Annotated in this window: 46 protein-coding genes and 1 pseudogene (1 of these 47 running past the window's edge); 25 read left to right on the forward strand and 22 right to left on the reverse strand. The window is 48.0% G+C overall.

Features of this window, described 5'->3' with window-relative positions; genetic code table 11:
- Both AB7D94_RS01030 and AB7D94_RS01035 read right to left on the reverse strand, forming a co-directional pair.
- Positions 1-1,201: pseudogene (locus AB7D94_RS01030) on the reverse strand (hypothetical protein); the annotation flags it as partial.
- A gap of 42 nt (positions 1,202-1,243) precedes the next feature.
- A complete protein-coding gene (locus AB7D94_RS01035) occupies positions 1,244-2,974 on the reverse strand; it encodes a terminase large subunit (protein WP_420263788.1) in 1,731 nt (576 codons plus the stop codon).
- A gap of 359 nt (positions 2,975-3,333) precedes the next feature.
- Here AB7D94_RS01035 and AB7D94_RS01040 point away from each other — a divergent pair, with 359 nt between their 5' ends.
- Positions 3,334-4,938, forward strand: a complete 1,605-nt coding sequence (locus AB7D94_RS01040; RefSeq protein ID WP_420263789.1) for an ArnT family glycosyltransferase — start codon at positions 3,334-3,336, stop codon at positions 4,936-4,938.
- Positions 4,931-5,974 carry a molybdopterin-binding protein gene (locus tag AB7D94_RS01045; RefSeq protein ID WP_420263790.1) on the forward strand — a complete coding sequence of 348 codons (1,044 nt, stop codon included), beginning with the start codon at positions 4,931-4,933 and terminating at the stop codon, positions 5,972-5,974. The genes AB7D94_RS01040 and AB7D94_RS01045 overlap by 8 nt, the downstream gene beginning before the upstream one ends.
- 16 nt (positions 5,975-5,990) lie before the next feature.
- Here the strand turns inward: AB7D94_RS01045 and AB7D94_RS01050 are convergent, their stop codons facing one another.
- From AB7D94_RS01050 to recD2, 9 genes are all read right to left on the reverse strand, one after another.
- Positions 5,991-7,313, reverse strand: coding sequence for a sigma-54-dependent transcriptional regulator (locus tag AB7D94_RS01050; RefSeq protein ID WP_420263791.1), 1,323 nt, complete (start codon positions 7,311-7,313; stop codon positions 5,991-5,993).
- Positions 7,310-8,866, reverse strand: a complete 1,557-nt coding sequence (locus AB7D94_RS01055) for a sensor histidine kinase (RefSeq protein ID WP_420263792.1) — start codon at positions 8,864-8,866, stop codon at positions 7,310-7,312. Before AB7D94_RS01055 ends, AB7D94_RS01050 begins: the two co-directional genes overlap by 4 nt.
- Before the next feature lie 131 nt (positions 8,867-8,997).
- Complete coding sequence (locus AB7D94_RS01060; RefSeq protein ID WP_420263793.1) at positions 8,998-10,791, reverse strand: SulP family inorganic anion transporter; 1,794 nt, start codon at positions 10,789-10,791, stop codon at positions 8,998-9,000.
- 11 nt (positions 10,792-10,802) lie between these two features.
- Complete coding sequence (locus tag AB7D94_RS01065; RefSeq protein WP_420263794.1) at positions 10,803-11,750, reverse strand: universal stress protein; 948 nt, start codon at positions 11,748-11,750, stop codon at positions 10,803-10,805.
- Between the two features lie 5 nt (positions 11,751-11,755).
- Positions 11,756-12,175: a universal stress protein gene (locus AB7D94_RS01070; RefSeq protein WP_420263795.1), complete on the reverse strand. Its 420-nt coding sequence runs from the start codon at positions 12,173-12,175 to the stop codon at positions 11,756-11,758.
- 148 nt (positions 12,176-12,323) lie between these two features.
- Positions 12,324-13,658 carry a sigma-54-dependent transcriptional regulator gene (locus tag AB7D94_RS01075; RefSeq protein WP_420263796.1) on the reverse strand — a complete coding sequence of 445 codons (1,335 nt, stop codon included), beginning with the start codon at positions 13,656-13,658 and terminating at the stop codon, positions 12,324-12,326.
- Entirely contained in the window at positions 13,648-15,225 is a 1,578-nt protein-coding gene (locus AB7D94_RS01080) for a sensor histidine kinase (protein ID WP_420263797.1), read from the reverse strand. Before AB7D94_RS01080 ends, AB7D94_RS01075 begins: the two co-directional genes overlap by 11 nt.
- Positions 15,226-15,246: 21 nt before the next feature.
- Positions 15,247-16,167, reverse strand: coding sequence for an RpnC/YadD family protein (locus AB7D94_RS01085; protein ID WP_420263798.1), 921 nt, complete (start codon positions 16,165-16,167; stop codon positions 15,247-15,249).
- A 139-nt stretch (positions 16,168-16,306) separates the two neighbouring features.
- Positions 16,307-18,496, reverse strand: coding sequence for an SF1B family DNA helicase RecD2 (gene recD2, locus AB7D94_RS01090; protein ID WP_420263799.1), 2,190 nt, complete (start codon positions 18,494-18,496; stop codon positions 16,307-16,309).
- 71 nt (positions 18,497-18,567) lie between these two features.
- On the opposite strand from recD2, the gene AB7D94_RS01095 reads away from it, so the two are divergent.
- The 6 genes from AB7D94_RS01095 (at position 18,568) to hemB (ending at position 23,864) form a co-directional block, all read left to right on the forward strand.
- Positions 18,568-18,921 (forward strand): nucleotide pyrophosphohydrolase, encoded by a 354-nt coding sequence (locus tag AB7D94_RS01095; RefSeq protein ID WP_420263801.1) that lies wholly within the window; start codon positions 18,568-18,570, stop codon positions 18,919-18,921.
- Between the two features lies 1 nt (position 18,922).
- On the forward strand, positions 18,923-19,462 hold the full coding sequence (locus AB7D94_RS01100) for a macro domain-containing protein (RefSeq protein ID WP_420263802.1): 540 nt from the start codon (positions 18,923-18,925) through the stop codon (positions 19,460-19,462).
- Between the two features lie 1,295 nt (positions 19,463-20,757).
- Entirely contained in the window at positions 20,758-21,417 is a 660-nt protein-coding gene (locus tag AB7D94_RS01105; RefSeq protein WP_420263803.1) for a response regulator, read from the forward strand.
- Between the two features lie 384 nt (positions 21,418-21,801).
- Positions 21,802-22,431: a transcriptional repressor LexA gene (gene lexA / locus AB7D94_RS01110; RefSeq protein ID WP_420263804.1), complete on the forward strand. Its 630-nt coding sequence runs from the start codon at positions 21,802-21,804 to the stop codon at positions 22,429-22,431.
- Between the two features lie 85 nt (positions 22,432-22,516).
- Positions 22,517-22,735, forward strand: coding sequence for a hypothetical protein (locus AB7D94_RS01115; RefSeq protein WP_420263805.1), 219 nt, complete (start codon positions 22,517-22,519; stop codon positions 22,733-22,735).
- A 157-nt stretch (positions 22,736-22,892) separates the two neighbouring features.
- Positions 22,893-23,864 (forward strand): porphobilinogen synthase, encoded by a 972-nt coding sequence (gene hemB / locus AB7D94_RS01120; protein ID WP_420263806.1) that lies wholly within the window; start codon positions 22,893-22,895, stop codon positions 23,862-23,864.
- A gap of 73 nt (positions 23,865-23,937) precedes the next feature.
- Here the strand turns inward: hemB and AB7D94_RS01125 are convergent, their stop codons facing one another.
- Positions 23,938-24,666 carry a class I SAM-dependent methyltransferase gene (locus AB7D94_RS01125; protein ID WP_420263807.1) on the reverse strand — a complete coding sequence of 243 codons (729 nt, stop codon included), beginning with the start codon at positions 24,664-24,666 and terminating at the stop codon, positions 23,938-23,940.
- Positions 24,667-24,916: 250 nt separating this feature from the next.
- Here AB7D94_RS01125 and AB7D94_RS01130 point away from each other — a divergent pair, with 250 nt between their 5' ends.
- From AB7D94_RS01130 to AB7D94_RS01170, 9 genes are all read left to right on the forward strand, one after another.
- Positions 24,917-25,561 (forward strand): CpsD/CapB family tyrosine-protein kinase, encoded by a 645-nt coding sequence (locus AB7D94_RS01130; RefSeq protein ID WP_420263808.1) that lies wholly within the window; start codon positions 24,917-24,919, stop codon positions 25,559-25,561.
- Positions 25,554-26,753 carry a polysaccharide biosynthesis/export family protein gene (locus tag AB7D94_RS01135; protein WP_420263809.1) on the forward strand — a complete coding sequence of 400 codons (1,200 nt, stop codon included), beginning with the start codon at positions 25,554-25,556 and terminating at the stop codon, positions 26,751-26,753. The genes AB7D94_RS01130 and AB7D94_RS01135 overlap by 8 nt, the downstream gene beginning before the upstream one ends.
- A 13-nt stretch (positions 26,754-26,766) precedes the next feature.
- Positions 26,767-29,052, forward strand: a complete 2,286-nt coding sequence (locus tag AB7D94_RS01140; protein ID WP_420263810.1) for an SH3 domain-containing protein — start codon at positions 26,767-26,769, stop codon at positions 29,050-29,052.
- A gap of 12 nt (positions 29,053-29,064) precedes the next feature.
- Positions 29,065-30,765 (forward strand): phosphoethanolamine transferase, encoded by a 1,701-nt coding sequence (locus tag AB7D94_RS01145; protein WP_420263811.1) that lies wholly within the window; start codon positions 29,065-29,067, stop codon positions 30,763-30,765.
- Between the two features lie 102 nt (positions 30,766-30,867).
- The gene (locus AB7D94_RS01150) at positions 30,868-31,971 is read left to right on the forward strand and encodes a sugar transferase (protein ID WP_420263812.1); all 1,104 of its coding nucleotides are present in this window, start codon (positions 30,868-30,870) and stop codon (positions 31,969-31,971) included.
- The gene (locus AB7D94_RS01155; protein WP_420263813.1) at positions 31,968-33,365 is read left to right on the forward strand and encodes an O-antigen ligase family protein; all 1,398 of its coding nucleotides are present in this window, start codon (positions 31,968-31,970) and stop codon (positions 33,363-33,365) included. Before AB7D94_RS01150 ends, AB7D94_RS01155 begins: the two co-directional genes overlap by 4 nt.
- Positions 33,362-34,519: a glycosyltransferase gene (locus AB7D94_RS01160; protein WP_420263814.1), complete on the forward strand. Its 1,158-nt coding sequence runs from the start codon at positions 33,362-33,364 to the stop codon at positions 34,517-34,519. The genes AB7D94_RS01155 and AB7D94_RS01160 overlap by 4 nt, the downstream gene beginning before the upstream one ends.
- Positions 34,512-35,633: a glycosyltransferase family 4 protein gene (locus AB7D94_RS01165; protein WP_420263815.1), complete on the forward strand. Its 1,122-nt coding sequence runs from the start codon at positions 34,512-34,514 to the stop codon at positions 35,631-35,633. The genes AB7D94_RS01160 and AB7D94_RS01165 overlap by 8 nt, the downstream gene beginning before the upstream one ends.
- A gap of 1 nt (position 35,634) precedes the next feature.
- Positions 35,635-36,648, forward strand: coding sequence for a hypothetical protein (locus tag AB7D94_RS01170; RefSeq protein ID WP_420263816.1), 1,014 nt, complete (start codon positions 35,635-35,637; stop codon positions 36,646-36,648).
- A 49-nt stretch (positions 36,649-36,697) separates the two neighbouring features.
- Here the strand turns inward: AB7D94_RS01170 and AB7D94_RS01175 are convergent, their stop codons facing one another.
- From AB7D94_RS01175 to AB7D94_RS01205, 7 genes are read right to left on the reverse strand one after another with little or no spacing between them, the layout of a single operon-like run.
- Positions 36,698-37,993 (reverse strand): phenylacetate--CoA ligase family protein, encoded by a 1,296-nt coding sequence (locus AB7D94_RS01175; RefSeq protein ID WP_420263818.1) that lies wholly within the window; start codon positions 37,991-37,993, stop codon positions 36,698-36,700.
- Complete coding sequence (locus AB7D94_RS01180; protein ID WP_420263819.1) at positions 37,990-38,559, reverse strand: beta-ketoacyl-[acyl-carrier-protein] synthase family protein; 570 nt, start codon at positions 38,557-38,559, stop codon at positions 37,990-37,992. The genes AB7D94_RS01175 and AB7D94_RS01180 overlap by 4 nt, the downstream gene beginning before the upstream one ends.
- Entirely contained in the window at positions 38,556-39,731 is a 1,176-nt protein-coding gene (locus tag AB7D94_RS01185; protein WP_420263820.1) for a beta-ketoacyl-[acyl-carrier-protein] synthase family protein, read from the reverse strand. Before AB7D94_RS01185 ends, AB7D94_RS01180 begins: the two co-directional genes overlap by 4 nt.
- A complete protein-coding gene (locus AB7D94_RS01190; protein WP_420263821.1) occupies positions 39,728-40,723 on the reverse strand; it encodes a class I SAM-dependent methyltransferase in 996 nt (331 codons plus the stop codon). Before AB7D94_RS01190 ends, AB7D94_RS01185 begins: the two co-directional genes overlap by 4 nt.
- Before the next feature lie 15 nt (positions 40,724-40,738).
- Positions 40,739-41,764: a beta-ketoacyl synthase chain length factor gene (locus tag AB7D94_RS01195; protein ID WP_420263823.1), complete on the reverse strand. Its 1,026-nt coding sequence runs from the start codon at positions 41,762-41,764 to the stop codon at positions 40,739-40,741.
- Positions 41,761-42,951 (reverse strand): beta-ketoacyl-[acyl-carrier-protein] synthase family protein, encoded by a 1,191-nt coding sequence (locus AB7D94_RS01200; RefSeq protein WP_420263824.1) that lies wholly within the window; start codon positions 42,949-42,951, stop codon positions 41,761-41,763. Before AB7D94_RS01200 ends, AB7D94_RS01195 begins: the two co-directional genes overlap by 4 nt.
- Before the next feature lie 41 nt (positions 42,952-42,992).
- Entirely contained in the window at positions 42,993-43,763 is a 771-nt protein-coding gene (locus tag AB7D94_RS01205) for a YdcF family protein (RefSeq protein WP_420263825.1), read from the reverse strand.
- An 82-nt stretch (positions 43,764-43,845) separates the two neighbouring features.
- Here AB7D94_RS01205 and AB7D94_RS01210 point away from each other — a divergent pair, with 82 nt between their 5' ends.
- From AB7D94_RS01210 to AB7D94_RS01220, 3 genes are all read left to right on the forward strand, one after another.
- The gene (locus tag AB7D94_RS01210; protein ID WP_420263826.1) at positions 43,846-44,943 is read left to right on the forward strand and encodes an oxidoreductase; all 1,098 of its coding nucleotides are present in this window, start codon (positions 43,846-43,848) and stop codon (positions 44,941-44,943) included.
- On the forward strand, positions 44,940-46,556 hold the full coding sequence (locus AB7D94_RS01215) for an ArnT family glycosyltransferase (protein ID WP_420263827.1): 1,617 nt from the start codon (positions 44,940-44,942) through the stop codon (positions 46,554-46,556). The genes AB7D94_RS01210 and AB7D94_RS01215 overlap by 4 nt, the downstream gene beginning before the upstream one ends.
- Positions 46,557-46,908: 352 nt before the next feature.
- Entirely contained in the window at positions 46,909-47,688 is a 780-nt protein-coding gene (locus AB7D94_RS01220; protein WP_420263828.1) for a two-CW domain-containing protein, read from the forward strand.
- 8 nt (positions 47,689-47,696) lie between these two features.
- Here the strand turns inward: AB7D94_RS01220 and AB7D94_RS01225 are convergent, their stop codons facing one another.
- The 3 genes from AB7D94_RS01225 to AB7D94_RS01235 form a co-directional block, all read right to left on the reverse strand.
- Positions 47,697-50,258: a PAS domain S-box protein gene (locus AB7D94_RS01225; RefSeq protein WP_420263829.1), complete on the reverse strand. Its 2,562-nt coding sequence runs from the start codon at positions 50,256-50,258 to the stop codon at positions 47,697-47,699.
- Positions 50,255-51,781, reverse strand: coding sequence for a sensor histidine kinase (locus AB7D94_RS01230; RefSeq protein WP_420263830.1), 1,527 nt, complete (start codon positions 51,779-51,781; stop codon positions 50,255-50,257). The genes AB7D94_RS01225 and AB7D94_RS01230 overlap by 4 nt, the downstream gene beginning before the upstream one ends.
- A gap of 75 nt (positions 51,782-51,856) precedes the next feature.
- Entirely contained in the window at positions 51,857-52,234 is a 378-nt protein-coding gene (locus AB7D94_RS01235) for an LA_3696 family protein (RefSeq protein WP_420263831.1), read from the reverse strand.
- Between the two features lie 398 nt (positions 52,235-52,632).
- Here AB7D94_RS01235 and AB7D94_RS01240 point away from each other — a divergent pair, with 398 nt between their 5' ends.
- From AB7D94_RS01240 to AB7D94_RS01260, 5 genes are all read left to right on the forward strand, one after another.
- Positions 52,633-53,196 (forward strand): RNA polymerase sigma factor, encoded by a 564-nt coding sequence (locus AB7D94_RS01240; protein WP_420263832.1) that lies wholly within the window; start codon positions 52,633-52,635, stop codon positions 53,194-53,196.
- Positions 53,193-53,687 (forward strand): anti-sigma factor family protein, encoded by a 495-nt coding sequence (locus AB7D94_RS01245; protein WP_420263833.1) that lies wholly within the window; start codon positions 53,193-53,195, stop codon positions 53,685-53,687. Before AB7D94_RS01240 ends, AB7D94_RS01245 begins: the two co-directional genes overlap by 4 nt.
- A gap of 21 nt (positions 53,688-53,708) precedes the next feature.
- Positions 53,709-54,224: a hypothetical protein gene (locus AB7D94_RS01250; protein ID WP_420263834.1), complete on the forward strand. Its 516-nt coding sequence runs from the start codon at positions 53,709-53,711 to the stop codon at positions 54,222-54,224.
- Between the two features lie 92 nt (positions 54,225-54,316).
- Positions 54,317-55,537 carry an MdtA/MuxA family multidrug efflux RND transporter periplasmic adaptor subunit gene (locus AB7D94_RS01255; protein ID WP_420263835.1) on the forward strand — a complete coding sequence of 407 codons (1,221 nt, stop codon included), beginning with the start codon at positions 54,317-54,319 and terminating at the stop codon, positions 55,535-55,537.
- On the forward strand, positions 55,537-57,671 hold the 5' portion of the coding sequence (locus AB7D94_RS01260; protein WP_420263836.1) for a multidrug efflux RND transporter permease subunit. The gene runs 946 nt beyond the window's last position; 2,135 of the gene's 3,081 nt are visible here — the first part of the coding sequence; the start codon lies at positions 55,537-55,539; its stop codon lies beyond the right edge, outside the window. The genes AB7D94_RS01255 and AB7D94_RS01260 overlap by 1 nt, the downstream gene beginning before the upstream one ends.

Here is a 57,671-nt window from a genome sequence, read left to right on the forward strand (position 1 = left end):
CTTTGATCTCCCAATTCACTTCGCTTCTCATCTCTAATGGACAATCTGGGTTTATTATCGCACGCGCTATGGCATTACACGCCGTCTGCACATCCTCTATCATCTCACACAGGCCGGTTCCCCAAAACACCCCCGGTATCTCCTCAAATGATACCTTCGAAAAAGGCTTTAACCCCATCGGGTCGGGATTTGGCATCACCTTTAATACCCGTTCGCCACACAGCCACACGCATACATGATACACCGCGCCAGGGTCAATCACCGGCGTGCCAAAATAATCCTCAAACAACGGCGCTAAGGAGTCATCCCCCTCTGCAAGTCCATTCGTCCACGCCAGGATTTGTCCTCCATCTATATCGCCCCAGAATTCGAGGACTTCTATCTTGTCGTCCTTGCCGCCGTTAAATGGGTCGTGTCCGGTTTGCGTGAGGCCGTCGCCTCCTCTCATACGCCCTGATGTCTGCTTTTGGAGAATGCCCTCTCTGTGGTCGCGCAGCACTGCCCTTATGGCCTCATAGTCAAAACCCGGTACTCCTGCAAGGGCGGACATCTGCGACGTGGACAACGTCAGGCGGTCTATCAGATAGCCGTCGTCTATGCCTGAACTTGACGGGCACGGGTAGATATAAAACGGGGAGCGCCTCTCATACTCCGGTACGAGGCGGTTCTCTATGATGTTTGTCCAACTGGTGCCGTTAAAAACCCTTCTTCGAACCTTCTCGATTCTCAGCACGGGGCCTTTGATAAACCCCGCCTTGTATGTGACCACATCGTGGAGGAATTCCTCAATTGCCGTGTACCAGCCGCCCTCGCTGAACTGGGTGTCAATTTTCTTCTTCATCAGACCTGCCGCCGCGAGGGCCTTGTCTTTGATCTGTGCATCGCTGAGCCGTGGGTCGCCTTCTCTTGTCGGCAGCTCCGGTATGGTGTTCGGTTCAATGTCCCACGGGATGTGGTCAGGCTGTACGAGGATATCCTTCAGCCAGGCCTCGGCGTCCCTGCATCGCGCGCCGCTTAAGAGCATGTAGATGAGGCTTCCCCCCACGCGTCTTATCGCCCCAAGTTTTTCGGGGTCGTACTTGCCGGCCCGCTGCCTCAGACTTCTCATCATATGCGTCTCTATTGGTTCCTTTGCTGCTTTTGCCTGCCTCCAACAGTGCGTTACATAAGTGCTGAGTCCCCTTTTAATTGTCACTGCCATTGGTGTCATAACTATCTCCTTGTGAATTAAGATTAAGACGCCTTATGTCCATGCGTCTTCATTGGGTTTAGCAGTCTTGTGCGCCGCGCGTAAAGAGCTGCCGCCGCCTGATGGCAGGGGAAGCGTCTTTCTCACCTGTTTGGCGATTGCCGCAGCCATGACCCTGTCGTCATGTGCCCCTGTGTCCGCGCCATATTTGCCATCCTCACTCTGGACGTACGTCAACATCTCGTCAAACGTCTCGGCTGACATAATGCCGCTTGTGCCATCCCTTATCTCTGAGACAAGGTTGTCAATAATCAGGTGCTTGTTTGATGATGTGGTAAGCCATCCAAAGCGCTTCCTCGACTTTGCCGGAGGCTCGGCGACCATCTCGACATACAGGCGTGGATAGCGTTGCTCTACTATCTTGAGGATGGTCGTCAGACCGTGATTGTTGCGCTCAGGGGCAAGCCACGCCGTGTTGTAGTAGCTACCTATGTGCACGAGCAGTGAGCCGAAAAGGTCGGCGTCCACATGGCCGTGCCAGATGGCTGCCTGTCTGCCTGTAAGGCGCTCCACTACAAAGGCGCATGAGAAATCCCCTCCCGCAAGTCCCTCGGCCACATCCGCCCCGATTACGTACGTAAGACCGTGCACCGGCTCCTCCCAAATCATCAAACTGCCATCCTTGCTGTCTGCCCACTTCATCGTGCCAAAGGCAAAGTCCCTGCGCGCAAGAGGCGGGAGGGCATTGGCCTTCAGTTGTGTGACTTTGTCAATGTCAAAAAGAGACCGCTGTTTGCTTACAAAGGCCTCGCGGGCATTTGAGGGGTACTCCTGCCTGAAGACGTCCAAAGAGCCGCCGCATCGGTTCTCAATGGCCTTTCTGCGCCACAGCAAATGCCCGTTGGTAATGCCGTAGAGACCTTTTAATCCTGATTCCTCTTCGGAAATAGCAGTGCATTTGCCTGATAGCTTATATTTCTTAAACACAAACCACGGGATAAATACTGCCGAGTAGAGATTATCGCGGCTGCCGGATTCGTTAATCTTCATGCGATACTCCGCCTTCCCGCTGTCGTTCAGAAAAACCTCGTAAAAATACCGCGCCTTAAAGAATCGCTCATAGAATTCGCCGGACGGGCCTCTTGCGGTGCTCTCAAAGATGACCTCCGAGTCCTCGTCGTCGGGTACGCACTGAAGCACGCTGGTTAGGAGCTGCGGTGCCTTTTTGGGAGGCCACTTCGCTATCTCTGAAAGCAGGATGTAGTGAATCAACTGCCCTGAGCCGAAGTCGGTCTTGTTTGCGGTGCCTATGCGTATGGCGCTGTCGAGGCCCTGACCCGCCGCGCTGTTGAATTCGAGGTTATGGCTATTATTGTAGAGTTCCGTAGGCTTACACCCGCTTGGGATGTGGCGCTGGAAGCGTTTAACCATGCCGAATAAAAAATCCGTAGCCTCCTTTTCATGGGCAATTATTACGGCGGCGCGGTTAAAGTTCGTCGCGGTTTTCCAGTAAAGCCGCCCGGCGGCCCAGGTGCTTATGCCCTCGCGGCGCGCCTTCAGAATTATCAGACGTACAGGGCGCCCGCTTGCCCTTATGTCTCTGATGATTTCCTCAAGGAGCGCCTGTATCTCGTTTAGTATAAATGGCGCGAGCCTTCCCTCTGTCGTCTGGATTCTGAGAACCGCGCGTGAAAATACTGAAAAGTCCTTATAAAGCTCCCGTTCTTCGTCTGAAATGCCCCACATGACAGGCCACAGGATTCGTTCCTTAGTTGTTTTTTCCATTAGTTTTTTCTCCTAAGACATTGAGGGCGCTGCCCTCAAACTCCCGCAAGGAGGGTAACCCTCCTTGACCTCGTAGTATCATACCCCTCTATATATAGTCAAAATTCGCATGAATGTGGGTTTTAGGCAGTGTTTAAGCCGATCTCCTATTCGCATGAGGTGCGCGGGATGTGTTTTTTGGGCAAACATGCTACAATATTGTATGCGTTATACAATATTGTAGCATGTGATGTCATAATTTACAGGTCAAGGAGGGTTACCCTCCTTGCGGGAGTTTGAGGGCGGCGCCCTCAATGTCTTAATCTTCTGCCCTGATATTTTTTTTTGATATTTTAATCCGTTACCGTTATAATAGCGCCATGAAAGCTGTCACCGGCATTTCTTCAGAAAAGAGCCTTAATATACTGTACGGGTCTTTCTTTGTCCTAACAATAATAACCGTAGTTTTTATACGCGTCAGGCTGCTCGGCATTCCATTGGAGAGAGACGAGGGGGAGTATGCCTATATGGGGCAGCTCATATCTCATGGCGTCATCCCGTACAAAGAGGCTTACAGCATGAAGCTCCCCGGTACCGCCTTTATGTACTCTGTGATTATGTCTGTATTTGGCCGGGGCATTGTTGGTATTCATTTAGGGCTGATGGCGGTAAATTTAGCAGTCTTGCCGGCGTTATTCTTGTTATCTGAGAGGCTTTTTAATGAGCGGGCTGCCCTTGTTGCGTCGGTCTCTTATGCGGCCATTTCTCTTGGTGTGCCGGTGCTTGGGTTTATGGCTCACGCCACGCATTTTGTCACCTTTTTTGCCGTTTGGGGCCTTTATTTCTTATATGTGGCCATTGAGGATAAAAAGAGATGGCTTATAGCGGCCTCAGGCCTGTGTTTAGGGATGGCCTTTTTGATGAAACAACACGGCATATTTTTTATCCTTTTTGCCGTCACATACCTCTTCTTTATGCGAAGCAGGCTTAAGGATTTCATAATCAACGGCCTTATCCTGATGGTTATGTCTGCCGTGCCGTTTGCCATTGCCGTCTTTATTATATACAGGGGTGGGGCCTTCAATAATTTTTGGTTTTGGTGTTTTACTTATTCAGGCAAATATGTATCGAGGTTGTCGTTAATGGACGGCTTGTTGAGATTTAAAATTATGGCCCTGAGGACGGCTGGCCATTTTACCGTTTTCTGGGTTTTCGGCGTTATAGGCTTCTTTATCCTCATCTATAAACAAAGACAAAAGGGAAGACTGTTCATACTACTTTTTTTTCTGTTTTCTTTTTTGTCTCTATCAGCGGGGTTTTATTTCAGGGAACATTACTTTGTTTTAATGATTCCGGCGATTTCGATAACGGCCGCTTATTTTACAGAGCTTCTGAGCAGCGCTCTGGCAATGAAGCCATGGGGTAAGATGCTTCCAATTGTGGTACTATTGATGGGCATGTTATTTACCTTTACAGTGCAGGGCAAATTGTATTTTAAGCTGCCGCCTGATGAGGTATCCCGCGAGGTCTACGGCCTGAATCCATTTGTCGAATCAATAAAGATAGCGCAATATCTTAAGGGCCACGCCCAAAAAGGCGACATGATTGCCATATTGGGTTCAGAACCGCAGATATTATTTTATTCGGGGATTCGTTCGGTAACCGGCTATATTTACATGTACGGACTTATGGAAGACCAGCCGTTCAATCTGCAAATGCAACATGGAATGACTGACGAGATTGAAAAAAACAAACCGGCCTTTATAGTCTTCGTAAAAATCCCCGCGTCGTGGCTTCCCGCTCCGAACGCACCTCTTTATATTTTCGATTGGGCCACAAATTATATCGCTGAAAATTATAACCTTGTCGGGGTTGTTGATTTGATTTACTATGATAATATTGTGTACAAGTTTGACGCTGAGGCATTAAACTATAACCCGTGGTCAAAATACTACGTATGTATATACAGGAGAAAGGATGGATAAGGGCATAAAGGTAGTACCGGTGCGCCAGTCGGTGGGTCTTGTCCTTGCCCATGACATTACGGAAGTCAGGCAGGGAGAGTTTAAAGGCAGGGCATTCAAAAAAGGCCATGTCGTAACAGACCAGGACATAGAGCACCTTGAGAGGCTGGGCAAGGAACACCTGTTCCTGCTTGACATAGGAGACGATGAGCTTCACGAAAATGACGCGGCGTTATTGATGGCCAACGCATTGACAAACAACCAGGCAAGCGGCGTATCCTTCGACGCTGAACCTAAGGAGGGAAAGGTAACCCTCGTCGCTCACATTAATGGCCTTTTCAAGGTTAATAAAGACGCGCTCATGGGGTTTAATATGCTTGGCGAGGTGATGTGCGCGACCTTGCATACTAACACCGTGGTTGCGAAGGGACAGACGGTTGGAGGTGTGCGGGCAATCCCGCTCGTGATAAAAAAGGAACTCGTTGATAATGCGGTAAAAGAGTGTCAACGTGCCCCGGTGTTGTCGGTACTGGGAATGCGTAGGCCTAAGGCCGGGATTGTCATAACGGGAAACGAGGTCTACACGGGCAAGATTCGGGATACTTTTTTACCTGTGGTCAGAGAAAAAATCAGGCAGTGTAACGGTGTGATTGTCGGCCAGTACTTCGCCCCGGACGACAAGGAGTTCATTGCACAGAAGTTGGTGGAGCTTGCGGCGGGGGGGGCGGACCTCCTGATAACTACGGGGGGGCTTTCAGTTGACCCTGATGACGTCACATCGGCGGCAGTTCGCAGCCTTCCGGTTACGGACGTGTTATACGGCGCTTCGGCGCTCCCCGGGGCTATGTTTATGATTGCATATATGAATGGCCTGATTCCAATACTATGTATACCGGCGTGTGGTATGTATCACAAGATAACGGTATTTGACCTGATACTACCGCGTGTTTTGGCGGGTGAGCATATTGACAGGCGCGCGCTTGCTGAAATGGGACACGGCGGCCTGTGTTTGAACTGCAAGGAGTGCAGGTATCCGGTTTGTCCATTCGGGAAATAATGATATAGCGCTGGGGCTATTCTTTAAGCAGCCGCCACAGGCTGGTGCGCGATATGCCGAGGGCGTCTGCGGCCATAGACTTATTGCCGCCAAACTGTTCTATCACATTGTCTATGTAATTTTTCGTGAGCTGCTCGATAGTGAGGATTTTGTCCGGGTTGAGTGTCTCAATTTTAAAAAGGGAGATGCCCTGCGGCAGGCTTCCTCTTGTTATTGCCTCTGTGGTTTCTATGATAACAGCCCGTTCGATTATATTTTCAAGTTCCCGAACGTTACCGGGGAAATCGTATTCCATGAGTGTTTTCATGGCGTCCGGCGTTATGGCGGTTATGTTTTTTTTATATTTCAGAGAATACTTCTGAAGGAAGAAACTGCAAAGTGGCGCAATATCGTCCCTTCGCTCCCTTAACGATGGGATTGCCATGTCCATGACATTGAGCCGGTAGTACAGGTCCTCTCTGAACTGGCCGGAGGCCGTCAGGGTTTTGATATTTTGATTCGTTGCGGCTATAAACCTGACGTCCACCTTAATCAACTTTGTCCCTCCCACACGGTAGAACTCGCCGTCTTCGATGGCCTTCAGAAGTCTCGCCTGCAGGTTTACCGGCATCTCCGATATTTCATCAAGAAACAAGGTACCGCAGTGGCTTAACTCCATAAGGCCTTTTTTAGCGGCAACCGCCCCTGTAAACGCACCCTTTTCGTGGCCAAATAGTTCACTGGCAAGCAGTTCCTCGGTCAACACCGCACAGTTGATTCCAATAAATGGCTTGTCTTTCCGGCTGCTCAGGTGGTGAATCAGTTTGGATACCTGGCCCTTGCCTGAGCCTGTTGCCCCTGAGAGCATCACATTACAGTCAGAATTCTTTAGTTTATCAATCGTATCCATAATCTGCCGCATTGCGGCGCTCTTAAAGACAAAGGGAATCTTGCCTGACAGGCCGGCTGACACCCTAAGCGCCTCGATTTCCCTTTTCATAGAATGCTTCTCTTTTATTTTCGATAATTTAACAAGCATGTCGTCTATGTTAAATGGCTTTGTGATATAATCCTCGGCGCCGTCTTTTATGGCCGCCACCGCCGCCGCCACCGTGCCATAGCCGGTTATGATGATAACGCTGATTTCGGGGTACTTATCCCGGATGATTGAAAATAGTTCAAGGCCGTCCATATCCGGCATTTTTATATCTGTGATGACTACCTGATACTGCCTTTTTTCTATCTCTTCTAAAGCCGATAGCCCGTTTGTCACGCCGCGTGTGCTATAACCCTCATCTTCCAGCGCGTAAATCAGGTGTTTTCTTGATACATCCTCGTCCTCAGCTATCAGTATGTTCACAACTCCTCCGGTTTATCCCTTAGCGGCAGTGTCACGGTGAAGGTGGTGCCGACATCGGGAGCGCTCTCAACTGTGATTGTGCCCTTGTGGTTTTTAATTATGTTATATGTGATAAAAAGCCCCAGTCCTGTGCCGCTGCCTTTATTTGTAAAAAATGGCTCAAAGACCCTTTCAATATCACCCTCTGCTATGCCTGCCCCTGTGTCTGATATCTTTATTACCGCCTCGTCGGGTGTTGTGGCAATTGTTACCCTAAGGGTGCCGCTGCCTCTCATAGCGTCAACCGCGTTGACAAACAAATTAATAAACACCTGCTCCAGTTGCGGGCGGCTGGCGCTGATAAATCCATCGCCCTCAATAGAGAAAACTATACTGCTCAGGTCTGCCGAGGCGCCAAGTCTTTTATATGTGTCAGCGAGGAGGCTGTACAGTTCAAACTGCTCATATTGCGGCCTTTTATTTTTCGCAAAATCCATGAGGTCGCCAACAATTTTTTTCATGCGCATAGTCTGGGAGTGAATATCTTGTACCGAATCGGTGATTATCTCCGGGTATGCACCCTTAGAAACTACCCTGTGCAGGGTTTGGGCGGCGAGGTGGATATTATTTAGTGGATTATTCAGCTCATGGGCGACACCTGATGACAGGGTGCCAAGGGCTGAAAGCTGCCGCGACTGATGCAGTTGCTCATCCTTGCTATTGATTTGGTCCTGCCGGTGCCTTAGCTCCTCAGACATCTTATTAAACACCCCCTTGAGGTGTTCAACCTCATCCATAGTTCCATCCATAGGAAGAGATGGAAAGTACCCATGCGAGGCCTTGTCCATCATGTTTTCGAGTTCCTTGAGGCGGATTACCACCTTTCGGCTTACCTTAAATAGCAGCGCAATGCCCAGGGCAAACGACACCGGTATAATAACAAGGGCGCTGTACTGCGTGATTTTAATAAGATATTCGATTCGGTTTCGCGCGCTTCTGTCGAGGTTCTTAGACGTTGATATGAGTTCGTCCCCCTGTTTTCTTAACACAGCCACATCTTTAGCGAGGGCGCGAAGGAGATTTATCGCGTCGCCATTGTTTTGTGGAAACGCTTGCCTGAGCAGTTCCATGTTTTCAAGGGGATGCTCACGGTATGTTGTGCTGACAAGAGGCAGCATAAAGAGGAGGCGTGACCCTTGCCGGACTAACTCGTCTTTGGCTTTTTGAAATTCAATAGATTTACCAAGAATATCTTCAAATGTGCCGGAGTATTTACCTATTTTTTCATTTAGCTCCTTAAGCGAGGCGTCCGCCCTGACTTTAACATTCTCAGACTGGACAATGTCCCTAAGTTCCTCTGTGAAATTCAGGACATCCTCCGCGGCGGAGTCGTCACCGTTGAGGAAGTTCTTCTCATATCTCCTCATTTCAAGGGTCTTGTTTCTTACCCTGTCTGTTGTCTCAAGGGTTCGGATGTCTTCTATGATTTTAATGAAGTCCCCATAGGCCAAAATGAACAGTATCGCCATGAGAGAAAAACTTGCCGTGAAACTCAGGATTATCTTTCTGGACATAGTTTATTTCTTAAAACCCACCTGATTAAATATATATAACCCTCCTTCCATCTGTCAACGCGGCAGACAGGATAAAGGGAAAGGGGATATCTCATCCACCCTTTCCCTCAAAACCCGGGCCGCCTTCCGCTTTAGCTTTGAAGTACGGTACTTTGTGGCAGATGAATGCATGACTCTATTTCGTGAGACCTTGCGTCAGCCTTTTTGGCGTCACACTCCCAGAACACCCTGTGTGGGCACTCGCTGCACACGCCCGTGTCAAGGTTTGAGACGAGTGTTTCTATGGCGTGCTCTTTGGATTCGAAGATATGGTCGTGGCGAATTTCCTCTATTGCCCCGCTTCGCTCCATCAGGCTCATCATAGGGGCCTTGATGCCGCAGAAATATATGTCCTTGTTGTTTCGCCTGTGCTCGTCAACCATGTGGACAAGGGTCTCTACGCCAGCAAGGTCTATCTGGTTTATGCTTGAACAGATGATTAACATGGTGTGCTGAGTTGGCGAAAAACTCTGTAGCCTAGCAATATTTTCCTCGACATGGCTCATCGCGGCGAAGTATAAATCGCCGTCTATCATAATCAACCCCAGTTGAGGACACTGAGGCAAAAATGGGTCGGTTACTAACTGGCGGTTGTGAATCTCCGGTATTCTTGGAAGCACCTTTGGCCTCGCTGTCTTGTTCAGGTACAGGCCTATTGACAGAAGCGCTCCGACATAGATGGCAAATTCCAGCTCAAGAAACAGCGTGGATAAAAACGTCACGGTCATCACTGCCGCATCCTGCTTGGACAGGCGAAATGTGCTCTTTATGTGGTGGAAGTCAATGAGGTTATAGGCCACAACAAGTATCACGGCGGCCATTGCGGCTATGGGCAGATATGCGGCATATGATACAACAAACATCAGTATTGCCATAAGCCATGCGGCCGCGAATATTGCCGCGGCAGGGGATTTCGCACCGGCTGAGAAGTTTACGCCGCTTCTGGTAAATGACCCTGAGGCCGCATAAGACGAGAAAAACGACCCAACGATGTTTGACAGTCCCTGGCCAATGAACTCCTGGTTGCCGTCTATCTTCTGCCCTGACTTAAGGGCGACCGAGCGTGCGATTGATACCGCCTCCATAAGCCCAAGCATGGCTATGGCCATCGCCGGCGTGGAAAGCACCCGCATTGACTCCATTGAAAAGGTCGGCAGACCAAAATGAGGAATGGCCGAAGGGAGCGCTCCAACTACCTTTACACCCTTTTCCTGCCAGCCCATAGAAACTGTCAGCACAGCCCCGCCCACCATCGCAAAGAGCATTGACGGCCACTTAGGACGAAACTTGCGCACGAACAAAACTATAAACAGCGTCACAACGGCCGTTGCTAGTGAGTAGATATTTATATCGTGGATATTTTTTATCAACAACGCTATGTTATCGGTAAATTCAGCCGCATTCTTGTATTGCAGCCCAAAGAGGTGTTTCAGTTGGCTTGAGGCGATTAATATGGCAGCCCCTGTGGTAAACCCGATAACTACTGAATGGGAGACGAAGTTTATCAGGCCTCCCAACCGCGCCGCCCCCAGTATAAATTGAAACACCCCTGTCATCAGGGTCAAAAGGAGGACAAGCTCGATGTAATGGTTTGAGCCAGGCTCGGCCATCGCGGAGATACTTGCAAATATGACCAGAGAAATGGCCGTCGTTGGGCCTGATATCAAGTGCTTAGATGACCCGAAAAGCGCCGCGATTACCGCCGGTATCATTGCCGAGTAAAGGCCGTATTCAGGCGGCATCCCCGCTATCATCGCAAAGGCAACGCCCTGCGGCAGCACCACTACCGCACCTGTCAAACCCGCGAACAGGTCGTCCTTCCATGTCTTTCTTACGCCCGGAATCCACTTGAGAAACGGAAATATTGATGTTAATGTATGTTTCATTTCTGATTTCATCATCTCACCACCATCACTGAATTTTCTGCGGCTATAACTACATTAAAAACGGTCCCGCCCATAAAGAAGCGCTTTTTAAGACCGCTTTGCCCTTTGCCGTTTAGTACGATGACCGAATAATTTCTGCCATATTTTATGAGTTCCTCAACAGGGTCCCCTATGGCAGTTTTTATTTCGGCTGCGCCAAGGCCAAATGACTTTAATATCCTCTGCCCTTCTTCGACTATCCTTATGGCCTTTGACTCATCTTGCGGACGCCTTGCAACCGACATTAAAGACACCGGACAACTGCACCTTGAGGCCAGCATTACATCTTTGTGCATCATCACATAGGCCTCCTCAGAGCCGTCCAGCCCTACGAGGTGGCCGTGTCCTGCCTCCAATTCCCTCGCAACGAGTACCGAACACTGGGCGTGCACTACTACTTTCTGTACCTCTGAGGATAGAAATATCCTGCTTAGACCGCTGCGTTTTGACGCCCCAATGATAACCAGATTGTAACCGCCGTTTTCTATTTCGTCGAGGATTTCGCCGGCCGCGTTTCTGCCCTGTTTCAGCTTGAGGTTTATCACCTCACCTCCGGGGCCGCGGTGGGTTATCTGGAAATCTCCAAAGAGATCACCGTCAAAATTGCCCCCTTGCTCCGCTGACCAGTCCTCCGCCATCCAGCCATGTGCTATCAACCCCAGCCGCGCCTCCTCAAGATAACGTATTTCAGGTATTGACATGCCCAGGCTCCTGCTGCCGAATTTTTCCTCCATAGCGCCGACGGCAACCAGCTCTCTGTCCCGGTTTTCAGGGTCGTCTTCGCCACCCTTACACACGTGAAATATCGTTATCTCCGCCCCTATACCCTTGCCTAACTTTGCCCCGTAGCGCATGCCCCTCATGGCCTCCGCGGAGCCGTCCGTGCATATCAGCAATTTAAATGACTTTCCTCTTTCCATAGCCGTTATATCCTCACTAACAACACAGGACATGGGGCATTGTCTATCACTTTTTCAACCGTGTTGCCCTGTATCAGCCTTTTTATACGATTGGATTTATGTACGCCCATCACGATTAAATCGCAGCGTTCCTCTTCGGCGGCCTCAATGATTTTTTCGTGCGGGCTGCCGTACTCAAGCCTGGTCTTTACAGGGGAGAGCTTATTGGCCGAGAACTCCTCTATCTCAGAGCGTATCTTGTCGCTGTCAGAGGTCATCGCCCCCTTAATATTCTTAATACCAGTTAAGTTGATGTCGCCTTCGTAGTTCGGCAGCACCTTAAGAATCGTCACCCAACACTTTTCCTTTGCCGCCAACTCCAACCCTTGTTTGATTACCTCTTTGGAATTTCCCACCGCTATTAATAGCTTTCTATAACCTTTCATGATGCTTCCTCCTGTTGATACATGATTTTTGTTCATTAACTTAATTACAATAGATAAGTGCAGGATTCATGCCAGGCTATAACTGATTGATTTTAAAGCGATTTATTAATGACAGGTACGGCGTGGGCGTTTATAATCTAAACGGACGTTAACACTCCTCTTTGATTATCTTCCATAGGCTTGTCCTCGATATTCCCAGCATCTCGGCGGCCTTTGTCTTATTGCCTCCGAGGTACTCGACTATTTTCATGGCGTATTCCTTGTTGAGTTCGTCAATGGTCTTAATGGCGTCAAGCCTTACGACATCAGGGGCAAGGATGGATAGTTTCTGCGGCAGGCTTTCAGGGGTTATCAGATTGGTGTTTTCGAGAATTACCGCCCGCTCTATGATGTTCTCCAGCTCTCTTACGTTGCCCGGATAGTTGTAGTTCATAAGGATTTCCATTGCCTTACTCGTAAAGGCCGTTATTTTTTTGTTGCATCTTGGGGCGTGTTTTTTTAGGAAATAGAGGCAAAGCTCGTTAATATCGTTTATCCTTTCTCTGAGGGGCGGGATAGTTATCTCCATGACGTTTAATCGGTAGTAGAGGTCTTCTCTGAATTTCCCCGTTGACAGGAGGTTTGTAATGTTTTTATTCGTTGCCGCAATGATTCTGACGTTTACCTTAATAGATTTGACGCCGCCGACTCTGAAAAACTCCCCCTCTTCGATAAACAGAAGGAGTTTTGCCTGAAGATTTGGGGAAAGCTCGGCTATCTCATCAAGGAAAAGAGTGCCGGAGTCGGCTATCTCAACCAGTCCTTGCTTGGTTTTCAGAGCGCCCGTAAACGCCCCTGCCTCATAGCCAAACAGCTCGCTGCTCAGGAGTTCCTCTGTGAGCGTGGCGCAGTTTATAGACAGGTATGGCCTGTCCTGCCTCTTGCCTGAGTAATGTATCAACCGGGCTATGAGGCTTTTGCCAACGCCGCTTTCGCCGGTTAATATGAGATTACAGTCGGAGCCTTTCATGCTTTCTATCAGTGTGACGATTCGCTTCATCCCGGGGCTATTGGCCGTGACGCTAAACTTCTTGTTTATAGCGAGTGCAGCCTTTAATGCGGTATTTTCCCTCTGCATCAGCTTGCGTTCTTTAAGTTTGGATACCTTAAGGATTAACTCGTCAAGCTCGAACGGTTTGGTGATGTAGTCTGAGGCACCCTTTCTCATGGCCTCAACGGCTGATTCGATACTGCCGAAGGCCGTGATGATTATTACCTCAATTTCGGGATATTTTTCTTTTATTATCTCAAGAAGTCTGATACCGTTTAACTTTGGCATTTTTATGTCTGAAATCAGGACATGGAAGCTGCCCTTTTCGATTTTAGCAAGGGCATCCTCTCCATCTCTTGCTGTTACCGTTTCATATCCCTCTTTCTCTAAGACATAAACGATATGGTTTAGCGTTATCTCTTCGTCTTCAGCTACAAGTATCTTAAGTTTCACTCTTCTGTCCACCTGTCGGCAACGTAATCACGAAAGTTGTTGATCTTCCAGGTTCGCTTTCCACTTTCAGGTCGCCGTCGTGTTTTTTTACTATATTATATACTATTGCAAGCCCTAAACCGGTACCTTTGTCTTTCGTTGTAAAAAAAGGCTCAAATATTTTCTCTACATCCTCCATAGGAATCCCTCCTCCAGTGTCCGAGATCCTTATTTTTACCATACCGTCCACATTTTCAACGCTTACCGACAGCACACCGCGGTTTTCCATTGCCTCTACCGCGTTTAAAAACAGATTGATAAACACCCTTTCTATCTGCTCCGAATCGACGAAGATGACGGCATTGTCTCCTTCAAGTTCAAATTCGATTTGTTTAACATCCACCACGAAGGCTATTTGTTTATACGCGTTATCAATTAACGAATAAACATCCACGTTCACGGCGACGATCTTCCTGCCTCGCGCAAATTCAAGCAGGTCGCCTATAATGAATTTAACGCGTTTGGTTTGTCCGAGTACATCTTCGGTGATTTTTCTAAGAAACGGAGAGGCACTGTCTCCTATTTCCCTTAAGAGCACCTGTGCCGAGAGATAAATATTATTTAGGGGATTGTTGAGTTCATGCGCCACACCGGAGGCCAGCGTTCCTATGGCGGCAAGTTTTCTGCTTTGAAGAAGCTCTTCGCTTTTTATCTGTAGCTCTTTTTCTCTTTGCGTTATTTGATTTTCCATTTCATAAAATTTTTGAAACAGAATCCCAAGCTCATCTCTGTCGTGAAGCATTTCCGATTCAGGGCGTGAGCCGCTCATAAAAAACCCTTTCCCAGCGTTTTCCACAATTTTTACCAGGCGATTCAGCCGGTTTGCCAAATTATTGCTGATAATAAACAGCATTCCCAGCCCAACGACGAAAAAAAGCGGCAATAACACAAGTATGGCAAGCTGCGACGTGCGCACAGCTCCGTCAACCTTGCCGCGGGCTGCCCTGTCCAGCTCATTTGCCGAGTTTACAATGTTTTCCCCTATCTTTCTTAGTGTGTATATATCGGCGTCAAGGGTTTTTAATCCCATTACGAGGGAATCTTTGGGGGACAGCACGGCGGTCTTTTCAAGGAACTCACCAGCCTTCAGCGGTATATCAGTAAATGTAGATTCTATGAGGGAAATAAGTCCTTTGTCCATGTTGGTCAGGGATATCTGTCTCTTTAAAATATTTACTGACGATTCTATTTTTGTGAATACCACTTCGTACTGTCTGACTAGTTCATGGAGGGTGGACAGACTTTCTTTTTTATTTATTGCCAACTGTTGAAAAAGGATTTCGTTTAAATCGTTCAGGTAATGATAGACCAGACGGGATTCGTCGTCCGCCTCTGAGGAACCGTAGAGAAAAAAATTCTTTTCATGCCTTCGCAGTTGAAGACATTTACCGCGTATAGTGTCAGTCGTCTCAAGATATGCGATTTCATTTTTAATTTTAATGAAATTGGCATACTCAATTGCCGACAAGAAGATGACTATAACGCCCGTCGCCATGAAACTCATGAGTATTTTATTTTTCAGTGACATTGTGCTGGCTTCTATGATACCTCAATCTGCGGCGATAGATGTCCTTGTCTTCCCAAAAAATCCTTTCAACTCATCCAGAGAATCGGTTTTCTTGATAAGATTCTTGAATTCCACCAATTTATCTATGGAATCTACAACTCTAAGCATATCCATCAACGCTACTGCTGCGCAACCATATTTGAGCTCAAGCATACCTTCCACTCCCTCAAGCAAGCCCTTCCGTTGCCCCTCAAGTAAGCCTCTCTCAATGCCTCTTTCAATGCCTTTCTCAATGCCTTTCTCAATGCCCTGCTTAAACCTTACATCTCTCTCTAAATCATATACTAATGCCATCGCCTCTGCCTCCTCAGACACTTCGCCCTGTAAATCCCTCAACTGCGACAGGACTTCCACTTGTCTTATATACTTGCCCCGGAGCGTTTCCTCCGGCACCAGTTCCCTTAATCGGCTGAGTATCTCTCTTATGAATATTTTAACACCTTTCTTCTGATAATTGCACAAGATAGAGATTATTACCTCTTCTGGTTTATCTGAATGTAAGAACTTTCCGCAATCAACATCGCGCATATCAATCAGATTATACCTATGGGCCGTTGTTTCAGAGGAGAGGCTGGCTTTCATCGTAAGCGGCTCATTCCCAATGTAAAACACGTATTGCATCGGCGCAATCCCGTGAACCTCCGTCAGATAAACCCAATACCGCAGCTCCCGATATACCATCTTCGAATAGTTGGTCGCCTGAAATTCGATATGTAAAATAGAAGTGGATCCATCTTCAAATTCTACCCGCAAAATAAAGTCGGCTTCGCGTTCGTTCGTTATCTGAAGTTTAGTCTCTATCGCGGTGGATTTCACAATTTTCAACCCGATCACTTTCGTTATCAGGGTATCCACGACATCCTTCAGGATTTCTTTCAGAATTTTATCATAGCGTTTAGACATTTTGCGGTATTATAACATTTGGAGAAGTTTAAGTGATTTTATTCACTTGCATATAAAAACATGGAAGCCAACTACTACACCTGTGACCCTTGCAATGCAGAAGCAGATTACTTTTAGTTAAGCGTTATACACGTTGTCTTTAGCACAGCCGTTCTTTAAGATAGGTATATCTGTGGCGCGGTTTGTTGTTGTTTATCGCTATGAAGACGGCCTTTTTTGTGCCAAGCAGGATTACTAGGCGTTTGCCCCTTGTGACGCCCGTGTAGAGCAGGTTTCTCTGGAGCATTATGTACTGCTGTGTGTGAACCGGCATTATTACTGCCGGGTACTCGCTGCCCTGTGATTTATGTACAGTTACCGCGTAGGCAAGGGTTATCTCGTCCAGCTCTGTGTAGTCGTAGGCCGCGACCTTGCCGTCAAAGTTTACGGAGATTTCGTGGTCTTCCGTGCTAATCGCCACGATTTTGCCTATGTCGCCGTTAAATACGTCCTTGTCATAATTATTTACCAGTTGCATGACCTTGTCGCCTGCCCGGAATACGCGTCCACCCCTTATGATTTCAACACCCTTTGGGTTTAGGGCATTTTGCAGCTCCGTGTTGAGGTTAACCGCGCCGAGCTGCCCTTTATACATCGCCGTGAGGACCTGGATGTCTTTAAATGGGTCAAACTTGAATTTCTCCGGAATTTTTTCTTTACAGAGGGAGACTATTCTCTGTACGATACCCTCCGGTTCGTCCATTTCGAGAAAATAAAAATCCCGATACTGCTCCATGTCGTTTGCCAGAATGGGGAACTCGCCACTGTTTATCTTGTGGGCATTGACAACGATTAGTGAGCGCTGTGACTGCCTGAATATCTCGTTGAGCCTCACAACGGCCACTACCCCTGAATCAATTATGTCTCTGAGGACACTTCCCGCCCCAACTGACGGGAGTTGATCTATGTCGCCAACAAGGATTAGTGTACAATGCGGCGGCAGTGCCTTCAAAAAGTGATGCATTAGTATAGTGTCCACCATAGAGACTTCGTCAAGGACAACTAAGCCCGCGTCAAGGGGGTTTTTATCTGTTTTTTTAAACGCACCGTCTTTTGGGCTGAAGTCCAGAAGGCGGTGAATAGTCTTCGCGTCGTCACCGGTTGCCTCGGCCATACGCTTGGCGGCACGTCCCGTCGGGGCGGCAAGCAGGACGCGCTGCCCAAGCCGCTTGTATATCTTTATTATAGAGTTGATTATCGTTGTCTTTCCCGTGCCAGGCCCGCCGGTTATCACCAGCACCTTACTATTAAACGACATCTTTACGGCCATTGCCTGATTCTCCGCAAGCGTGATAGACAGCTCCTTTTGCACCCATTGCAGGGCCTTATCCTCGTCAAAAATATACGGTGAGGTGACAGTCGTAAGTAGTTTCTTCAGATTGGCCGCCACTGAGGTCTCCGATGTGTAAAACTTTGCCAGATAGACGGCCTTATTTTCACTGCCGTTTATCACCTCAAATACGATATGTTTGGCAGAGGCCGCCGCGTTCATCGCATTTATTACCAGTTCACGTTCTATATCAAGAACCTTCATACACTCCTCAGCAAGAAGCTCAATGGGATAATACACATGCCCATCGTCGGCAAGCTGATGGAGGACATATAATATGCCGGATTCTGCCCGCAGCGGTGAGTCCTTTGCAAAGCCAAGTTTTGCCGCTATCTTATCCGCGGTAATGAAGCCAACCCCATATATATCTGTTGCCAGTTGGTAGGGGTTTGTCTTTACTACTTCGATGGAGTTATGTCCATACTGCTTGAAAATCTTTATGGCGTATGCGCTGCTCACCCCGTGGGATTGCAAAAAGAGCATAATCTCTTTGACTTCCCGCTGCTCTACCCACGCGGACCTGATCATTAAGACGCGCTTTTCGCCAATTCCATCTACCTCTTTAAGCCTCTCAACGGTCTCCTCAATTATGTCGAGTGTCTTTTCAGCAAACTTCGCAACGAGGCGCTTTGCCAGCACCGGGCCGATTCCCTTTATCAGGCCGGAGCCGAGATATTTCTCAATCCCAACCACCGTGGCCGGTGTGATGGATGTGTAGGAGTTTACCTTGAACTGCTGCCCATACCTGGGGTGGTTAACCCATGCCCCCCGCAGGCGAAGCACTTCGCCCGGATTGATAGACAGGAGATTTCCAGCAACGGTTACAAGGTCCCTCTGGCCGGCAACTGAAACCTTGACGATGCTGAAGGCGTTTTCCTCGTTGGCGTACGTGATACGCTCGACCTGCCCTTGTATCTCGGTCTCCTGCCGGGGCTGCTGAGTTTTGCGAAAATTTGACATATGCCCGCGTTTATACTATCATAATGTCAACAAGGATTGCTGCTTAAAGTTAAAAAAACGGGAGCGCTTAAATGACAATCGTGCAATTAACAGAGGCACTTGATGAGTTTGCGGGGGAGCGGGATTGGGGGCAGTTTCACAGCCCGAAAAATCTGGCAATGGCCCTCAGCGTTGAGGTGGCCGAGATAGTGGAGTTGTTTCAATGGGTCAAGGAAGGGGACAGCCACTGCCTCGCGCCAGAGAAACTTGCTGATTTACAAGATGAAATCGGGGACGTGATGATATATCTGACTAATCTGGCCCATAAATTTGACATAGACCCGCTTGAGGCGGCTGCTGTGAAACTGGAAAAAAACAAAAAGAAATACCCCGCCGACCTGGTAAAGGGCAAGTCGGCAAAATATACCGAATACGGAGGCGGCTAAGATGGAGCTGATAAGTGAAAAAACAGTTGGCACGGGGAAACTCCGCCTCGTCAAGGGCGATATCACTGAAAGGCCGGTTGACGCCATAGTAAACGCGGCAAACTCGCACCTGCAACATGGTGGTGGCGTGGCGGCGGCTATCGTAAGAAAGGGCGGCAGGATTATTCAGGATGAGAGTGACAAGGCCGGCTACACCCCCGTTGGGACAGTGGCTGTAACACAGGCGGGAAGGCTCCCCTGCAAGGCGGTCATACACGCCGTCGGGCCGCAAATGGGAGAGGGTGATGAGGACGAAAAACTAAAGAACGCCGTCGTTAATTCGCTTAAGGCAGCCTCCGAAAGAGGTTTTAATAGCGTCTCAATGCCTGCGGTAAGCTCCGGGATTTTTGGGTTTCCAAAGGACAGGTGTGCACGAATTTTAGTTGATGAGGGTAAGCGGTTTCTCAAAGAAAATCCTGACACAAGCGTAAAGATTATAGAATTCTGCATCTATGACAACCCCACACTTGAGCATTTTAAGAGGGAATTCGACGCTATATAATATCAAAACGGGGAAATCTGTGAATTCTCAACCCTTGAGCGAGACAATTCAGGCGACCTCTCATGCCTGATATTGTCCGCCGCAGGATACACACACCAGCCCTATTAAGGCAGGGTATACGTGCCAAATCTTATCGCTCCCAAGGCCCTGAAAGTAGCTGCCAAAGCAGACGATTCAAGAGGTGAGGCTATTTCCGAACCTTGGGCAATCCACTTAAGTAAAGCTTACTTTCCTGATTGTTGTCTCATCAGGCAAGTACCGAACTAATGACCTTTCCACTAAATCCGTCAAGCTGCGTCCCTCAATTATAGCCTGGGCCTTGGCCTGCTTAACAATATCAGGATTAAGAAAAAAGGTTGCCCTTTGTTTAGACTTGCTATTAGTTGTCATACTTACTATTATAGCACAACATGAAGTACTTGTCAAGCCTACAATTCAGAATTTCAGAATTTATTTCCCCGGCTATTCCCCATCCTCGTTTCCGGGTATTGGCATTGGTATCGAATTCATTGGAGCATCACTGACACAGAAAATGTTTATGGCAGATGAGGAGTTAGTCGCTTATATGATAACTCGGCTCTCAATGCCGCAGACCACGATGGAAGAAATGGATCTCAACAACCCTCAGGCAAGATAAATCGGGCGACCTCTCATGCTTGATATTGTCCTCCGCGGGATACACACCCTGGCCCGATGGAAGGAGGGTATACATGCCAAACCTTATCGCGCCCAAGGCCCTCATCGAAAATCGCTGCCGACGCAGACGACTAAAGAAGTGAGGCTATTTCCGAACCTTGGGCAATCAAGCTAATTAATATCTACTTTCCTGATTGTTGTCTCTTCAGGCAAGTACCGAACTAGTGCCTTTTCTACTAAGTCCGTCAAGCTGCGTCCCTCAATTATAGCCTGGGCCTTGGCCTGCTTAACAATATCAGGATTAAGAAAAAAGGTTGCCCTTTGCTTAGGCTTGCTATTAGTTGTCATACTTATTATTATAGCACAACATGAAGTACTTGTCAAGCCTAAAATCCAGATGTGAAAAAAATCCAGAATTCCAGAATTTATTTCCCCAGCTATTCCCCCATCCAGTTTCCGGGTATTGACATTGGTACCGAATTCATTGTAGTATCACTGACGCAGAAAATGTTTATGGCAGATGAGGAGTTAGTCGCTTATATGGTAAGCTGAATCTCAATGCCGTAGGCCATAATGTAAAAAACGGTAGTATCAATCGGACAGGGGTGCCGGATTTGACATCGTTTGCCCGGTTTATTACGACAAAGGAGGGCTGCACAATGAAAAAAATCCTCATTGCCGATGACAACGCCGAACTGAGAGAGAGTGTTGCCGAAGTCCTGGCAGAGGCGGGATACTACACAGAACTTGCCGCTAACGGTAAAGAAGCCGCCGTAAAGGCCGCAGAGACTGATTTCGATGTCGTGCTTTTAGATATGCTTATGCCAGTAATGAAAGGACCAGAGGCGCTTATAGAGATAAAAAAAACAAGGCCGTCTGCCAGGGTAATCGTAATGACGGCGTTTTCAACCATTGAGGATGCCGTTGAGGTAATAAAAAAAGGGGCGTCTGATTATATTGTAAAACCGTTTAAAATTGAACACCTGCTTACCATCGTGCGCCGTGAGATTGAAGAGTCGGGTTTTGAAAAAGATACCGTAAACATTGACCTTGACCGCGTACTTAACTGTCTGTCCAACCCCATAAGGCGCAATATAATTAAATTCCTTCACCGCAACAAAGAAATGCGTTTTATGGAACTAAACAGAGAACTCAAAATGGATGACCACACTAAACTCGTCTTTCATTTAAAGATACTCAAAGAGGCCGGTATCTCTACTCAGGATAAAAACAAGAACTATATGCTTACACATGAAGGGGTAAGGGTGTTTAATTGCCTTGCGCTTATTAGGAATTACCTCATGCCGCAGCCAGAATAGCCGCACGGCCTTTATGTGTGAATAATTGTTCACACATGTCAGTTATTGTAGAACAAGATTTATCTTGAATTCGGGTTTTTTGTTAATATATAGTAGATACAAGGACATGGTGATGAAGATAAATAATAACTATAGAGTGATATCAAGAAAGGGGGCAGTTTATTTTCTTCCTTCCCTAAAAAAGCGCCTATGTACATTTGTATGGTGGTTTGCCTTAGAAACTTCCTCCCCTGTTTCGTTAGGGGTGAGCCGCCACCCGTAAACTGCCCTCTCCCCCCCTATAAGAAGACGAAGAGGTCTGACCCATCCATGTGGATGAGTGAGACCTTTTGTTTTTCTTGAGGCAATTTGACAAAACACTGTCCTTATGTATACAATACAAATATGAAACGTACAGACAAGCAGACAAAGATGACTGCCAAGCAGTCCAAGGTGCTGGAATTCATTAAAGACCACTTGTCTCAAAAGGGCTATCCTCCCACTATAAGAGAGATTTGTAAGGGCTTCGGATTCTCAAGCCCCCTTTCGGCCAAGCAGCATGTGGACGCGCTGATACGCAAAGGCTACCTGAAAAAGGATGACGCAAAGCAGCGCGCCCTTGAAGTTACGGGAATGATAAGACCATCAAATACGGTGAGAGTACCTCTGGTTCGGCGGGTTAGGGCTGCTATTGCCTTAGAGGACATACAGGACTACATCACGCTTGACAAGGGGTTTTGGAAGATCGAATCCGGATTTGCCCTTGCCGTGTCTGGACAGGATATGCCAGAGGCCGGAATTAGGGATGGCGATATAGTGTTTGTTGATTCAGGCCATACGGTCAGAGACAACGACATAGCGGTTGTCGTTGTCGGCGATGAGGCGGCGGCGATAAAGAGGATTTATTATGAAGGAGACCATATCAGGCTTGTACCAGAAAATAAGGACATGCACCCGGTGCTGGCAAGTACCCCGGATGTGCGCGTATTAGGGCGTGTAATTGGCATGATGAGGAGATTTTCCGGCTGTTGTTAAATTAAATATATACTTGATAATAATAACAGTACAATGATATAATCACGTTCGTGTGGTTAAATAAATATTTTGTTAGGAGGCATCAATGAGTGAAGGGACGTCTTTGACTCAATCAGCCCAGTCAAGGTACAGGGAGCTATGCGATATGTTAGATCAAAAGAGGGGAGAGATAGAATCTCTACAGAAAGAATTCGAGGCGATTTCAGGATACCTGATAACTATGGGCGTTATTCCTAAAGAGGAGCCAGTTAAAAAGAGACGCGGCAGACGGCCAAAATCGGCGGTGGCAGACACATCCGGTTAAAATAAGTAAGGGTATTTATAACCTCAGAGATAGTCTTTTTGCCCGCCAATATCAGGGTGGGCGGTCAGGCTGATGTTGGGGTGTTTTGTCGCGAAAACAGTGCGGATGGGCGGGTTCACTTGTTTTTTTAGTTTGTGTTTAGCTATAATGTATCGTCATGTTTCCAGTGGTAAGGCCAAGACGCCTTAGATATAGTTCCGTTCTCAGAGAGATGGTAAGGGAGACCTCGCTATCTGTGGGTAGTTTTGTCTATCCCCTCTTTGTTACCTTTGGCACAAACACCAGGAGGCCAATACAATCCATGCCGGGCTGTTTTGCCGAATCGGTTGACGTGATTGCTGAATCTGCAAGGGATATATATGCGTTAGGAATTCCGGCGGTTATTCTCTTCGGTGTTCCACACCACAAGGACGAACAAGCCTCCGGTGCCTATGACCCCGACGGGGTTGTCCAATTGGCGGTTCAGGAAATCAAACACGCCGTGCCTGAGTTGTTTGTCATTACCGATGTGTGTCTGTGTGAGTACACAAGCCACGGCCACTGCGGTGTCTTAGAAAACGGGCAAATCCTCAATGACCCAACCCTTGAACTTCTTGCCCGCGCCGCCGTTTCACACGTCCGCGCTGGCGCCGATATGGTCGCCCCTTCTGATATGATGGACGGGCGCGTCATGGCAATCAGAACTGCTCTTGATTCCGAGGGATGCGCCTCCATACCAATTATGAGCTATGCCGTTAAGTACTCGTCAGCGTTCTACGGGCCGTTCAGAGAGGCCGCTGAATCCACTCCCACCTTCGGCGACAGGAAATCCCATCAGATGGACCCCGCCAACCGCCGTGAGGCACTAAAAGAAGCCGCCATTGACATAAATGAAGGGGCAGATATTCTTATGGTAAAACCCGCCCTCTCTTATCTTGATATAATATCGGACGTAAAACACGCATTCAACGTCCCCGTTGCCGCGTATAATGTCTCCGGCGAATACGCAATGGTTCACGCAGGTGCAAGGCTCGGCTGGATTGACTACGAAAAGGTTATGATGGAAATCCTGCTCTCAATTAAACGCGCCGGGGCGGATATAATTCTTACATACTTCGCCAAAGACGCCGCCAAAATCTTAAACGATTAAAAGATTAAAGGATCAAAGGATTAACGACGAAGGGGGGGTAACCCCCCCTTCACCCCGTATTTTTGCACACGTTTCATCCTTTTTGAAGCAAGATGGTAATGTAGCCCGCCTGTTTTTTGAGTGAGGGTATTTTTTCTAACAACACTCTCTCTATCGGCATCAGCCCCTCCAGTATGTGGCTAAAGATGCTGGTTTCAATGAATTCCGTGGTCGAAAAGTATTTTTTGAAAATAAGTATGTCGGAGGGGCGTAGAGGTACGTCTGTACCCTTGTACTCATCTATAATGTTGTGCTTAATATAGCGCAAGATATTGATAGCAATATTGGCCGTGTATGGTTCGCAGAAGGCCGCCTTACCGCCTGTCTTTAAAACTCTGGCGATTTCGGGGATTACCCGCTCAAGCGTCACATGGTGGAGGACGGCATTGCCAAATACAAAGTCAAAGTGGCCGTCATCAAAGGGGATTTCCTCCGCGTTGCCCGTAAATGGCCTGATATTGTCTATTGAATTTACCCTCATTCGCTCCCTAAGCACCCCTATGCTGGATTCTGAGATGTCAAAGGCGTCAACCGTCTTACAAACCTGCGCCAACAGGCATGTCGTCCATCCCGCCCCGCAGCCTATGTCAAGTAATGACGATTTCTTATCATGAAGATTGAAAAATTTAACAATCGGCCTCAGGTTAATGTGCGCTGTAAAAACCTCTTCGTATGACCTTTCTATTTTAAGGCCGCCAGCTTTCTTTAATAAGACACCGGCCTTCTTGTTCCACTTAAGCTCTTCTTCGTCGTATCTTCCCATATTGATTGTCTCCTGATTATCGGCTAATTATCTCCGAGTGAGCGTATCATAATTTGCGGCAACTGTCAATGGCTTGCCGTGAATTATTATCCCCCCGTGTCAGATTTCTGACACGGGGGGGGGGGCAGGGCGGATTAATGGCAGGCGACCTGCTTGTTGTTTGGCGTGTTTGCTTGATCTTATGGCGTTGGCATAATAATTGCAAGTGGATTACAAAAGGTTTGTAGTAATATTTGAGGAGGTATGGGGTATGGCTGATTACAAGAGGCTGATAAGCGGCAATAAACGGGAGTTGTTAAATTTCAAAGGTAATCTCTTGAGCACTGCTACGGGTAAGACCGTGAAGTCAATAATGGTGACAAGCGCCATGAACGGAGAGGGCAAGACAACAGCGGCTTTAAGCCTGGCTTATACGCTGGCAGTCAACGCCAAGGATAATGTTTATTTAGCAGACGGTTCGTGGAATTCTCCCAAGATGGATAAGATATTTAATATGGGGGAGGTGAAGGGGATATCAGATTATTTTCGTGGAGAGGTAGCTCTGGACACGATAGTGAGGCAGACTCAGACTGAAAATCTTTCCGTAATTCCATTCGGTAAAAAGACCACCAATTCTATGGAGATACTGAAGCCGGCGATGCTCAAAGAGAAGATTGATGAGTTGAGAAGTAAGTGCGATTATGTTATTTTTGACTCCGCCTCCATCATGGGCTCAGCAGATATCGCCGTACTGTCCACATTCTTTGATGGCGTGATTATGGTCGTAGAGTGTGAAAAGACAAAATGGCAGGTAGTGGATTTGGCTAAAAGTAAATTGGAATCCGCTGGTGCGAATATCATCGGAGCCGTCTTAAATAAAAGAAAATTTTACATCCCGAGGTGGCTATATGGATAGAAGTTATATTAATAGGATGAGTTCAGTTTTAAAGCGGTGTATAAACAGGCGGCTTATAAGCAGTCTGTTTGTTTGTGTTTCTATAATAATGCTGGCAGTTGGCTGCGCTTCTGTAGAGCCGCAGGGAACCACTCAGGAAGGCAGCGTTAATTTTACAAACGCTGGCTACAACAATGCGGCAAACGACAACTTTACTGGTTTTAACACCTCGTATGATGTCTTCCCGGAATATCGCATAATGCCCGGAGATATCCTGGAGGTCTTCTATAAGGTAGATACCAGTAAGATACAGGATTTCACGATTGAGGTTGACTACACTGTGTCGGTCAAGTTCATCAATGCCCCGGAGCTGAACGAAACACAGACAGTACGCCCCGACGGCACCATCACGCTGCCATATATCGGGAATCTTTATGTCTTGGGGAAAACGCCGGATGCCCTTACCGCCGAGCTTAAACAGTTCTATGCTAAGATACTGAAATACCCTGATTTGTACGTCTTAGTGCCGGATTTCAGGTCAACCCTGAAAGAATTCAAGGCCGATTTGCACACCGCCCCGCGTGGATTGAGCAGGCTCGTTACGGTCAGGCCGGACGGGATTGTTACGTTTCCCATTGTTGGCGATATGTTTGCGGCCAAAAGGTCGCTTAAGGAACTTAATGACACACTCAACGGCATGTACGAAAAGGTAATTCCTGGACTTCATGTGAATCTGTTTTTGGAGAAACAGTCGGGCTTTCTGGTTTACGTATTTGGCGAAGTCAAAAAACCCGGCGCGTTTCCTATCATCAAGCCGATTAGCGTGTTAGAGGCGCTTGCCCTCTCGGAGAGCTTCCTGCCTTCGGCCAAGACGGGCAGTATCGTTGTGTTGAGAAAGACAAAAGAAAAGGTCATTGCTACGAAGGTTGCCCTTTCTGATTTGGTAACCACGGCAAACAGGACGGGCGTCATGATGCTTAATCCCGATGACATCGTGTATGTCCCAAGGAGAATTCTCTCCAATATGGCTGACGTGGCGAGGGACATATCTGATATAACGTTCTTCAGGGGCTGGGCGCTTGGCGGCAGTTTCAGTTGGAATATGTATAACGCGCCAACATCATCCGGTACGCCGGCAAGTACGACCAGTACATCAACTGCAACTACGAACTCTATTACTGGCCAAACAACTACGACTACGGTAACTAAATAAGGAGGATATAAAGATGAGAGCTGAAAGTATGGTAGAAGATTACAAACGAGCGCTGCTGACTACGTTTTTTGTCCAGAAGCGGATAATATACTTCGCAACTGCCGTGATATTTCTCTCCGCAGTGCTGGTGTCCTTTCTGTGGCCTAAGACCTATGCGGCCTATGGCTCGATACTGGTAAAGGGAAAGAAGTCGGACAAAAGCCCCAATGCCTTAGAAAAAGAGGAAATACGTCCAAATCCGGTCACTAAAGAAGACCTGAACTCGGAATCCGAGATTCTCGTCTCCCCGGACGTCATAAGGGGCACGATTGCGAAGATGAGAGAGAAGAATCAGTACAAGGATTCTCACTCTATCTTGTCCTCTGTGGTTGCCATGCTCAAAAGCGCCAAGGGCACGGGGAAAGAAAAAGCCATAGAGGAAAGTGAGATATACAAGATTAAGAAGAGCGTAACTACGGAGATCATCCCAGCTACCAATGTTATTAAAATAACATTGAATGATAATGACCCCAAATACGCGGTCTTGTTATTGAACTCGCTGATGGAGCAATTTTTGGCATACCGCTCGGAGATTTACAATCCAGAGGCAGCCAGGACGTTTTTCATTGATCAGGTAACCGATTCAAGGAAAAGTATAGAAGGTAAGGAAGACCAGCTTCTGGACTTGTCCAAAGAAGGCCTCGGTGTGATGCCTGTCAAAGAAATAGAGAACAATCTTAGTCTGAAGAAGGACCTTGAGCAGGACCTCCACTACCTTAAGCAGAATGCGATGGAGAAAAAGCGCATGATCGAATACATAGATAATGCGCTGAAGAGTAAGGAAATAAATTACTTTTCATTCATCGAAGGCAACGAGGCCATCACGAATTTGAGCAAAAACCTTCAGGAGCTTGTTGCCGATGGTGGGCCGATTGTAACCAGATACAACAAGGACACCGAAAAGGTTAACCTCTTTAACGAGCAGGTCAACAACATGTATAACTCGTTAAAAAGAGAAGTACAGGGTTATGTGAACAATATAAAGAGACAGCTTGAGACTATTAACGATAAAATTGACTCCGTCGAGAGGCGTATTGACAAAATTCAGGCTGAGGACGTCAAGCTGGAAAAGACGCTGATAGACGCGGAACGCCTGAAGAGGGATATAGAAATATACAAAGTATCCTATGATACCTTTTCTAAACGCAAGGAGGAATCCTCAGTATCGTCCGCCGCCGCGTCGGGTAACTTCCTGATAAGCATCATGGGTAAGGCCTTCCCATCAAGCGGCCCGATATTCCCCATCCCCGGCCTGTTAATCCCCATAGGGCTTATAGCGGGCGCTATGACGGGCATGAGCCTCGGTTTCCTGAAAGAGTACATGGACCAAACGTTCAAAAGCCCGGAGGATGTCGTCAAATACGCGCAGATTCCGGTGCTTGTATTCATACCATTCATGCCGGATACCGTTAACGCTCAGTCAGGCAAGGGCACATCTGCATCGGCGCTCTCTGCCAATGCCAATGCGTCAAAAGTCCCTTTCGATCAAACGATATCTGATATGTTTACAACGCTGAAATCAAACATCAGGGTATTTACCTCATGGGTTTCCTCGTCCAGGACGGTTTATGTGCGTGCGATAGTCCTGCTTTGTTTGATTGTGACGGTTATAGGATGTCAAGTGGCAAGAGCGTATAGTTCAGAGATTAAACGTATGGCCGCTTCCGCTGACGCAGAGATTAGCAATCTGACGGCCTCAGCCAGCGCAGAGATTAGCAATCTGACGGCCATCGCGGCTGCAAAGGTTAGTACTCTGATGGCGTCCGCAATTAACCGCTTACCTATTAACATATCAATATCAATAGTGCCACCAAGTTCTTCGCCGGTAGCCCAAAATGTCAACTCCGCGCAGACACAGGTTATGCAACCAGCGGCAGCCCCTGTGGTAGCCCCGGCGGCATCTGCCCCTGTTGTAACTGCCATGCCGCAGGAAGCCGCTAACACAGCCACCAGGACATCCGCCGCGTCCTCAAGCCCATTACCGGAGGCCGAAAAGGTCAGCGACGCACAGGTGCCGGGCAGCCCCGTGGTCGTCTCACACGAGGTGCTGCCTTCGGTAGAGGTTAAGTTTGATGTTGCTAATTTACGTTCCGTGCCGTCACCGCGCGCTAATGTGGTAGCCTACCCTAAAAAAGGTGATATAATGACCGTCCTTAATGGGGACAAGAGGGGCTGGCTCAGGGTGAAAACCACTGACGGCACAGAAGGCTGGATTTCAGAGCTGGCCGTAGGCGCTAAGACTGAGACGGCAGGGTTGTAAAGGTCTAAGACTGTGAAAGGTACGAACTTCAGAAAGAATATATATTTGGCGATAGCCATGCTTATCGTGTTCTCGCCAAATATATACTACAGTATAATCAGCCAGGAGATAGTCTCTCCGTCGCGAAAGATTGCGTTTATTGTCTTTTCCATAGGGCTGCACCTGATACCGGTTGTGTTATTTGCAAGAAGGATAAAATGGTTTCTCGCGCTGTTCATTCCCTTTGCGGTGCTGTCGCCCTTAGATATGTTTTTTATCTACCTGTACAAATACCCGCCGACAAACAGCGCGCTGCGCGATGTGCTTGAGACCAATACAAGCGAAGCGGCGGAGTTTATTCAGGGCTTTCGCGTACCGGCGGCGCTTACGCTGGCGGCAGTCGTAGTCTTTGCCGCCGTCTTTATCTATTGCCTGAAGAGAATGAACAGCGCCGTCAACACAAAGGGGGCGGCTGCCCTGTCCCTTATATTTATAGCCGTTACCCTGGCCACTTTTTTTACCCAACAGCACGGTGACGAAAATAAATATGTTGCGAAGGCAGAGGTCTTTGAGACACGCATTGGAAAGGCATATCCCATTGGCGTCATAACCCATTTGACGAGGTTTTATCTTGAGAGGCGGCAGCTCGCCAAACATAGAATGGCCGTTGAAAACTTTCAGTATAAGCTTAAGAGACCACAGGATATGTCAGAAAGGGAGATATTTATCCTGATTATAGGTGAGGCCTCAAGGGCGGGTAATTATTCTATAAATGGATATTCCAGAACTACCACACCCAATTTAAGCGCTACAAGTAATCTCATCAGTTTTCCAAACGTGTGCGCACCGGCTACCGTTACCAGAATGTCGCTTCCTGTGATGTTAACCGGTACCAGTCCGGCAGATTACTCAAGCGCGTATGAAAAGCCCGGAGTAATAACCTTCTTTAAAAAAGCCGGCTTTGAGACGCACTGGATTTCCAATCAAATAGAGATGGGCATCTATGATAAGTCAGTAAAAAGCGTCTTTACAGAGGAGGCCGACGACGTAACCGTCCTAAACAGCGCCAAAGGAGACGTCAGGGACAACAACATAAAATACGACGAACAGATTATCCCGCCGCTTAAGAAATTTATTGCCGAAAGCAAGTCAAATAAATTGTTCTTTGTCCTGCACACCATCGGCAACCACTACAGGTATGATTACAGATACCCCAATGAATTCGATGTCTTTAAGCCGTCAATGAAGGGCAGGGACGACATCAGGATTAACGACGCCTTTGTCAGGGATTTAAAGATAAACAGTTACGATAACTCAGTCCTGTATGTTGACAGGTTTATCTCTGACGTTATCAAGTATATTGCGTCGTTAGATGTACCGGCGGCAATTGTCTTTCAGGCTGACCATGGAGAGGATATTTTTGACGACGGGGGGAGTCTGTTTGGCCATGGAAATAAGGTAGTAACCAAATATGTCGCCCATATCCCGCTTATCGTATGGGTGTCTGACGCGTACATGAATAGTCACCCCGACAAAACCGCCGCTTTATCGTCAAATAAAGACGCGAAGCTCGGCAACGGCTTTCTCTTTCACTCCCTGCTGGATATGGCCGATATTTCATATGAAGACAGTGATTTGACAAAAAGTGTGTTTAGTGGTAAACTGAAATTGAACGCCAGAGGGATAATTAATCCTTCGTTTAAGGTGGTTGACTGTGATAAGCTACTCAATTGACGCCGCTCAACTGATGTTGCTCAACTGGTATGGAGATGGATATGGACACTGGCACTTATAATTCTATGGTTATTAAACACAGTTGACTAAGGGGGTTTAGCTATGGCGTTCAGGTTTAATATAACAACCGGTTACAAGGCATTTTCCCATACTTTTAGCCTCATTTTCGACATTACCCTTGCGGCATTGCTTTTAGTCTTAGCCTCGCCTTTTTTTATTGTTATATCAATTGCCATAAAGATGACAGACGGGGGTCCGATTTTTTATCGTGGCGAGCGTCTCGGTAAAAATAAGGAGATATACACGATGTACAAGTTCCGGTCATTAGTGCCTGACGCCGAGCGCATAATAGGCGCCGAGCTGCTTACGTCTCAGCGCGATATAGTAACCAAAGTCGGGAGATTTTTGCGGGAGACAAGGCTGGATGAACTCCCCCAACTATTTAACATCTTACAGGGCAACATGACATTTATAGGCCCAAGGCCTGAGCGCGCGGCGATATATGAGAAATTCTGCAAAGACATAAAGGGTTATGACAGGAGGTTCATTGTTAAGCCCGGGCTGATTGGCTATTCGCAGTTGTTCACTCCTCACAACTCATCAAAGAGGCTGCGCACCCTTGTTGACAATATGTATATTGCAAAAAGGCAGAATGTCTTAGTTGACTATGTCCTGGTGTTTTATACCGCGTTTCTGTCTGTAAAATACGCGGTGGTGAAGATTGTCCCCATTATCTGGAGGAAGGTGGTATTGCGCGCCATAGGACGCGACACCGAGGACAAGAGATATCTCGACAGGGTTTATCTTGAAAACGGCAAGGTTTATTATGGCCATAAAGCCAAATTGGCGCAGGAGGATGCGTCGGTAAATAATAAAGAGGCCTATGCAGACAACAAAATGAAAAGGATTTATTTTGGCTATGACGGGCAATTAACTAACGAGGGGTTGTTGGTAAACATAAACGAGGACGCTTTTTTAATCTTTACGGACAATAAGATGAGCCGCGATGAGACGTATTTTTATAAACTCGAAATATTCTCAAAAAAGAAGAAGACTGCCCTTTGTGACGGCGTGATATTTAAGGAATACCCATCAGGCGATAAACAGTTCAAAAATGCCTACGTAATTAACTACACCCCCGCCTCTCCACTAAACGCATATACGATACACCAGTACTTTTTACAAAAGAGTGTGGCCCAGATTTGAGGGAACTTGTTGCCGCGTTAACGAACCGCCCTCTGGAGAAGGCCCTGTATCTGGGGATATTCCTTGCGATAGCAATAGCCATGACCACGCCATATTATTATCTGGCAATAGTGCCTGCGTTGCTGATAATTTTTCTGGCGATATCGTATAAATATCCCTCGTATGGTTACTACGCGATTATCTTTCTTATCCCATTTGGCGCGTACAGGAGCGTATCTGAGACGAGTTCTCTGAGAATACACTGGGTATTGGCGCTCATTCTCACTTTATATATGCTTTTTAAGACATTTTACCAGCGGCATATGCCGCCGGAGGTGAAATCAAGGATATGGCCATCTGTGGCGCTTCTTTTTGTTGTGGACTTAATATCGGCGATGTTTTCTCCATATCCTGCAACGGCGTTTCACGATGTAGGCCTTTTTGCCGCTGGCGGGATGTTTATACTTATAAGCATGTATTTTATAGACAAGGACGCGTTGTTTAAGTACCTTCCTGCTGTTGTGGTGTATAGTGTCTCATTGAGTTCGCTCTTTGGGGTTGTCGGGTATCTTTTTAACGTATCTTTTTTTGCGGAGAATATAGAGGCTGGCCAGTTTAAGAGGAGTCTCGGAGGCAGTACCGACCCAAATAACTACGTGCTTATGATTGCCTTTGCCTTGCCGCTTCTCGTAACAATGTTTGATAAAGCAAAGAGGCCGACGTTGAAGGCATTTTACCTGGGATTGGTTGTTATAAACGTCATGGGGGTTATATTTTCGTTTTCCAGAGGCGGGGCAATCATAACTACGCTGATATTGTTTATTATGTTTTTCAAGTACATAAAGAAGATGAACGTGCAGCTTATGTTTGTACAGTTGTTCGCGGTAGCCCTTGCTGTTGTCCTTATTATAGGGGTGCTGCCGAAGTCATATACTGAGCATTTCAAAAATATAATCAACCCGCAGGCCGACACATCCATAGGCAGACGTGCCACGTATCTTACAGTTGGGATAGATTCATTTTTTAAGCACCCCATTCTTGGGACAGGGCTGGGTACATTCAGGGACATCTATAGCGAATCAGATTATGCCCGCAAGTTTGAGAAGGAAGGTTGGACAAACAGACGTTACGCGCACAATACATACCTTGAATATCTGGTTGGAACCGGAATTATAGGCTTCTTACTTTTCGCAGCGATTCTATGGCTGACACTGAGGAATTACATTGCCGCAAGGAGAAATTTTCAAATTAACGGGGACACAGAAAGCGCTTCATACGCCGAAATATATCTGTTTTCATTTGTAATCCTGATGATATATTTATTTATTTACAGCGATCCATTCCATAAATACCTTCTCTTTTCGATAGGGGCTTCGCAGGCCGCGTACAGGTTATCTCTGCCGGGGAAGAAGTGATTACGTGGATTTTCGCGCTTTCGATATTCGCAATTGCTTCATTTTTTTTTCTTAATCCGGCACTCGCATACCTTGCTTATCTTATAAAGCCCGTAAAGGAGCGCGTAATCAAGCCATACCGTGCCACCGTATCACTGATAATAGTCGTCCACAACGGAGACAAGATAATCGGGGCAAAATTAGAGAATTCACATTCGCTTGATTATGGCACTGATGATTATGAAATTATTGTGGTGTCCGATGGTTCTTATGACAAGACTGATGAGATAATCAAAGGGGACAAGGATGAGCATATACGCTTTATAAGACTGGACGAGCAGCTTGGAAAATACGCCGGAGTAAACGCGGGGGCGGAGGCGGCAAAAGGCGAAATATTAGTCTTTACAGACGCGGACGCCATCATATCTAAAGACGCCATCCCCGCACTTCTGCGCAACTTTTCCAGCCCCGATATAGGTGGTGTGTCCGGGCGGCGTGTCATTGGCGACAGTGGAAACCTAAAAGACGCCCAGCGCTACTATGTTGATTTTGACACCGCTATCAAACGGCTGGAGAGCCTTACGGGGAGCGTCTCATCAAATGACGGCAAACTATACGCAATCAGAAAATCGCTTTATCAAACCATTCCCCCCTCAGTTACAGACGACCTGTTTATCAACCTTGCCATTGTAAGCCAGGGCTACAGATTCGTCTATGAACACGGTGCCATGGCCTTAATAAACACACCTTCAAGAAATCATGAGCACGAAATCATTCGGCGAAAAAGGATAGTCACGACAAGCCTCAGGGGGATCGCTATCCACAAAGAGCTATTAAACCCGTTTAGATTTGGCATGTACTCTATAAATCTTTTTGTCAATAAAATCATACGGCGCCTACTGCCGGTATTTTTAATCACCCTGTTTATAAGCTCCCTCCTCCTATCCCAACTGAACACATACTACGCAATATTTTTCGGTCTGCAGGGAGCGTTTTACGCCTCCAATGTTGTTTATCTTCTGGTGTTGTCGCGAATCAGGAAGATAAAGCTGATTACGCGTTTATTTTCAGTCGCGTTTTATTTTACGTTAGGGAATTATGGTACATTATTAGGCGTGATAGATTTTTTAAGAGGCAAAGAGGTAGTTAAATGGGTACCAATAAAAAATGACTGACAACCCAAAGCCCGCCCCCCCTGCCATATTAATAATCGCGCTATCAATGCGCTTTGGTGGTGCGGAGGTACGGATTATTGAGACGGCGGAGCTTCTTCAAGGCAGATGCAAATACGGTGTCGTAACACTGGCTAACACCCCGCTTCAGCAAAAACTTCAGGAACGAAGTCTGAACACATTTCCTCTTTCGATGAGCAAGGCAAGTCCGCGTGTCCTTTTGAGTATTTACCATATAATAAGGGCGGGGGGATTTAACGTTGTTGACGCCCACAATCCACAGTCACAGTTTTGGGGACTTTTAGCGGCCGTTTTTGCCCGCGCGCCGCTTAAGATATGCACAGTCCACAGCAGCTATGGGCATACTGAAACAGGCCTTAGAAAATTACTATATGAGCTGGTTTTAAAGTTGAACATGTTTTTCGATGTTGCCTTTGTGTCTGTGTCGGAGGCTGTTAGTGTTTATCTCTCTGCCCTCGGGGCAAAGCAACACAGGATAACACTGACGCGCAACGGGATAGCGATGCCAGAGATTGACCCACTCAGACATAGGCATCGGGCTACCTTTGGCCTGGCGGAGGACGATTTTGTTATAATCAGCGTGGGACGGCTTGAGCCGGTAAAGGGCCATATCTATCTGATAGAGGCCGTTAGTGAGTTACGTAGGGCAGGTAAGACAGTGAAATGTTTGATAGTAGGAGAAGGCCGCGAGCTTGACACTTTGACGAAGCGTATCTCAGCACTAGACGTATCGGGCGAAGTGACCCTTGTTGGGTTTCGCACTGATGTTGAGGCGTTGCTTCCTATGGCGGATGTTTTTTGTATGCCGTCACTGTCTGAGGGGTTACCGTATGCGCTTTTGGAGGCATGTGCCTGTGAGTTGCCGATTGTGGCGTCAGAAGTTGGCGGCATAGCGCATCTTCTAAAAAATGGGGAGACGGCGATTTTGGTGCCGCCTTCGAATGTCCCTGAGCTTGTGGAGGGGATAAGGTATGTTATGGACAATCCTCGTGAGAGTAAGGCGATGGGCGAGGCCGGGTACGCGCTCGTTAAAAATGAATTTTCAATAGAAACCATGCGCGACCTGATGTTAGGTGTGTATGGCTTGAGGGGGTAAAATGACAAGGAAACTTATATTTACACTACTAATATTACTGTTAACCCAGTGCATGGCATTTGCGTTAGACCCTGGCAGCCTGCCGGGGGATTGGAGGCCGTTTTCAGATGAGTCACCGTGGAATAAGCCGATACCTGCTGACGCTAAAACCCATCCCAATTCTGAGCTGATAATGAAGACCCTTGAGGCCGAGGCCAAAAACATACGCCTGGCGAAGATATTTGCTATTCCCGTATGGGTTGTTGACTCAAAAAAGACCCCGCTGACGAAGGTCAGGAGCACGAAGATATTTGACACATGGGATAAGAACCAGGCCGGCGTAAGCGATGTGGCAATCCCTGTGACAAAGGAGATGTGGGGGGAGCCGACAGATGACGGCCATATCTGCATAGTTGACCCGGCGGCGGGCACTTCGTGGGAGATGTCTGTTTACAGATGGAGAAAAGACGATGACACACCTAAATGCACAACCTTTAATATCTGGGACCTGAAAGGTTCCGGCGTTGCAAATCCTAAGGGCAGTAAAAGATGGTTTCTTATAGGCGGACGTGGTGCGGGATTTCCACTGATTGCGGGGCTTATACGCCCTGAGGAGGTCAGGCATGGTGAAATAAGACACGCAATGGTCTTCACGTTTCCCAAAAACAGGAAACCGGAGACGGGAGACGCGATATTCATCTCGCCGGCTGCCAGAAGTGATGGTGCGGTTAAGGGTGAGCAATATCCGATAGAGGGTATGAGATTTCAGCTTAACCCAGCCCTTACAGAGAAGGATTTCGACGGCTGGGGTTTAAATCGCGAAGGAAAGATTTTGGCAAAAGCCTTGCAAAAATATGGGATGTACCTGGGGGACAACGGCGGGGCGATGGCGGTTCAGGCACAGCTTCTTGCCCCGGACTCCGATGATAACCAAAAGAAGTGGGACGATTTATTGCCGGGTTTTTATAAGAGTGTTGCAAAAATACCAACGAATCAGTTTCGGGTGATATATACCGGAGAGCCTGTGGTCAAATAGCTTGCGAAAATAGGGGTGCAGGGGGGTTACCTCCCTGCGTCGTTAATCTTTATTTAGTTGCCTTACGCACATCTTTAAAAACAACGGCCTTACGTGCCCCTCCTTCATATAACCGTTTATTAATATCCTCCGGGCTTTCTATTTGCAACTCCGGGGTGACGCGGGCCTTCGCGCGCAGATTCTCTATGATGCCGTCGCGAAACGCCTTATCTGCTCTGAACGAGCCGACTCTGAGGATAATCCTGTCCGACTGATTCTCCCCCGTGGCCGCCTCTATCTGGTAATTCACTACATCTTTCAGCTTACAGATAGCGTTTTCTATTGTCTTAGGATACAAGGTGACGCCCTTTATTTTAAGTCTTTGCATTTTCCTGCCGATAATCGGCCCTATGCGAAGGGAGTTTCGGCCACACTTGCAAGGCTCGGTTATCTTAAACGTTATATCCCCGGTCTTGTACCTTATTAGCGGCATTCCTTCGATTTGCAGGGTTGTCAGGACAAGTTCTCCTGTCTCACCGTCGTTGCGCGGCACACCCGCCTCATCAACCACCTCGGCAATGACGAGGTCTGGATGGCTGTGTAGCCCCTCCTTTTGGCCGCATTCGCAAAACGACACCTGTCCTTCGGTTATGCCGTATGTGGAGTAACATATGTCGCCGAAGGCCTCTTCCACAAGTTCCCCAAGGGCATTTGATCTTAATGATGTATCCCTTATACTCTCCCCAATGAGCACGGCCTTTTTAATATTCAAATCCTTTGGATCAATCTTCAACTCATTGGCGGCGCGCGCCATGTGAAGCATAAAAGACGGTACGGCCACAATGGCCGATGGCCGCAGTTTCTCTATCAGGTCGAATTGTCTGATAGTATTCTGAGGGCCTACTCTGGCAACCGCCGCCCCCAGCCTTATAAGCCCCCTATAGTAGGCGGCACCGGCTATGAACAAGTTGTCTCCGGTTACGGCAATGTGAAACAGGTCTCCTTCTTTTGCGCCAGTATATGTGAAACTTCGCTGCTCGTTATAGGCAAGCCTATCAATGTCGCCTTCGGTCATTGCTATGAACTGGGGTTGCCCTGTTGTGCCTGTGGTTGAGACAATCTCTCTTAAAGAAACTCGTTGCACTGCCAAAAAGTCCCAGTTATGCCGCTGAAGGTCCTCTCTGGTTGTAAACGGCAGCTCATCAACCCCCTTTATTTCGTTGGGGGCGATATTATTTTGCCTGAATATGTCTTTATAATATTGGCTCTTTATGCTTACATACCCTATCAACTCAGCAAGGAGCCTGTCCTGAACATTTTTTATATCAGCGGGGGATGAGAAATCTATGGAATCAAAAAATCTCATAGTCGGCAATACACCGTTGCCCCTCGGTCCTTTGCATTTTGAGCATTTTCGAGGACAAAAAACCCGGCCTCATAGACATTGTTCCCCTTTCTGAGCACGCCCCCTGACACCGCTGTCTTTGTATATCCATTTCTTATACACACCGCGGCGTATTTTATCACATCTTCAAAAGAATAGTTAACAGGCATCAACACGCACTCTCCGCGAATATCAAACACAATAGTAATCTGGGCAGAAAACGCGTTTGGCGAGGTAAAGGGAAACATCAGCGGACTTGCGCCGTATATACCGTCGCCAAGCACGCCCCTAAAGAAATCATCCTTTACGTCCTCGACCGAGTCATCAATCCCCATGAAGAGGCCAATGTCGTCTCTTCCTGATGGAAAGGCTATCCCTGCGTTGTCCAGAGCAAAGCTCACAGCCGTGACGGCACACTTTTCTATGTCATGGATAAACCTCGTCTTGCCCGCGCGCTGCCTGATTGAATTAAGAGTCTCTTCAATAATACTATGGCCATCTGAATAAGAATATCCCATTCCGGTCACAACTATTTCCATCGTTTTCATATTTGGGGTGGCCTTCCGAAAATCACGGCGGCATTTTGCCCGCCAAAACCCGCTGAGAGGGACATTGCCGCCCCGACTGGCGTTGCCTTTGCGGTGTTTGGCACATAGTTGAGGTCACACTGCGGGTCGGGGTAGCGATAGTTTATCGTCGGGGGGATTACTCCCGTATTTATCGCCATCAGGGCGCAGAGAGCCTCAATCACCCCTGAGGCGCCGAAGGCGTGCCCAAGCATTGATTTCGTTGAGGACACATATGTTGTATAAGCCGCCTCTCCAAGAGCCAACTTTATCGCCTTAGTCTCCATCAAATCATTATACACAGTTGCCGTGCCGTGGGCATTAATATAATTTATATCATATTGGCGCAGGCCGCTTTGTGATAAGGCAGCCGTAATGGCGCTGGCAAGCCCCCTGCCTTCCCTGTGCGGCGCGGTCAGATGGGAGGCGTCCGCCCGTGAGGCGTAACCAAGTACGCGCCCATAGCACTTCGCGCCACGTGCCAACGCATGTCTTTCTGCTTCAATGACTAAAAAGGCCGCCCCTTCGCCGAGAGCCAGCCCGGTTCTTTTTTTATCAAACGGCCGCACCTTGTCCTCTGTGAGCGCCTGAAGGAGGTTAAACCCCGCAAGGGCAAAATCACTAAGCACATCAATGCCTCCCGCAATAACCACCTCAGCCTCTCCCGTTGCTATACTCCTTGCGGCTATCCCGACGGCGTCTGTGCCGGAGGCACAGGCAGTTGATATGGCACTGAGGCGGCCTCCAATTGCAAAGCGCTGTCCCAGGTACCTAACGGGATATGACAGAGAGGCCTCAGCAGTCCTGTTTTGAATATTGCCGTCTATGAGCTGCCTTTCGCGGCTGAGGACATTTCCCAGTATGCTGCCTATAACCATGTCAGCGCCCTGAAGTTCCTCAGCGCTCAATCTGGAATCCACGATGGCCATCTTCAGCGCCGCCTCGGCTATATAAAAAAACTTATCCTCGGGCTGAAGGTCTTGCTCTGTTTCAATAGCCGCCGTAAGCCATTTTTTCTTTTCATTAAGCAGTGGAGGTGCCTGAAGTTTAATAGAGTCTTCACCTCTGGTAAGTGCGCCCCAAAACGCGTCTATAGTATCGAATGGCCTAAGCGGCGCAACCAGTCCCATTGCCGTCACCCATACGCCTGTCATGGTTTAGCCGCCATCCACAGACACTCATTAAGCGTTACCGCGTTGATGTCAAATCCAATCTGCTCAAAAAGCAGTCTCGTCTCTCCTGCTGAATAAAACCCCTGCCAGCCCTCGCACACGCTCTCGGCAAAGTCATGGCACAAGGCCGCCATTCGATATAACTTATCAGCACCGCACTGTGAGTCAGGGTAGCCGCGTGTTATTACACCCATCAGGCCGTCCCGCGCTAAAACCCTATATACATCCTCATAAACAAATCTCCTGAGACCCCCTGCAATATATGGATCGGCGCAGGAAAATACGGCAGCGTCAAAATAGCCGTCTTCAAAGGGCAGCGGGTGGCCAAACCCGCCCCATTTATCCGAATGTACCCACTGTACGGCGTCAGGCTTCAATAGTTTAGCCCTTGCCGTCTCGTAGAAAGCGCCGTTGTAATCTACGGCGGTAATCTTCACGTCCTCTGAGCATCTTTGTAAGTGGTATATATCATAACCAGGCCCATAGCATAGCACAAGTGCCCTGTGTATGGCACGTTGGCCCAGTTTATTGGCCAAAACGCCGCGCGCGTACTCAAATTCGGGATTGCCGAGAAACTCATCCCATATACCCACACACCCACCGTTAAAATCATAAAGCGGCTTGCCACCCCTGAGATATTCCCCCGCATAGTCTATACACCTGCCAAAAAAATTATATTCACCTTCAAAGCCGTCCAGTGAGCCGTGTGCCGGTTCACAATTAACGCCATCGGCGATATAATTACCCCCCCGCCTGTTGCCGCACTCTGAAAGAAAATCCAGCGCAACGGCAATCATCCTTCGCCTGTTGCCGTCTTTCAGGGTATAGCCGTGAGAGTTTTCAAGAAATTCCACGATCCTTTCAAACTCATCACATAGCCGTTGCCCGGACAACGCCGGGTCAATCCCCTCATCAACTATGAAGTCCAAAAGACGGCGATTTAACGCCGTATGAAACATTGCCCATGATTCCATCAACAATTTATCTTTTTAAGATTCGCTCACTCTGGATAAAATAACGGCCGCTGCGTCTCCATCTTCCTCAGCCGCGTATATAATAACATGATTGATTTCAGAATGTTTGGCGTATTTTTTAAGTCCCGCGGCAAATAATGGATTCACAGGACAACCACCGCCACAGGCTATAGCCGCTAAAATTATATTCCACATAGTGGAGACGCAAAAGGCATAACCCAGGCAATCAAAAAAACCCAACGTGGGGATGTCCCTAAAAAGTGGGGTAGTTTTATAATCTGAAACGGCCACGCCTATGTCTGCCGCCGCAAGGCCGGCCATTGAAAGCGCACCGTCTATTGCCCTTTGAAGCGCCAGTTGAGGGCTGTCCGGGATTGTACAAGCGGCATACCCCGATATCGAACACAACTTAACAGGATTAATTGGCCTTTGCTCGTCCACCGGTTCAATTAACACAGCACCGGCACCCTCAGAAAACACCCGTGCCGCCTTAGGGTTGAATCGGGAGTAACAAAACGAGGACAACTCATTACGTTCCTCGGCACAAACCACAATAGCCCGCCGTGCCCTCCCTGTCTCTATAAGCGTTGCAGCGAGCATGAGTGCCTTAACGGCAACTGACTGGCCGCCTATAATGGAATGCACCGGGCCGCGAATATTAAATATTATTGAGGCATTTCCAGCCGGGGCGTTGAGCACGGACTCAGAAAAGAGTGTGGGGCTTGCCGTGTCTTTTGCCTCGGCCACGAGGGTGTGATGGAAGCCGGTGCTGAAATTAAGCGCGCCGTTTGTGACGCCGGAAATTAAGGCACAATCACCAAAGTCGCTGACCCCGCGGTCTCTTAACACCTCTTCTACGGCAGTAACGGCATATGAGGTGATAGCGGCGCTTCGGCGTATTTTCCTTAACACTGCCACGGCGGCCTCGCTGATAGGGTTGGCAGCAACGCGGTGCCCCAATGCGGCCGCCTCAGCAAGGGTTGATACGCCAACGCCAGCCGGGCTTATGGCACCAACTCCGGTAACCGCCAGCCTTGTCATCTGTACTCCCCGAATATCAGCGCCGCGTTTGAGCCGCCAAACCCAAACGAATTGGACAGTACCGCCCTGATTTTGGCCTCCCGGCCAACCGTAACGATGTTTAGATTGCAGTCGGGGTCAGGCGTTACATAGTTTATATTCGGAGGAAGCCAGTCTTCAACTAACGCCATGATGCTGAGGATGGCCTCCACCGCCCCTGCCGCCCCCAACAGATGCCCTATCATGGGTTTTATTGAGCTTACGGGAATATCCACACCGCTGTTATTACCAGAAGAAAATACCTTTGTTATTGCGCGCGCCTCCATTAAATCGTTGTATTTTGTTGCTGTGCCGTGGGCGTTGATATAGCCTATATCGGGGAAGGCGGCCTCCTTCAACGCCATCGCCATCGCGTTTGCGGCGCCTTTGCCGTCGGGGTCGGGGCTTGTCATGTGGTAGGCGTCAGAGGCAGCCCCGTAGCCGGTTATCTCGCAATACACCCTCGCGTTACGCCTCATGGCATGTCCCAGCTCCTCAATGACCAATATGCCGACGCCTTCGCCAAGAACCAGCCCTGTCCTGTTTTTGTCAAATGGCCGACAAATCTCCGGCGTAACGGCCATGAGGGAATTAAATCCCGCGAATGTGAACTCAGTCATAGTGTCGTAACCTCCGGCAATGGCCACATCGTACCGTCCTGAGGCGATAAGGCCAAAGGCATGGCCGATAGCATTGGCCGATGAGGCACAGGCATCAGAAAATACGGTGTAATCCCCCGTAAGTGCAAACTCTTTGAAGAGATTTACCGCCTGATAATGGGCGAGGTAGTCAAGTGTCTTTGAAATCCTTGCCCTTGATATGCCTTTTTCTATTACCTCGCGATGGAATGCCTCGCCGCTTAACATCCCGCCAAGGGTAGTTCCCAGTGACAAGAAGACATCAATGCCCGGCCTTGTGAGACCCGCAACCCCAAGTGCCTCACGCACCGCGCAAATAAGCAGGTGCGAGGCCCTGTCAAGTCTGCCAGCCCTCAAACGTGAGACCGGCGTGCTGGTGCCACCTCTTATCTCAGCGCCAAGTCTGCCCCTGTATGGACTGGCGTCAAACGTGGTTATCTCCCCGACAGAGGACTCACCGGCCTTGATTTTCTCCCAATTAGCCTCAACGCCGACGCCGTGGGAGGTTATTATCCCCATGCCGGTTACCACAGCTCGTTTTCTCAGGATCCCCCCACCGATACCTGTGCCTCTCAGGGCAGTAAGTCCCCCTTGGCGTAGTAAAGACTATACGCCGCTAACTCATAAACACAGTCAAACGTAGCTGCCATACCTTGCAGCGAGGGTACGAACGATGTCCATGAGAGGTTGCCCGCCAGCGGCTTGTTTGTCGAAAATATATCCGGCGTAAGACCGATATTTTTGAACATGGCAATTGATCTTCTCATATGCAGCCACGAGGTTATGAGCAGTATCTTCTTTATTCGATTTCTCTCTGTATAAGCCTTTACGCCCCTGGCCTCGTCTAAGGTTCTGTTTACCTTTGCGTAAAGGACAAGCTTGTTTTCATTAATCCCCTGAGACGCCAGAAGTGGCTTCACTTTCTCTGCCTCATCAATGGATTTGTGTGCCTTGTTAATGGGGCAGTATGTCCATTGCCCAAGCAACAGTTGCCCGGCATGGCCAGTCTTTACAAAGTAGACCCCAGCCAGTAACCTCTCGGTGCTGCTGGTCGGGTGTACATAGTTATTGGGTATGTAAAACAGCGAATCGTTCATGGAATACCATTCAACATCCAGCACCCCTGCCAATACGACGGCAGCCTCATATTTCTCTTCAGGGTTATACGTATCCGCAACCCCCCACAGATTAGAAACCCAGTGAGATGTAAACGATATGCTGAATAAATAAAAATACAGAGTCAGACAAATTGCAAAAACCCGTCTGTTTTTCTTTGTAACAGCAAGAAAAACCATACCAATAAAGACAAGCGTCAGCGGGTTGATTAAAACAAGCGCAACCATCTTAAATAACACCATGTGTAATTATATATAAATTGGCAAATATATGCCAACAATTATATACTATGCACAAAAGGAGGCCGATATGCTATTTGAACCATACGTCTTAAAAGACATAAGGCTGGACAACAGGCTGGTACGTTCAGCCACATACGAAAAGGGTGCTGACAACGAAGGATGCGTTACTCCGGAGCTGATACAACGCTACGAGGCCATTGCAAGGGGTGGGGTGGGCCTGATAATAACAGGAGGCGCCCCCGTTCACCCATCAGGGAGGTTCGTGCCTCAGATGGTCGGGATTTACGACGATAAATACATAGACGGCCTGAGCGCACTAGTCAGCGCCGTCCATGCGCTTGGCGGTAAAATTGCCGTACAGATAGCCCACGGTGGGAGGCAGTGCTACCCGGAGCTGCTTGGTGGTGAGCTGCCGATTGCCCCGTCTGCGGTACATGAACCTGTATTGAATATTACGCCGCGTGAAATGGCTGATGAGGAGATATGGGCGATGATACACGCCTTTGGCGAGGCGGCAAGGCGGGCTAAGGCCGCGGGATTTGACGGCGTGCAGATACACGGCGCTCACGGCTATTTGGTAAGCCAATTCCTGTCGTCTCATACAAACAGGCGCACCGACAACTGGGGCGGCGACGAAGGCAGGAGATTTCGTTTCCTTGAGGAGGTATATAAGGCCATAAGAGAGGCGGTTGGCGCGGATTACCTCGTATTTATAAAAATGAACTCAAGTGACCACCTATGCTGTGGCGGTCTAAGGCCAGATGAGTCGCTTAGGATAGCGCAAAGACTTCAGGCCATTGGCATAGACGCGGTAGAGGTAAGCGGCGGTATGTACGAATCCAGCCTGAGACCGGCACGCACGAAGATACTACATCCTGAGGACGAGGCATACTTTAAGGAACCCGCGGCATTGTTTAAAATGTCGCTGAACATACCGGTAATACTCGTTGGAGGCATAAGAACGCGCGCCATTGCTGAGGAAATGCTGGAGTTGGGATACGCCGACCTTATTTCGATGTCAAGGCCGTTGATAAGGGAACCTGACCTGCCGAATAAGTTCAGGGCGGGCAAAGACAAGAGCGACTGTCAGTCATGCAACGCCTGTATGAATTTCAGAAAGCTTGATACGGTGAAATGTGTCCAGCTTCAAAAACTTGAGACATGATTAATTCTGGCGATACCGCTGATGGCAAGGGTGGCCTGACGGCGGAGATTGTATTTATCGCGCTGGTTATCTGTTCAGCGTTGGTGAGGGTGGTCAACATCGCCTCGCCGATACTGGAGGAACACGCCTTTCGCCAGACACAGACCGCCATAACCATATGGACTTTCGTAAAAGAGGGGATCAGCTTTTTTTCATACCAAACGCCGGTATTTGGACCGCCGTGGCAGGCGCCTTTTGAGTTTCCGTTGTTTCAGGCGGCGGCGGCCATAATAGTCAAGGCGGGGGTGTCCAGTATTGACGTGGCGGCAAGACTGACAAATATAATCTTTTTCTATCTCTCCGCGTTTTTTTTGTTTATTTTGTGCGGTCGTTTTTTTAGGGAACGGGGGATAGCTTATACGATTGTGTTGTGTTATGTGTTGTCGCCTTATACGATATTCTGGAGCCGTACCAGCATGATAGACTACGCCTCTGTGGCTTGCGCGCTTGGGTATTTTTACTTTTTCTTGCGTTTGCTTGAAGAAAATGAAATGCTCTTGTCGTTGGGCGGCGCGGTTGTCTTTGGTGCACTTGGATACCTGATAAAGATAACGACTATGCCGACGGTTGTGATTCCACTGGCCTGTTTCATGGTGAGGCAACTCTGGAATAATTACAACAAGACAGGTGTAGGATTACTGTCCTACCTATTATCATGCCTGGTACATAAAAAGACATTTTTCATAAAACTCCTGATGGCAATTGTCGTGCCATTTGCGGCGGGTTGCCTCTGGACTATACACGCTGATAATGTCAAAAACGCTTCTTTATTTACTGAATGGCTCACATCAGGACATCTGCAGGGCTGGAACTATGGCACATGGAAACAGAGGGTTGAATTGAGCAACTGGATGACTATCTCAGGCCATATAAAACCGTTTATGCCATTTACGTTTGTGCTTGTACCCTCTGGACTTGTTTTCGCGCTCAAACATCCGCGAAGATACATGGAGTTTATCTACACAGGCCTCTTAGGGACACTTCTGACAGTCCTCATTTTTTTTAACTTATATCGTGCACATAATTATTACCCTATGGCGGTTACTCCGTTTTTAGCGGTGGCGGCGGGATTTGCCCTTTACCACATCTTTTTAGTCTTACTGAAATATAAAAGAGACACATCGGCATTACACTTAAAGGTATGTATTGCGGGAGTGTGCCTTACGTTGCTTGGATATTATTACATAAAAACCGCCACAGCATATTTAAAACTCCCGTTGATTACAAATAGATACAGCACAAGCACGATAAGCGACTTCTTAAGGACAGTAACCCCCCCTGATGAGTACATTATCATTACAGACCACCTGTGGAATCCAAGCATTCTCTACTATGCCAGACGCAAGGGCTTTATGATAAACAAAGACTACGACTACGGGGCGAGACTACTGACATTCTTCAAAGAGCACAAGTTCACTACTATCGTCACAGTCAATGATTATCCTGAGTTGCTTGCCAACTGGAGATATGCCGTCAGGCTCTCGCCACACGGCTATAAGATTATCGGCTACAACGTCTACAAGGTAACGGACGACCCCAAGGTATACGAGGATTATAAAAAAATTAATAAATAAAATGTGTGCAAAATTACGAGGGGTCAGGGCAAACGCATTAGAAATTGCCTCCCTTATTTTTGTCATTCCGGCTTGTCTGGAATCTGTCCTTATGCCTCAGAATATGCACAATCACCATGAAACTCCCACTAAAGGGCAGATTCCAGACAAGCCGGAATGACGGAAAAGGACAAACCGGAATGATTGCATTAGGTATCCCCAGCTTTATTTTTCAAATGCGATTGCCCTGTACGAGGGGGTTACCCCCCTTCGTCTTTAATCTTATGCGGCGCGCGGTTGACATTGGATAGGGAAAAGTGCTACGCTGATAATAGAGGGGTGTTTGGTTGGCTCCGCGAAGGAGGTATGTATAGTGCACGAGGACATTTATGACAGTATAAAGGATAACGGCGGCAACGGCGGCCAGAAGGTATTAGAAGCCCCGCAGGATGAGCTGCGCGATGTGATAAGCCCGGCGAAGGTGGAGAAGGTCAAGTTAAATTGCTGGGAGTTCAACAAGTGCGGACGTGAGCCTGGCGGCGATAAGGTTGAGGAGCTTGGCCTTTGTCCCGTGACCATAGCGACCTCTTTTGATGGACTGCACAGTGGTAAAAATGCTGGTAGGGCATGTTGGGCAGTTCCTTTTGCGTGTGGAGACCCGGATGGCAAAATGAGTGTTGCCAGTAAAATCAGAAAGTGCACTAAATGTGAATTTCACCACCTCGTTATCAAAGAAGAGGACAAGTATCAAAGCGCCCTGAAACATCTGAAAAAGTTTAATAAAGAAGAAAAACAAAAAATACTCAAAGAGAAAAAAACTGAAGTATTTAAAGAGCCTGGCCTGGTAAGACATATATTCGAAAAGAGTATGCACACCGCCTACGGAGAGGACGCGGAGGTGGATTCCCTGTTCATCACGCTGCTCATAGGGTGGGTGAGCCTTTGCCCTTCGGTCAGTTTTCTGGAAGGCAGTAAGCGTATCTGCAAGGATGACCTCGTTGATGAGTTAATGGTTATTGACGCCATCGCTGACCATCCGAGAAGGCGTGCGGCTAAGACTGTGGCCAAGACTATGCTCAAGGCCGTTGGCAAACAAATCACCAGATACTTCGATCCGCTTGTGGATATCGCCAAGGTAAAAATCAAGAAATAAGAGTAGTTCTATCTGTTTGACTGAGACAGCGGGAGTCTTACCGTGAAGGTGGTGCCCTTGCCCACTGTGCTGTCAACAATTATATCGCCAAGGTGTTCCTTTATTATCTTGTAACTTATCGAAAGCCCTAGCCCTGTGCCCACACCTACTGGTTTTGTCGTGAAAAATGGGTCAAAAATCTTTGTCTGTATCTCCGGAGGGATTCCCTTGCCGTTGTCGGTTATGGCAATCTCTATCTTTTCAGTATCGGCGGCCGTTGCGACCTTGACCTCACCTTCGCCCTCTATCGCCTGGCACGCGTTTATCAACAGGTTCATAAATACCTGGTTGATTTTTGCCGCGTAACACTGCAGCATTGGAATCTCCCCGTATTCCCTTAGTATAACAATCCTGTTTTTATACTCATGATAGAGCAGCTCAAGTGTTGTGTTCAGCGATTCATTGATGTTCATATCGGTTATATCCGCGATGTCAAGCCTTGCGAAATTCCTGAGATCCTGGACGATTTTCTTGATACGGTCTGTGCCCTCTTTAGTTTTTACGATGAGGGGTGAAATCCGCGACACTAAATAACCATAATTTATCTCCTGTTTATATTTCTCAATCTCTGATTTGCCCTCTGTGGATGATTCAATCTTATCGTATCTTTCAAGCAGACTGAACAGCCGTTGGACAAACTTCTCAAGGTTTCCTATGTTGCCGGAGACAAAGGCAAGCGGATTGTTTATCTCATGTGCCACGCCGGCCGTTAATACCCCCAAAGAGGCCATCTTTGCCGATTGAACCAACTGCTCCTGACTTTGCTGTAACTCAGTTAATGTCCTTGATAGTTCTGAGGTACGCGCCCGCACCTCCTTCTCAAGATGCTCACTGTGTTGTTTTATCTTTTCCTCCATTTGTTTTCTTTCGGTGATGTCCTCGCAGCTTGTGGCGATGGCGGCTACGGTACCATCGTCTTCCATTACAACGTCCGACGTCAATTGCACGGGAAATGTGCTTCCATCTTTTCGTGCGTTTAAACTTTCACGTTTCCATCTCTTTGTGCTTTTGTCAGTATTCACCCGAAACGCTATCAGCTCCTCCTCTGTCAATGGCTTGCTTAATTCCTTAGGCGCCAACATCCTGATATTGCTTCCGATGAGTTCATTGACCGCATAGCCATGTATAGCGGCCTCGGCCTCGTTTGTATAAATTATTACGCCGTCGGCGTCTGTAATGGTAAACCCTACCTGTGTTGTCTCTATGGCCTTTGTCAACAATCTAAGATTCTTATTCATTGCCGCTTCGATTTTCTTACGGTCGGTTATGTTATGGGCTATAATTATTACGGAAACTACATTGTTTGAATCGTCAAGCTCTGGAACCGATACGGCATGAAACCACTGGACACCGTTAATCTGCATCTCCTTTTCTTGTCTTTCCCGTGACAGGATAGTCTCCCACGTCAGGTCAGTTATATTTTGAATCAAATCCGCGTCAAGCCCAGGACTAGAATGCTGATTGATATGCTTTCCGACAAAGTCTTCGGATTTGAGCATCATATAGAGGGCACCGCTTGGGTTTATATAGCGGCATATATAATCGCTGTCAATTCGGATTATCATGTCCTGGCTGTTTTCCACTATCGCGCGGAATCCAATACGGTATTCGTCTCTGCTCTGGCGCAGCTCAAGCTCCAGGGTCTTTCGTTCGGTGATATCCCTTGATACCGAAACCAGTCCAAAGACCTCGCCGGAGTCAGTGAATATCGGGTTTTTGATCGTCTCAAGATAGGTATCCCCTTCACGCCCACTTATCTTGTGCTCAATCTGAACTGACTTTAAGGTCTCTAATACCTCACGGTCACTGTCCCGTTCTTTTGCCGCAAATGGGCGCGGGAAGAAATTATCATACGTCCTGCCTATGATTTCATGCTCGTCAAGGCCGATGAATTCTTTAAACGCGTTATTTATTAAGACGAATCTCCCTCTGACGTCTTTAATGCTTATCATATCCCTGATTGAGGCAAGAAGGGTGGTTAACTGCGAGTTTGTCTTTGTGTTTGCCGCGATTATCCTCTCAAGTCCCCTTTTACCGTTTTCAAGATTTATAATAGCCCGATATGTCCTTAAGGCCAGGAGCATTGTTATATCAAATTTTTCGCTGGTCAATTCGGTCTTTTCCCGATAATCATTTATATCGTACTGGACGATGACGTCGTGTTTCGGTGCCTGGCCGGGCTGCCCTGTCCTTAGAATAATCCGTACGAGGTTGTTTTTCAGCTCTTCTCTGATATGTTTTGTGACAAGCAGCCCTGAGTTGTCCTCTTCCATAACGACATCCAAAAGAATTACAGCGGTATCGGGGTGTTCCTCAATGAGCCGGTTTGCCTCGGTACCTGAATAGGCGCTGATAAACTCAAGGGACTTGCCGTCATAGACAAAGTGTTTTAACGCCAGGCGCGTCATATCGTGTATCTCCTGCTCATCGTCAACTATCATTATCTTCCAGTTTCCAGATAGAGCGGGTGCCGTATCTTCGCCAGCGTACCGATAGAAAAACATTTCAGTGTTATCGTTATGCTCAATCACGCCGCGGCCTCCTTTTTCATAACGGGGAAAATAATAGTAAATGTCGTTCCCTTGTCCAACTCGCTCTCACATTCGATACTTCCGCCGAGTGTCTGAGTCACTATGTTATGCACAATGTGCAGTCCCAGCCCTGTGCCTCCCGCCCCCCGTTTTGTGGTAAAAAAAGGGTCGTATATCCTCCTGACGTATTCATTAGGCATACCCCTGCCGTCGTCGCTGAACCTGATAGTTACGTCATCTTTGTTGACGCTTAGCTCAATCGCCATTGTGCCTTTGGCACCAGGGCCATATGCGTGCGTGAGTGAATTCATCAGCAGGTTTGTTATGATTTGCGCTATTGCCCCGGGGTAGCTGTCCAGCTCTATATCCTCATCGCAGATGATTTTTATATTATGCTGGCGTCTCTTCATATTCGGCTGAAGACTAAGCAGTATTTCCTCTATGTATTCCTTTAATCTGAACACTCGCCTCTCCTGTGTAATCTGGTCGGCAGACACCATCTTGAAGCTTTTAATCAGCTCGGCTGTACGCATAAGGCTTTTTAATATGAGGGAACTGCCTTGTGAGACATCGTCAATATATTCCCCAAGCCGCTCCTTGCGCAGTGAGCCCTCATCAAAGGCGGCCTTTAAGTTTTCGGTATCACTGACAATAGTCGAAGAGAGGGTTATGCCAATGCCCACCGGAGTGTTTATCTCATGGGCGACACCGGCGAGCATCTGCCCAAGGGAGGCCAGCTTTTCCGCCTGGACTAGTTGGGCGCGGCTCTCTTTGAGGTATTTATTGGCCGTCTCTAATTCCTGCAGGTGCATGTCGCGTACCCTTTGCATTCTCTTAAGCTGGGTTATATTCTGTGCCGAGCATACTATCTCGTCTACCGTCGTGCCATCGCTGCCGTAAATAACCGACGCGGAGAAAATGACGGGGACTTTTACCCCATATTTTGCCAGCAGCACTACCTCCACATCCTTTACATAACCATTTTTCATTATCTCATTATACAATATTTCGGCAATAGTGTCGCTTTCAAATATCTCGTCTATGCGTTTTTTCAGCAGCTCTTCCTCAGTCCTGCCCAACATCTTATGAACAGACTTATTAACCTTCACTATCTCGCCGTCTTCTGTCAACACAATCACGGCGCTTGCGATAGTCCCGATGATGTTGTCGGTATAGTCCTTTGCCTTAGTCAGGTCATCCCTGGTCTTTTTCAGCTCCATGAGCATATTATTAAACGAATCAGCGAGGACGCCGACCTCGTCTTTAGACTTAACGCCGGTGATTTGAGAATAATTCCCTCTGGCTATCATATCAGTAAATGAGACAAATTTCTCAAGCGGGTTGGTTATGTTTCTCATGATGAGCGTAAAGATAATCCCGCTGATGGCCAAAACGACAATCAACACTAAAGCGGTGGCATAGGCGGTGATTAAATAATACCAGATTCCCCCGATTGCCAGTCCGACAAGTAAAACCATCCCCAAATAGGCTACTAATATCTTATTTCTGATTGATAGGGACATACTGTTTCACCGGGACTAATTATATCTGATTTTTGGCGGTGTTGTACAGGGATTTTCAAAAGGAGGGGTAGTGGGCTATTTAGCCACAAAGAATTTAAGGAGCGCAGCCATTGCGGCTAACTGGCCTATCCAAAAGAGGAACATCCATTTGACATTCTCTTTGCCAGATTTTTCTATCTTAACGCTCAGTTCAGAACGTACTTTCTCTATCTCAAGCCGTAACTTGCCTGATTCCTCAGTAATGCGTTCGTTGACTTTGCTTATCTCAAGCCGCAGTTCAACTCGCAGTTTACCGGTTTCTTCGACAAGACGGCGTTCAAACCGTTCTTCGGCTATAGCGATGGCGTCTTTTCTTGCACCTAAATCTATATCGTTGATAAGCGAGGCGAAGTCTTCGCTGGCAGCATCTCCGAGGCGTTCTCTTAAAGAACGAGGTATCGTTATTACGCTCATAGTTTCATTATACAAGCGGCAAAAGGAATTGTCAATGACATGGGGTACGCTATGTCTGACCAGTTCGGCTCGTCTACACAGCAGGCAGCTCAGAAATAGAAAAGCCTGTTGGACACTACCCGGGAGATACCTCTTCAGGCAGTGCGCCCCGGGCTCAACAACAGGCTCGTACTCTTGGTGTAAAGGATTTGCTTAACGGTGTCAAGACCTCAGATGGTAAAAATATTGGTGAGACAGCATCAGCAACGAAACACTGTTTCTCTTTTGCCATTTTTTGTCACCACACCTTTCTTTTGAGTGCCGCCTTTTCTTCCCCCCCCCACTGAACTCCCCCGCACTGAACCTTTTTACAACTTGTTGTGTCTAAATGTTCAGAATGTTGGTACAATATAGCTCAGATGGATGAGGACAGCAGGGTAGAGGATAACAGGTTAATTGACTCTTATCTTGATGGCGGTGACGATTCGGCTCTGGAGGAGCTTGTCATAAAATATCGAAGGGAGGTTTACCTTGTGGCGTACCGGATGGCTGGCGACATGGAAGAGGCCAAGGATATAACGCAAAAGGCGCTCATTAGCGCGGTGGCGAAGCTCAGGGATTTTAAGAAAAAGTCCTCCTTTAAGACCTGGCTTTACAGGATTACAGTGAACGCCGCCCTTAACCATATGCGTGGCAATGCCTACAAGACCGTTGAGTTATGTGAGACCATGAAATGCGAGGACGAGGGTGTTGTATCTTGTCTGATGAAGAAGGAGCAGGCGCGGGATTTAAAAGTCCTGCTTGCCGCCTTGCCCCCAAGGCAGCGCCTCAGCGTTGTCCTAAGGGTTTACGAGGGTTTAAGCATGGCTGAGACAGCCACTGTCATGGGCTGTTCCGAAGGGGCGGTAAAATCCCACTATCACAGCGCTATTAAAAAACTAAAAACCGCTATGGTGGCCACTAAGACAGGGAAAGACTTATGAAATCCACACACGATGAGATAACAGACCTGCTTCACGGGTATCTTCACGGCACACTTACCGAGGAGAAGGCGGCCACGGTTGAGGCTCACCTGTCTGACTGTGATGAGTGCGCTGAGGAGTTTTCTGTGGCCGCCACCCTATTAAAAATCGAGGCGCCTGAGCCTGATGACCAATATTTTAATACCCTCACCAGTGTCGTTATCAACACGGCGAGGGCAACCGTGCCCAATAGATTTAATCTGTGGAGGTATCTTTTCAGGCCAATTCCGGTTACTGCCGCCTTCGCGTCGCTGTGTCTTGTCATTTATTTGGTTGCGGTTAATTTCGGCGGTTTCCACTCCGGGCAGGTACAATATGGCAATAAAACGGCGAAAAATATAATGGTTGACACCTCAGTTTCAGATGATATTATGAACTCTTTGGAAGAGGAGTACGGCGACGATTTCTCTGTCGGCTATGAGGGCGGGGATGATGTGGCAGTGGCGCTATAAATCGCAGCGGGAGGATGTGCTATGAGAAAATCAGTGACAGCAGTGTTGGTTGTGGCAGTGTTGGCGGTACTGGGCTGTTTTGCCCTGATACAAGCCGACTCCGGCGCAAAGGACGGCGTAAAAAGCAAGGAGATGTCAGAGTTTCGCCAGAAGATAAAGGCGTTAAAAAAGAAAAAAATCGTGGAGGCACTCGCCTTAAACAAAGAGGCCGCCGATAAGGTACTGTCTATCATAGATAAGTACGATAGTAAGATACATGAGTCAATGCGCTCCATGCGGGACGACATCAAAACTCTGAAAAAGGCCATCGCTGAAAACAAGGACGACGCGGCAAAAAAGGCCATCATTGATAGAATCACGCAAAACCGTAAAGACCTTATCTCGCTTAAACAGACGGAGATGGATGAGCTGAAAGGCATTTTAAGCGTAGACCAGCAGGCCAGATATATTCTCTTCAGCATAGATTTTCACATGGCCATAAGGAAGATTATGGCAGAAAAATGGAACAACTACGATAATGAAAGCAAAGGAGACTGAGACGCTGAACTTAATTATGACAAAATTAAGTTTGACACATAAACTGCAAATATGTGTTATCCTACAACACTGTGATTAAAGATAAAAAAACAATGTCAACCTTGCCGAAGCCCGTGCGCACATTTGTGGTGCCGCTGTATGTTGTCTTGTTGTTGGCAGCCCTTGCCGTAAACGTATTTGCAGCAGAGGCGGACAAGTCGGTGGGCGGTAAACCCGGCGGCAAGCCAGCGGTTGCGGCGCCAGCCCTGCCCGTGGAGGTTGTGGCTGCCAAAACCGGAGATATGGGCACATATCTTAACGGGCTTGGCACGGTAGTCCCCCTTAGTACGGTCAGCGTAAAAAGCCGCGTAGACGGCCAACTGGATAAGGTGCTCTTTGAAGAGGGGCAGATTGTAAACAAGGGCGACATCATAGCCATTGTTGACCCCAGGCCGTTTGAGATACAGCTAGCGCAGGCCGAGGGCCAACTGGCAAAGGATGTTGCCCTGGTTGACAACGCCCGCCTTGACGCACAACGGTACAGCACACTGTTTAAACAGGACTCCATCTCAAAGCAGCAGCTTGACACACAGGAATCTCTGGTCAAACAATACGAGGCCGCAATAAAGGCTGACAAAGCACAGGTAGAAAACGCCAGACTCCAGATAAACTACTCAAAGATAACCGCCCCTGTAACCGGACGTACAGGGCTTAGGCAGATTGACCCGGGCAATATCATCCACGCCACCGATGTTAATCCCATAGTTGTTATTACACAGCTCAAACCGATTTCAGTGATATTTCCCATAGCCGAGGATAATCTTCCCCGCGCCCTCGAAAAGCTGAAAAAAGGACAGCCGATTCAGGTTGAGGCCTATGACCGTCAGCGAAGCCGCAAACTTGCCACAGGGCAGCTCCTGACAATAGACAACCAGATAGACGTCAGCACGGGCACGGTTCGTTTTAAGGCCATTTTTAAAAATGAAAACACCGAACTCTTTCCAAATCAATTTGTGAACGCCCGCCTGCTGCTTGACGTAAAACGCGGTGTTGTCCTCATCCCGTCGTCGGCAATTCAGCAAACTCAAAAGGGGACGTTCGTCTATGTGCTTACATCCAGCGACACAGTCACCGCGCGTTTTGTCAAAGTCGGCGAAACGCAGAAAGACACTACCTCCATAGAGACAGGGCTTGCCGCGGGTGAGCAAGTCATTACCGGTGGTGCCGAGAGACTAACCGACGGCGCAAAGGTACAGGTAAAAAAATCCCCCCTGGACAATAGTAAAGACAACTCAACACTCGTCAAAGACAACACGACACAAAAGTTTAAGTAATGAACATATCACGTCTGTTCATCATGAGGCCCGTTGCTACCATGCTCATCATGATAGCGGTGCTGTTGGCGGGGGCCATAGCCTATAAGCAGTTGCCGGTGTCGGCGCTGCCTCAGGTGGATTATCCAACAATCCAGATACGGACGTTTTACCCGGGTGCCAGCCCTGAGGTGATGACCTCCTCAATTACATCGCCGTTGGAGCGGCAGTTTGGCCAAATGCCCGGCCTTACGCAGATGACGTCAAACAGCTCAGGCGGCAGTTCCATTATCACACTTCAGTTCTCGCTTGACCTAAACCTTGACGTTGCTGAGCAGCAGGTTCAGGCGGCCATAAATGCGGCCTTTAATTTCCTGCCCAAGGATTTGCCAAACCCGCCCATTTACAGCAAGGTAAACCCGGCAGACGCCCCCGTGCTGACGCTTGCCCTTACCTCTGAGGCGTTAACCCTTCCACAGGTGGAAGACCTTGCCGAGACGCGGTTTGTACAGAAGATATCGCAGCTTTCGGGCGTAGGGCTTGTAAGCATAAGCGGTGGGCAGAAGCCTTCCATCAGGGTAAACGCCAACCCCACGGCCCTTGCCGCTTACGGCATGACCCTTGAAGATTTGCGAAGTGCCATAACCGCCGCTAATGTCAATCAGGCCAAGGGCAGCTTTGACGGCCCTAAACAGGCATACGTCATAGGGGCCAACGATCAGATTTTCGTGTCCAGGGATTACAAAAAACTCATCGTGAGCTACAAAAACGGCGCTCCGGTTTATCTCACAGACGTCGCCAATGTAGTTGACGACGCGGAGAACATCAATCAGGCCGCATGGATGAACACAACCGCGGCCGTTATCGTTAATATCCAGAGACAGCCGGGGGCAAATGTCATAGAGGTCGTCAACCGGATTAAAAAACTTATGCCGCAGCTCAAAAGCTCCCTGCCGCCATCCATCAATGTGTCCATACTGACTGACCGCACGGACACTATACGGCAGTCTATCAAGGATGTCCAGTTTGAGCTTTTTCTGGCCGTAGTGCTGGTTGTACTTGTTATATTCCTGTTCCTGCGCAATCTCCCTGCCACCGTTATTCCCGGCGTTGCCGTGCCTCTTTCGATTGCCGGTACGTTTGGGGTTATGTACCTTATGGGATTTAGTCTGAATAATCTTACGCTGATGGCCCTGACAATCTCAACCGGCTTTGTGGTTGATGACGCCATAGTGATGATAGAGAATATTTCAAGGTATATTGAAGAGGGCGAGGCACCTCTTGCCGCGGCCCTGAAGGGGTCTGAGCAAATTGGATTTACCATTTTGTCTCTTACCGTGTCTCTGATAGCGGTGCTTATCCCGCTTCTTTTCATGGGTGATGTGGTGGGGCGGCTATTCAGGGAGTTTGCCGTAACGCTGGGGGTTACGATTGTTATCTCCGCCTTTGTATCGCTTACCCTTACGCCCATGATGTGCGCCAAAATCCTCAAACAATCCTCCTCTGCCCAGCAAGGGAAATTATATCTTGCCACACAGAATATCTTTGACAAAATCATTGAAGGCTATGGGAAGACGCTCAAGGTAGTTTTCAGCCACCAAACCCTGACAATCCTCGTGGCCATCTCAACACTGGTGCTTACGGTGGTATTATATCTGATAACTCCCAAGGGGTTTTTTCCGATTCAGGACACCGGCGTTATTCAGGGAATCTCCGATGCCCCGCAGTCCATATCCTTTGCCGAGATGTCGAGGCGGCAGCAGTTACTCGCGCAAATCATCACCGGGGACCCTGCGGTTGAGAGCCTCTCCTCGTTCATAGGTGTTGACGGCACAAATACGACGCTCAACAGTGGGCGTATCCTGATAAATTTAAAACCCCTCGCGGTGAGAAAAACCAGCGCCATTGATGTTATACGCCGCCTGAAACCGCTGTTAGACAAGGCAGAGGGTATAACCCTGTTTATGCAGCCCGTACAGGACCTGACAGTGGATTCAAGGATAAGCCGCACACAGTTTCAATATACCCTTGAGGACCCAAGCGCTGACGAACTAAACGAACTCGCCCCTGCCATGATAAAGTCGCTTGAGGCACGCCCTGAGTTAAGAGACGTAAGCAGCGACAGGCAAAACGACGGGCTTAGGTTGTTTCTCTC

This window comes from Candidatus Magnetominusculus dajiuhuensis, from assembly GCF_046044395.1.
GTDB classification, from domain to species: Bacteria; Nitrospirota; Thermodesulfovibrionia; order Thermodesulfovibrionales; family Magnetobacteriaceae; genus Magnetominusculus; species Magnetominusculus dajiuhuensis.

Excerpts from the sequence above, each read along its gene's own strand:
- AB7D94_RS01035 (WP_420263788.1), bottom strand. The coding sequence starts at position 2,974 with ATGGAAAAAACAACTAAGGAACGAATCCTGTGGCCTGTCATGTGGGGC.
- AB7D94_RS01040 (WP_420263789.1), top strand. The coding sequence starts at position 3,334 with ATGAAAGCTGTCACCGGCATTTCTTCAGAAAAGAGCCTTAATATACTG.
- AB7D94_RS01045 (WP_420263790.1), top strand. The coding sequence starts at position 4,931 with ATGGATAAGGGCATAAAGGTAGTACCGGTGCGCCAGTCGGTGGGTCTT.
- AB7D94_RS01055 (WP_420263792.1), bottom strand. The coding sequence starts at position 8,866 with ATGTCCAGAAAGATAATCCTGAGTTTCACGGCAAGTTTTTCTCTCATG.
- AB7D94_RS01060 (WP_420263793.1), bottom strand. The coding sequence starts at position 10,791 with ATGAAACATACATTAACATCAATATTTCCGTTTCTCAAGTGGATTCCG.
- AB7D94_RS01065 (WP_420263794.1), bottom strand. The coding sequence starts at position 11,750 with ATGGAAAGAGGAAAGTCATTTAAATTGCTGATATGCACGGACGGCTCC.
- AB7D94_RS01070 (WP_420263795.1), bottom strand. The coding sequence starts at position 12,175 with ATGAAAGGTTATAGAAAGCTATTAATAGCGGTGGGAAATTCCAAAGAG.
- AB7D94_RS01080 (WP_420263797.1), bottom strand. The coding sequence starts at position 15,225 with ATGTCACTGAAAAATAAAATACTCATGAGTTTCATGGCGACGGGCGTT.
- AB7D94_RS01085 (WP_420263798.1), bottom strand. The coding sequence starts at position 16,167 with ATGTCTAAACGCTATGATAAAATTCTGAAAGAAATCCTGAAGGATGTC.
- recD2 (WP_420263799.1), bottom strand. The coding sequence starts at position 18,496 with ATGTCAAATTTTCGCAAAACTCAGCAGCCCCGGCAGGAGACCGAGATA.
- AB7D94_RS01095 (WP_420263801.1), top strand. The coding sequence starts at position 18,568 with ATGACAATCGTGCAATTAACAGAGGCACTTGATGAGTTTGCGGGGGAG.
- AB7D94_RS01100 (WP_420263802.1), top strand. The coding sequence starts at position 18,923 with ATGGAGCTGATAAGTGAAAAAACAGTTGGCACGGGGAAACTCCGCCTC.
- AB7D94_RS01105 (WP_420263803.1), top strand. The coding sequence starts at position 20,758 with ATGAAAAAAATCCTCATTGCCGATGACAACGCCGAACTGAGAGAGAGT.
- lexA (WP_420263804.1), top strand. The coding sequence starts at position 21,802 with ATGAAACGTACAGACAAGCAGACAAAGATGACTGCCAAGCAGTCCAAG.
- AB7D94_RS01115 (WP_420263805.1), top strand. The coding sequence starts at position 22,517 with ATGAGTGAAGGGACGTCTTTGACTCAATCAGCCCAGTCAAGGTACAGG.
- hemB (WP_420263806.1), top strand. The coding sequence starts at position 22,893 with ATGTTTCCAGTGGTAAGGCCAAGACGCCTTAGATATAGTTCCGTTCTC.
- AB7D94_RS01125 (WP_420263807.1), bottom strand. The coding sequence starts at position 24,666 with ATGGGAAGATACGACGAAGAAGAGCTTAAGTGGAACAAGAAGGCCGGT.
- AB7D94_RS01130 (WP_420263808.1), top strand. The coding sequence starts at position 24,917 with ATGGCTGATTACAAGAGGCTGATAAGCGGCAATAAACGGGAGTTGTTA.
- AB7D94_RS01135 (WP_420263809.1), top strand. The coding sequence starts at position 25,554 with ATGGATAGAAGTTATATTAATAGGATGAGTTCAGTTTTAAAGCGGTGT.
- AB7D94_RS01140 (WP_420263810.1), top strand. The coding sequence starts at position 26,767 with ATGAGAGCTGAAAGTATGGTAGAAGATTACAAACGAGCGCTGCTGACT.
- AB7D94_RS01150 (WP_420263812.1), top strand. The coding sequence starts at position 30,868 with ATGGCGTTCAGGTTTAATATAACAACCGGTTACAAGGCATTTTCCCAT.
- AB7D94_RS01165 (WP_420263815.1), top strand. The coding sequence starts at position 34,512 with ATGACTGACAACCCAAAGCCCGCCCCCCCTGCCATATTAATAATCGCG.
- AB7D94_RS01170 (WP_420263816.1), top strand. The coding sequence starts at position 35,635 with ATGACAAGGAAACTTATATTTACACTACTAATATTACTGTTAACCCAG.
- AB7D94_RS01175 (WP_420263818.1), bottom strand. The coding sequence starts at position 37,993 with ATGAGATTTTTTGATTCCATAGATTTCTCATCCCCCGCTGATATAAAA.
- AB7D94_RS01180 (WP_420263819.1), bottom strand. The coding sequence starts at position 38,559 with ATGAAAACGATGGAAATAGTTGTGACCGGAATGGGATATTCTTATTCA.
- AB7D94_RS01185 (WP_420263820.1), bottom strand. The coding sequence starts at position 39,731 with ATGACAGGCGTATGGGTGACGGCAATGGGACTGGTTGCGCCGCTTAGG.
- AB7D94_RS01190 (WP_420263821.1), bottom strand. The coding sequence starts at position 40,723 with ATGGAATCATGGGCAATGTTTCATACGGCGTTAAATCGCCGTCTTTTG.
- AB7D94_RS01195 (WP_420263823.1), bottom strand. The coding sequence starts at position 41,764 with ATGACAAGGCTGGCGGTTACCGGAGTTGGTGCCATAAGCCCGGCTGGC.
- AB7D94_RS01205 (WP_420263825.1), bottom strand. The coding sequence starts at position 43,763 with ATGGTTGCGCTTGTTTTAATCAACCCGCTGACGCTTGTCTTTATTGGT.
- AB7D94_RS01210 (WP_420263826.1), top strand. The coding sequence starts at position 43,846 with ATGCTATTTGAACCATACGTCTTAAAAGACATAAGGCTGGACAACAGG.
- AB7D94_RS01215 (WP_420263827.1), top strand. The coding sequence starts at position 44,940 with ATGATTAATTCTGGCGATACCGCTGATGGCAAGGGTGGCCTGACGGCG.
- AB7D94_RS01230 (WP_420263830.1), bottom strand. The coding sequence starts at position 51,781 with ATGTCCCTATCAATCAGAAATAAGATATTAGTAGCCTATTTGGGGATG.
- AB7D94_RS01235 (WP_420263831.1), bottom strand. The coding sequence starts at position 52,234 with ATGAGCGTAATAACGATACCTCGTTCTTTAAGAGAACGCCTCGGAGAT.
- AB7D94_RS01240 (WP_420263832.1), top strand. The coding sequence starts at position 52,633 with ATGGATGAGGACAGCAGGGTAGAGGATAACAGGTTAATTGACTCTTAT.
- AB7D94_RS01245 (WP_420263833.1), top strand. The coding sequence starts at position 53,193 with ATGAAATCCACACACGATGAGATAACAGACCTGCTTCACGGGTATCTT.
- AB7D94_RS01250 (WP_420263834.1), top strand. The coding sequence starts at position 53,709 with ATGAGAAAATCAGTGACAGCAGTGTTGGTTGTGGCAGTGTTGGCGGTA.
- AB7D94_RS01255 (WP_420263835.1), top strand. The coding sequence starts at position 54,317 with ATGTCAACCTTGCCGAAGCCCGTGCGCACATTTGTGGTGCCGCTGTAT.